The organism is Vibrio genomosp. F6 (assembly GCF_005146325.1).
Lineage (GTDB): Bacteria > Pseudomonadota > Gammaproteobacteria > Enterobacterales > Vibrionaceae > Vibrio > Vibrio cortegadensis.
In genome coordinates, this window is record NZ_SYUT01000042.1 from 1 (window position 1) to 57,671 (window position 57,671).

Sequence of the window (57,671 nt, forward strand, 5' to 3'; positions counted from 1 at the left end):
GAGGGGATCCGTCAGCGCCTTGCTAAGGTGCAACTAACCTCCACGATACCCAATCAAAGCCATCGTAATCACTAAATTCAACCGAACCAAAAATACCAAAGGTTAGCTGTCACTCTTAAGCAATTTGTTAGCTGGTAAGCAACGTATTAAATCGCTCCAAAAGAAACTATACGTTTGTCTACTTGCTTTTCTAGGTTATCAAAGCTCTTTTCAATTGATAACTTCACATGATCGCCACAGTATTTAAACAACATCAAATAGATATTAAATTGATGTTCAGGAAATGAGATCGAATATAATTGCTTAACTTCTATATGTGATTCATGCTCTTTGGTCGCGAAACAAATCTCATCAAGCCCGGAATTATCACTGTGAGCAAAGAATTTATGCCTTAGTTCCATTATATAATCATGGACTTCTAACAAATCCTTTCTATCCTTAAATACTTTTTTCTTATCTAGAGTAATGTGTCCTTTGCCTGACTCTGAGAAACACTTCGTATAGTTAAGCACTGCATTACGAAATAATGCCTGCATCAGGATGTGTTCATTCGATTGATCGTTAGGCTCATACCTCACCGTATTTTCAACCAATATGATTGACTTCATTGCATCATGACAATACATCAGTAACCGTGACAATCGGCTAACATATTGAAAGCGAGCATCATCAAAGCGAAAACCTTGCTCGTTAAGATAATTGAAATATTTTTCTTGTTCTTCTATCAATGTATGTCCGTTCATTTTATCTCCCTACGAGCTAACGCCGCGTTAAGGTGCGACAAACAAGCGTGCCATACTGTGAGCGAAGCGAAACCGGCACGCGTTTGGAGTCACTCTTAAACGCTTTGTTATGTTAATCAGTTAGCCACTGCACTGCCGACTCGTAGCTACCAAATGATTCTATTTCACCTGATATAAACCAGCTGCCTATTTTGGCGGCTAGCTCCTGCCAATTCTTATCACCGTAAATGGCTATTTTCTCGATATTAAAGCCGACCTTTAACCCGAGCTGAAAATCATCCCGCGCAGCCCGAAGCTCCCAACCTGAAAATTCAGTAATATCGACCAACATTTTTATATGCTTTGAGTTGATACCCTTTAAGCTAGAATCCAAGACAGGAACAATTGCTTCATAATCTTTATGAGTGAGTTTACCTGTAGCCTTAAACACTAAAACAGATTCTGAGCCAATGCGCTCAATACCTATTGTAATTCCATGACGTTCTATGCTCATAGCGAGTACCTCAAGTTGGATTGACCTATACAGCTTAGGATAAGCGAACAACAAAAGATGAGAGCTAATTACCAGTTTTATGCGGAATTTCAATGAGTAACATAACGCTATCTAGACTGAACTTTGCAAGCTTAATTCCTGATACCGCGCCGCATTTCACTAATCAGCCTTAGCGACTCAACCTGTAAATGTTCTGATGCATCAATAGCATAACGCGAACACATTAGCTCATTCTCGTAATTATACTGTTAATATCGTCATAGTTTCGAATATTAGAAATTTTCATTAGGCTGATCATAAACACAGGACCATAATATAGCATTTCTGATACAAAATCTTGGTGGCATTTGGGCTTAATGTTCACTAAGAAACTGCCTTACTAGCGCTCTAGTCCATGTTTTACTATTTGGACTCTCTCGCCCAAGTTCATTCAACTTTTCTGCAATTTGTTGATGGTACAAGCCCTTCTCATCCCAACGCTTAATCAGTTCAAACGAACTCATCCTATCAATGGAGCCTGAATTGCTACTCGCTCGTATGCGCACACCTAACCGAGCATCGTTTTCAAGCTGTGCGCACACATCACCATCGATAGTCTCATTAGCTACTTTCTCGCGACATGCTTGTTTTACCCAACTTGAAAAGCTGACACTTTCTGGCTTCACGCCCTCTATCTCATTCACAAGTTCGTGTTCAAACCGGATGTTTTTCTTGATCGACTTTCTATTGGTGTTTGTATTCAAAACAATGATGATTTTTTGCATGGGCGCACACTTAGAATGAATGGCGGGGAAAGTGTGCGCACAAAGCCATGGGTTGTACGCACCGTTTATTGGGGCATTAGTGGATGATGGTTTTAATCGACGTGTCGATACGAGATTCAAGTGCAGCGAGGATCCAGATCGAATCGCGAGCCGACGGATTGTTCAAACATTGATGGAGCACACTAATCACACCATCGGCTACGTGGGAAGCAAACTGGTGTTCTCTCTGCTGCTTAGTAGGCATGAGCTTGGCTCTCTCACATATCAGTGCATAAACATCATCTTTGAACTCGTCAATATCGCGATGAGTTAAAGTTTTAAATGACGAACGCTGCATCACATCAAAACACAAACTGGTGCAGTGAATGGCCAATGGTGAATACTTCATAACTGTCCTCCATTATTCAAAAATGCGGCAAATGCACTTCCATCTTGCCTTGTCAGGTTGGGAACATAACGGGAATACACTCGAAACAACATGGTTGTCGTAGTGTGTCCCATTTGATTAGCAATCCACTCAGGAGACTCTCCAGAGGCAAGCAATAACGTTGCGAAGGTATGCCGAGTCTGATAAGGATTGCGAGCTCTTAGTTTGGCTTTCTTAAGTGTCGGGTACCAAATGGTTCGAGAAACCACTGCATAATTCAAAGGTTTGCGTTTCGCATTGGTAAACACATACTTGTCTTTTAAATAGGCCGTTTGCTTATGCGTTTTTAAAGCATCAACCACGCTATCCGTCAGGCTTATCACTCGGTATGAGCCCTCCGTTTTTAACCCCGACAATTCCCCCCTAACTAAGCTTTGACGAACAGTGATGGTTTTATTGGTCAAATCAACGTCATCCCACATCAACCCATCAATTTCACCTGTACGAAGACCTGTAAAAAATCGGGTAATGTAATAGCTGCGAAAATTATCAGGGACTTCGCTCAAGAAATGATTCACTTCCACAACCGAAAATGGGTCCACTTCCGTTCGCCCTACTTTTAAGGCTTTGATATTCTTCCACGGTGAGGTAAAGTCATACCGATCGGCGGCTTCATTAAGCAATACCCTTAGGGGTGTCATGATGTGATTAATGCGTGATGGGCTAAGAAAGCTACCTTTTCGTCCCGGTACTTTGGCGAGGATGGAACGAAATTGCAGTATCTGCCCCTTATTGATGGCGCTGATCTTCTTATTCCCGAATGTAGGGAGCAAATACTTATTCAGAACACCTTCTACATCTTCATAATGCCCTTTACTCCATTCCACTTTCATTTCAGCTAACCAAGTTTGAGCAAATTCTTCAAACCTTGGAGAATCAGGGGCATCGAAGTAAGCTTTAGCACTACCCTCACGATGCTTTATCTCTTCAAATCGTTTCGCGGCCTTACTTTGTGGGAAGTATTTTTTATAGTCGAACGAATCAAGTACAATTTCTGCCTCAATGCGCTTAAGTAAGTTTTCTAAACGCTTAGTATTTACCGCATTATTAACCAATTGAGTATGTTCACGACAACGCTGACCTTTATATCTGAATTGCAAAACTAATTTCCCATTTCGCACATTGAGTACACCCATAACAAGCTCCTATTGCCCTAAGATCAATGACTGGCTAGAAATGCCAACTAGCATTTCTTCTTCGACTCGTTCCCATATAAAGAGAATTTTTCTTCCTCCAAATGGACGAATGTAATGAATCCCCTCAAATAAAACAGAATCTTTAAGTTGTTCCCTAATAACTCGCGCGTCATATTTTATTCGCACAGAAAGTTCTGCGGTTGTCAGATAGGTATTATCCATCGTACAATCTCCTATAAACATTATTAACTTACCAATGAACTAAATGTTCTCCTGTAGATTACAATGTAGCATAAAAATGACCTTTTACAACCATTTTTTACCTACAGCAGAACATTTTAGGCAGGAGAAGAACATGTTGAAGTGCCACCTTTCTAAAATAATGGGAGAAAAGCGGCTTAAAATTGCGGATGTTGCTAGGGATACTGGTGTGAATAGAGGGACAATTACACGCTTATATAATGAAACTGCAACACGTGTAGAACTTGATGTAATAGATAGTCTTTGTGAGTACTTGAATATAGAAGTTGGAGAGTTACTGGAAAGGCAAAAAATTGAAACAGATTAGTTTTTCTCATATTGGGCTGAGAATTTTGGGTTTTCAGCTCCATTAAGCACAATATTAACCAAAAACAAAAGTAGCCACCGTTTTGGCCACAAGATGGCCACCGATGATTTTTACAAAAGAAAAAATTGGAAAAATAATACGCCAGACACACAAAAACACGCAGCTAAGCGTTTCTTTTGAAAGGTTTTTTGGATTGTAAAACAGAAGGGAGCAATTGGAGCGTGCAGCGGGAATCGAACCCGCATCATCAGCTTGGAAGGCTGAGGTAATAGCCATTATACGATGCACGCACATCGCGTTGGAACGAGATAGATAATGCCACATCTAACTGAAAAGAAAACCTTTTTTTTCATATTTATGTTTAAGTGCGCATTTGTTATTCGTAACGTCGTTTTTTTAGCCAAAATAGTAACTATTTCTTTAATTACGTATTTCTAGAACGTAGCGATTCTTCCCTTCTTGCTTCGCTTGATACATCAACTTATCAGCAGTATCGATATTAATTACCTTCGGCGCACAAGAATAGAAAGCACAACCAACGCTGATACTAATGTTGAGGTTTTCATTCTCAACCTCGATCGGCATATGAAAAACGTTGTGACACAAAGCGTCAGCGACTATTTCAGCGTCACTGCACGCAATCCCCCTCAGGTATAAGGCAAACTCCTCTCCTCCGATTCTCGCAAATAACGTACCTTCAGGTAATCCGCTACCGCTCCGTCTTGCAACTTCTTTTATCACCTCATCACCGCACATATGGCCATAAGAATCATTAATCACTTTAAAGTTATCAATATCGAAAACCATCACCACAGCACTTTGACCCGTATTTTCGATTTGCTCTAACTGTTGCATAAAATATCTGCGGTTACTGATTCCTGTTAGTGAATCTGTATATGTCATCCTTAACAAGTTCTCATTCGCGGATTCCAATTCGGCTGTCCTAGCCCTAACTGTTTTTCGAAGTTGAACAATATAAACACTCGACATCACGATGATAAACACCGCAATACCTGGAAAAAGATAAGGAGGATAAACGGTTTCTATATGCATCCAATGATTTAATATTTGCTCTTTTGTTTCAATGCCTAATAAGCCATATGAGTTGTTTATCGATTCGAGTAATTCAAGATTCCCTTCGGCAACCGCAGGACGAAGTTGAACTGAGTGTATGTGCATCACGGGTGCATATTTTGAAGGCATGCTGGCGGTATGTGTGTAGAAACTTGCCACCTGAAGATCAGTGATAAATGCATCGACCTCTTCGTCAAAAGCTGCGTACATCAAATCTCTGTTTGTATCAAATTCGACTAATTTAAGTTGTGGAAATTGTTGGGATACGTAATAGCCATAAAAGCCATCCCGTACAACGCCGACACCTCTACCGCCTCCGTTTTCAAGAAAAGCATCAACGCCTTGCTTCAATAAGCTTTGCTTAAGAAAGATTTGACTGTTAACCGTTAAAAACTCATCGCCATAATCAAGGAATTTGTCCCTTGGTTCAGACCAAGCAAGGCCGCCATGAATATCCACCTCTCCATTTTTGACCAGCTCGATAGATCGACTCCAATCAGTCAAAACGAACTCTACTCGACGTCCTGTTTTATTTGAATAGGCTTTCCAAAAATCAATAAGAATACCTTTTGGTTCTCCGTTAGAGTCTAAATATGAAAATGGTTTCCAAGCTTTAGAGTTACTGACAGTAAGAGGAGGTAAATCCGATTGTGAAGGCACATGCGCATAGATTGCGGATGAAAACGAAAAGAATATGCCTGAAATAGCCCAAAAGATGAATCGGCATGTCGTGTTATTCATAATATTATTGATGCCTTGTCATTTAACAGTACGGATTATTGTTTATTGTTTTTGCACATCAGATGGTTATTTTCCATAACATCACTGAAAATATCCAAGTCGCCATTTATTTATCCGGCTAAATATACTCTCATTAGACAAATTCTGATATTGAAAGTCAAAAATTAGACATGGGCATCATTCTGCTCCTCGTTTTAACGCTTTAGCTCTGTTACATTTGCGCCATTGTTATCCAGCTCATAAATGACCATGCCCTCCCAATATCGAATCAATAAAATCGTGGAGATTGGCGACACACTTCACCGCAGTGGTTGTGCCTCTTATAAGGTAGAAAAATACACTCAGCATTATGCGAAAAAACATGGTGTTGATGTAATGATACAAGCGACACCTACAACGATTAATTACCAGTTTCCAGATGACAATAATGCCGTGGTTCTCAAACGACTAAAGCCTGCATCTATCAATTTGAGTTTGTTAGCAAATACGATCATTCGGATCAATACACCAAGTAACGAGCCGCTTCCTGAACCCACAGGCTATCCTAAATGGATTATTGCACTTGCTAACATGGGGATCCCCCCTGCTTATTTACTTCTAATAGGTAGCACGATGGAAGCCGTAGCTTTTTCTATCGTACTGGGCTTCTTAGTATGGCTTTGCCAGCAAATATGCCACTCCAGAAGAGCTATTGCAGCTGAGTTTATTGCCGCGCTAGTGACGGGGATTTTTGTCGCCTTTTTGGCAAGTACAGGCTTACCCATTCCCATTTGGGCTTTATGTATTGCGTCTGTTGTATTGTTTGTTCCCGGTCTTTCAATCGCCAATGCTTTAGAGTGTTTAGCTTTTAATGATTTAGTATCTGGCACCAGCTTGCTCGGACAGTGCGCGCTTTCCTTGATTAAATTGTTTGTTGGTATCGTCATGGGGCTAAACATTGGCGAAGCAATATGGGGACAAGCCGTATCAATCTCTTATACCAATGCGGTTCCAACTTGGTTGCACGTCTTAGGATTGCCGATTATTTCGATATGTATTGGCATTATTTTTAATGCGAGAACCAAAGATATTGTTCTTGGACTCCCAGTGGCCGTGCTAGGAATGTGGGGGCCATTCTATTTAGGGTTTGATAGCGGTTGGATTGTCGGAACTTGGGTTACAACAGTATTGATCACCCTATATGGCACTTGGATTGCTAAAAAAATGGACCTCACAGGTTCTATTTATATCGTTCAAGGCATTATTATACTTGTCCCTGGTAGCCGAGTTTTGGTGAGCGCAAGTCAATCTGTATTTGAGCAGTCTATCCTGCCAATTCCAAGTATCGGACTCTCTGCACTGTTTATGTTCTCTGCCATTGTTGCCGGACAAATCACAGCTTACTCTATATATTCACCAAAAATAGAACGGTAGCCGAAGCCAAAAACACCTTTTTATTTTATAGGCACGATCAAATAAGTAATTACAGTCGATCAACTTCAATAAAAAAGCCCTATTCGAAAATAACATTACGCTACTTTTGAATAGGGCTCTTTGCCACTATGTTTAGCCTTCCTGACAAAACTGCCTTTCCCTTTTTTGGCTTTCACAACTCTTACAGTAAACAATTTACTCGTTACGATTGCTTTTAATGCATTGTCTTTCACAACACCTCGCTGATGTTCAACCTCAAGATTTGAAGGGTCTATCACCGCTTGCTGCCTGTTATATAATTCCGCTCTTTTTTTCTTTTTCAAAATGAACCTCCATCGGTCATATTTCGGTTCGAATTTTGCTTAAAAAAGACGCAAGTGTCAAACTCAAAATTTCAACTCGATATAATAAAAACTTAGGCTTGTCACAAAACAGTCATTCCATTGCAACATTGAGATAAGTAGATGAATCTAAACGAGACAAAGAGCAAGTAACGATAAAAAACTCGACTCAAAACCAGACTATTTCGTTGACTTAGAGGTAAATTGATTTAGACTTTGACTCGGCTAGAAAGAAAGTTTTTTGTTTATATACATTTCGTTGGATTACTTGTAACTCAACCTCCGTGTTATACGCAATAGCAGCTACTTTTCCACGCTATCGGCGCCATAATCGGCCAAACACATAAATATATTTAGGATTTAACTATGTCTAACACAGTTACTGGTACAGTAAAATGGTTCAACGAAACTAAAGGCTTCGGCTTCATTCAACAAGAAAACGGCCCAGACGTTTTCGCTCACTTCTCTGCAATCACTGGCGACGGTTTCAAAACGCTAATCGAAGGTCAGAAAGTTGAGTTCACTGTATCTCAAGGTCAAAAAGGCCCTCAAGCTGACAGCATTAAAGTACTTTAATTCGTACTCTAATTATTCTAAATAGCTGGCTATATGCTGGCTATTTTTTTGCCCGCTGAACACTGATTTCATGTACTATCCCCTTCTATTCTCTCATTAAGACAAACACATGGCGCTAAAACCGACGATTTACAAATTCCGCGTATCACTCACCGATATGAACCGTGACTATTACGACTCGCTCAACATGACCATAGCTCAGCATCCATCTGAAAATGATGAGCGAATGATGGCACGAGTTCTTGCGTTTTGCCTCAATGCATCTCCTGATCTACAGTTTACTAAAGGATTATCAAGCGTTGAGGAGCCTGATTTATGGGAGAAAACACTCGACGGCCAAACCGCCGTATGGATTGACGTAGGCGAACCCGATCCTGAACGCATCAAGAAATCAACTCGTCAAGCCAAAGCAGTAAAAATATATAGCTTTAATACAAAATCTAATGTTTGGTGGGAACAGAACAAAGGCAAGATTGCACAATATGATGCTAATGTTACTCGTTTTGACAATGCTGGTATCGTTGATATGGCAAAAATGATTGAACGCACATTAGACATTTCCGTCATGCTTTCTGGAAATTCAGCATTTATTAACAGTGATAAAGGCGCGGCCGAAGTAACATGGGAAGATCTTCAAGATAATGAGTAGCCTACTCTCTGAACTGGATAATGCTGGTGCACTAAACGTCAGCAATATATCTGCACAAAAAAAAGAGTTGCAGCTACTTTGTGAAGCCAATGAGTCTCTTTTTACAAAAGTTTGTGAGAGGAAACCTGAAACTTCACCCCTTCAGCATGCCCTTGGTGTCTTAACGAAAGCTCAAATTGAAGCGACTTCACGCCTTCAAACTCAATCTTCTGCCAGTTCTGCAATGCTTGAAGCAATTAGCAGTACTGTGGGCTCTGAGCATCTTCAAAAGTTTTCGTCAAAAGAAGGGCAAGAATTATTGCTCATCACTCACCTTTGGATCTATCTACTCGGAAGGCTAAATATGGATTTTAGCTATGCGAATGATCATGCATTGCAAACTTCAAATCTTCTTAGCCCACTCGTATATAAACCAATTGAAGGGCTAAGGTGCCAGTTTATGGAGACGTTCTATCAAGGTTTACAGCAACATAAGCATTACAACCCAAGTAGGAGCGTTTTTCATTCAATTAAGTCCTTCGTCAGTCGTATATATAATGGCAACAGAAGTGATTAAATATGCATTATAATATTATTTGCATATATAACGAACGGTATAAAAATCAGCTCACATTCTTTTTTAATTAAAGCGCAAGTTCGACGATCTCCTTACTTATATCAGTAAGTGTTAATATTAAAAATAGAATTACATTGGTGTATCTTATTTAATTGGGCTGCAAGATTACTGTTAGCCTAATTTCATTCCAACATAGTCCGCCTCAGTGCGAACTCTGTGTATCATTTACTGATACAAACAGGTTTACAGGCTCAAACACCAGCCAAAAGCCATATAACAGTTAAAAACCCCAACAATCTACATTAAACCAGCTTAAAACTTCAAAGCGGACGAGAAACTGCCGCAGAAGTCAAACTATTGCACTATTTAATGGTTTCACTATATAAGCTCGATGATGCAGTCTGGTGATACTTTATAAATATGGTTTTGTTGCATGAATAAGCTCGACTATTATTCACAGTCATTAATAAAAGCAACAATAAATCAACTTCGCAACGCATGAAGCGTAAGCGAGTAGGAAGATCTACACAGGGAACGGGCAATCATGAGATTCAATATACTCTGTTGCGTTATTGCATCTGCTTTAACCTCAGCAGTCCTTCATGCCGAAGAATCACAAATACCAGAGCAGACAAAAGAACAAGAACAAACTTGGGAGCTGTCTGTGGGTCTTGATTACAGCAAGAATGGTTACAAAGATAGCCACCACCTTGCTGATCGTAACCTATCTGCAAATGCGTCCATCATCTATAACTATAATCCAGATATTTCTTTTACAGCTAATTTCTCTGGATACCACAGTTATGATGGTGCGCGCGGTGATTATTGGGATGATATTTGGTTAACTGTAAATAAGAATAACTTATGGAACCCAACCGATTATTTAGCAATGTCTGTTGGTTCTCGTATTCTTATTCCAGTTTCTGACTTATCAAAAAACACCGATCTACAAACAGCAATCCGGGGCAATATTAAATTTACATTTGCCTTAGATAATATTTTAGATGGACTTCAAATAAGCGATGCCGTTCGTTTACGAAAGAACTTTCATAAATATACAACTGTAGGAAGTTTACCACTAGAGGAATATCGATTGAGCAATGCTTTATCAATTGATTACTCGGTAAATGATTGGTTCTTCAATGTCAATTTTGTTAGCTCAACTTCTTGGAGTTACCGAGGCACATCCTATTCGCCAAAGTTAACTCATGCAGAAGAGATCGGCTATCAATTCACGGATAACTTTAGTTCCGCTCTTGGTATGACTAATAGCGCAACTTATTACGATCCGGATAGAGGACCAAGCCCACTCAACACGTTGTTTGATCTAAAAAACCCAACCTATTACGTCACATTAAATTATAACTATTAACCATATACAGGGAATTAATATGTTTAAGAAACTGGCCATCGCATCTATGGTGAGCATCGCTCTCTATGGTTGTGGCGCAGAAGAGCGTAGCTATGAAGCAGTGCCTCGCGCTCAAGAGCAAATCACAACACAATCACTCGATACTGAAGCCCTTTGGCTCTACATGCCTTCTACTGGCGCGACTCCGCGTTATGCGACCAGCCAAAGAGGATTTTTCCAAGGTACTCCTAAGCTTGTTAAACTTCGTTTTGACAAAACCAACGGTATCATTGCCGAAGAGGTTGATCGCGATACCATTCGCGAAGGTGTGGACTCTCGCTACACGAACGTTATCAACCAAGCACCTGTACTAAAAATTCCAGGTACATTTGAACAATATCGTTGTGCTGAAAATAATTTCGATGAGTGTACTAACAAAGAAGAGCTGAACGAAGATGCCGACACTGATTGGAAAAAGGCGTCTCACTTCACACCTGATTACGCCAATATCAAATCTCTCGCGGTAGACGTTGTGGATGCGGCGTACACCTCAACAGATGTCGAAGAGACTGCCGATCCACAGCTTACTCATTGGGAGTATGATCCTGAAACGGGCGTAATCAATGTTGAAGTTGAACGGACTTTCACTGCAAGTGCTGATGACATCTACGAATTTGGTAACCAGCTAGAAAACCTTTCATTCAAAACTCGCTTTTTCTATTCCCTTGTGAAGCTAGATACTCTTTCAAGTAAAGACTACAAAACCGTTCAATACCCTGGACGTGATTCACTACGCTATGGCTTTTTTAATGACGAAAAAGTTGAACGTTCAGCAACAGGTGAAAACAATTTACAAGGTCAAAAATTCCGCCTGTTAAACCGTTTTAACCCAAATAAGGAGATTGAGTACTATCTAAGTGATAGCTACTTTGAAAACGGCAGCGAAATGTTCCGTCAAACGACCATTGAAACGATCCATGAAATCAATACAGTACTTAAAGACACCGGCGTTCCAACAATTAAAATCGTGAACGAAAACGAACCCGCGGGTATCCATACAGGTGATCTTCGTTACAATGTTTTCAACCTGATTACAGACCCTGTTGATAGCGGCTTATTAGGTTATGGACCTTCTGCGACTAACCCATTAACCGGTGAAATTGTCCATGCTCATGTCAATCAGTATGCAGGCGTGATCCGTGCATCTTCTCGTAGAATGTGGAATCAGTTAACCATGCACTACAACCGTGGTGAAATTGACCGACCTGATGCTTTCATTCCAGTTCCACCTGCAACTGATGCTCCTGTCGACGCAAGTTCAACCATCAGCACTGGCTTTGCTGGTATTGAAGATAGCTTAGTCGCAAAACAAACGACGGCCCTAACGACTGCACTTCCTATTGCAGTAGAGAGCGAACCGAAATTTTCCAATGGCCGCACACAATGGCTAACACCCAACCAGCAGCCAGCGGCGAGTTTTAGCAAAAACATTGCAAAACATCAGTTTAATTTAGAAAAAATGGCTGAACAAAACATGTACTCAGAAGAGTTCATGTGGGTTAGTACTAAGTCTAAAGGCTTAATTAAAGGCATCGACTACCTTGAAGGCGGCTATTTCGATAACTCAGATTTAGAGCCTAGTGATGCTGATTATGCCAATAAAGTTAATACTAAACTGAAGAAGTGGAGCCAACTCTCTTCTGATCAACAAGAAATTGTGACAAATCAAATTTCAAAACACATGTACAAATCAACCCTTGTACATGAACTTGGTCATAACTTAGGTCTACGCCACAACTTCATGGGTTCAGTGGATAAAGAGAACTTCTATCAAGAGGATGAAGTGGCGGCCTTTGGTTATGACAAAGTTCCAGCACACAGCTCAGTGATGGATTATGGTGCATCCATTTTTGATGAACTCCCAACCTACGGAAAATACGATATTGCCGCTCTTAGGTTCGGCTATGGGCGTGAGCTCGCTTATTCAACCAAAGAGCAAGTCACCGATCCGGATACTGGTGCGGTCTCTGAGGTAAGAGTGACTAAATATGGCAGCCTAGATGCCATTGATACCGAGTTAGAAAAAGATGAGCATGCCTATCTGCTTGGTTCTGTTCACCAGTTTAAAGAGAACTTAACCACGGCAGACGCCAATGCCGTAATGAAAACATTTGATTTCTGTACTGATGAAAACGTGAGAAGCACAACCACTTGTAACCGCTTCGATGAAGGTTCAAACATTCTTGAGCAAACAGAATTCCGCATTCAGAAATACTGGGACAGCTATGATCTCGTCAACAAACGTGATGGTCGAGAGCAGTTTTATGAATACGAAATCCAACGCTACGCTTATTCTCGATGGTATGAGTTCAACCAAATCCGTTCTGTTGTAGATGAATTAGGTGATATCGATTACCAACTGTCAAAATTAAGTGGTTCAGAAGACAGCTATGGTAAGAGCGTTGCAAACTACTATACAGACAACTGTACTCGCAGCTACATTCGCCGAAACCTTCCAGAAGGTGCGAAAATGGTTTGTGACACGTTTGATGCGTCACTACTCGCAGCAGACTTCTTAGTTAAAGTGATGAGCACGCCTGATAAAGTCTGTGAAATCAATGTATCAACGAACTCAGGTGTTATTAGCCGCTTCGTACCACTATCCGATTTATGGAGCTCTTATGGCCCAAGTATTCCGGATAAAACGACGTTACCTGAATCATGCTTCGATGAAGATCTCGTCAATATCATGAAATCTAGCCGCGATAATATAGATGTCTTATCTGAGACTCGAGATGGTCGCCCATACGCGAACATGCGAGCAAATAACCCATACAACAACTCTTCAACTGCTGTTGATCAGTTCGGTATTTGGGCAGACAAACTCGTCGCAGCACAGATGCTTGTTAAACGTAGTGATTATAGTCGTGCTCGTGATAAGTCGAATATCGCTCTACTCGATGTTTCAAGCATCCAAAGTGGCACTCAAGGCACACCACAAAAAATCAAAACATACTTAGGTTACTTAGGCTACGGTATGGATTCTTTCCCAGATCCAATCTTCGTGAACAAAGATGGAGAAAGAGCAACAACGGTAACGCCTTACCGACCTGACATTAAACGAGCTGTCGATGTAGCTCCGTATTTATACAATTTGAAATCGTTCTTCCAGCTTTCAGATAATACGGTTACTCCTCTATTCTCGGCACTCTTAAACAACTTCGTCGCATTTGGAGATGCAGAAGAGTACGGTCTAGCGGATAGTTCACAAGATCTTCTTGATGATATTTCCCTAACGGATCCAGGCTCTTCTGTTGATAGCGTCGGCAGTGTTGAGTTCAGCCTAAAAACTCGAAACTATGTCGTGACACGTCGTAACGGTTTAGCTAAGAACATGGCTGAAAAGGCCCTTCTAATTAATGGCAAACAGGATGATTTAATTAAACTTGATGACACTAATTACTCAACGAAAAGGAACCTTAAAGCCAATGGTGTGAGAACGCTTAACGATTTCACACTCGTTATGCTAAGAGATCCAGCGGCAGTGCAACTATTGAAAGATGCCTCTTACTTTGAATCTTTATTCAGAGCGTCAGGGTTCCCTGTTCGAGTTCCGGCGAAGTTCACGGAAGATAAAGATAATAAGTGTTTTACCGTGACAGAGACACCAACACGCTGTAACAGTAAAGACAACCTTCATGCCGCATGGAAATCTCTCCAAGCTAATGAAGATGATGACGCGTATTTACCAGCGCTGCTCGACTGGGCAACCCAATACACGACCATTGTTGAAAATGAAATACAGAGAGCACCAGAAACCTCAGAACTTTACGATATTGACCCTGAGACAATCTGGTTATGGCAATCAAGAGATTACATTCAGTACCGTTACGCACTAGAACAACTGCCTGTTCTATAAGTAGTTAACCAACTGTAATGTGACAAAGACTGGTTCGATTTGAGCCAGTCTTCTCTTCGTTCCGTACGATAAGAATTCAATAAAGGAGTTTGAATTGTTAGCCTATTTTAGCCGGCGATTGCTTTTAATTATTCCGACCTTCATCGGGGTTACCTTGCTCGTTTTTGCACTCACGCGATTTGTTCCCGGTGGGCCTGTAGAGCGTATGATTTCCCAAATGCAGAGCCAATCGATTGATGGAGGCAGCTCTGGACAGCAAGGCTCGCAATCCTTATCAGAAGAACAAATAGCCGAACTGAATGCATTCTATGGTTTAGACAAACCCATTTTAGAAGCGTATCACGAGTGGTTACTCAAGCTCGTTCAATTTGATCTCGGAGAATCGACACGCTATTACGAGCCTGTATGGGATATGATTAAAGAGCGACTTCCTGTCTCCATGTTTTATGGATTCTGGACATTTGTGATCAGCTATCTTGTCTCTATTCCCCTTGGAATTCTTAAAGCCATCAAACATGGTTCTAAATTCGACAATGTCAGTTCTGTCATGGTGTTTCTTGGTTACGCGCTGCCTAATTATGTCGTTGGCGTTTTCTTAATATCCTTCTTCGCTTTCCATTTAGGTTGGTTCCCGATGGGAGGATTTGTCAGTGATGAATTTGATGAACTAGAATCGATGCAACAAATCGCTGATGTTTTCTCACACGCTTTCCTCCCTCTGATCTGCTATATCATCGGTGACTTCGCAATTTTAACCATGACAATGAAGAACAACTTACTCGAAAATTTAGCCGCTGATTACGTAAAAACAGCGATCGCAAAAGGCTTACCTTTTAGCAAAGCAGTAAGAAGACATGCACTTCGCAACAGCTTGATCCCTATAGCGAGCCATCTTGGTAACGTTGTTTCTGTATTTGTCGCAGGCTCATTTCTCATTGAGGTTGTTTTCAACATTGATGGTATCGGCTTACTTGGGTACGAATCGATCGTTGAACGAGACTACCCTGTTGTAATGGGCATTCTTACCATTTCATCTCTACTGCTTATGTTTGGCAATATTCTTTCAGACTTATGTGTGGCGGCAGTAGACCCAAGAGTGAAATTTGGACGTTAATGTATGCAAATTGATCCGCTAACAAAGAAAAAAATAAAACGATTTCGTTCAATAAAACGCAGTTATTACTCATTTATCATTTTAACTGCCTTGGTACTTTTATCTTCGATTGCAGAGGTTTTTGTCAATAATAAAGCCTTAATGGTCTCTTATGATGGCGAGTGGTATTTCCCAACCTACAGCCGAGTCGTAAGCGGTAGAACCTTAGGTCAAGATTATGATTACGAAGCTAATTACCGAGAACTGCAGTCTATTTTTGAAACAGAAGACGAAGGCAATTGGGTGCTTTTACCCATTATCCCTTGGGATCCTTATGAGCAGGATTTTGATGGCGTCAACTACCCACCGACAGCACCATCATTAGCAGACAAGCACTATTTCGGCACCGATCAATCTGGCCGAGATGTATTAGCTCGCCTTATCTATGGTTTTAGAATCGCCATTTGGTTCGCAATGCTCACACTTACCATCTCTTACACAATAGGTGTCCTTGTCGGTTCTTTGATGGGGTATATGGGAGGGCGATTTGACTTGATCATGCAGCGCATTATCGAAGTCTGGTCTATGGTTCCATTCTTGTATGTCATCATGATTATGGTTTCAATCATTAAACCGAGCTTTTTCCTGTTTGTTCTCATCAACGTTCTTTTCGGTTGGATAAGTATCACTTGGTATATGAGAACGATGACTTATAAAGAAAAGGCGCGAGAGTACGTCACCGCTGCAAGAGCTCAGGGAGCGGGAATGCTACGGGTGATCGTTAAACACATTTTGCCAAACACAATGGTGATGATCGTAACGCTGGCCCCTTTTGGCATCGTCGCCAATATCACAACATTGACAGCATTAGATTACTTAGGCTTAGGGCTCATGCCACCGACACCAAGTTGGGGCGATCTCCTTCAGCAAGGAAAATCAAACCTTGATGCGTACTGGATCATCAGTTCCGTGGTGTTTGCCATTGTTTCGGTTTTAACTATGGTGACATTTATCGGTGAAGGTGTTCGCGAGGCATTCGATCCAAAGAAATACACTCGGTACATTTAATCATGCTATGAGCGCAAGGCTGCGCTCTTATTCAAATAGCTTTGGAGCTAAAATGAACAAAATATCAATGACACTATTGCTGATTTTCAGCTTTTTATATCAAAGTTTTGCCATCGCCCAAGATCTGCCGACGGACCTCAACTGGATCACAAATAACGATCAACCTCTCTTTGCTGATGACAATGCGAAGCAAGGTGGAACTTATCGCCTTCATCTATCGAGTTTTCCACTCACTATGCGCACCGTTGGGCCAGACTCTAATGGTAGCTTCCGTGCTTTCATTATGGATGGAAACCCATCACTCCTTCAAAAGCACCCCAACACACGTCAGTACATTCCAGCACTCGCGAAACAATGGGCATTTGGTCAAGATCAAAAAACCATCTACTTCAAACTCGATGAGTCCGCTCGGTGGACAGATGGAAAGCCAGTAACCAGCGAAGACTTCCGCTTCGTTTTCGATTATATGAAAAGTGATAACACAAGAGCGCCTTGGTACAAGGACTATTACACGAACAAAATCGCCAGTATTACCATTTTTGATAAGACCACATTCGCACTTCATTCTGCCGATGCTTTAGCCAATGATGAACTGCTGATGCGCTTAAATATTTTGCCTAAACCTGCTCATTTTTATCCAAAAGGGATCACTAAAGATTTTGTTAAGCGTTACAACTGGAAAGCAGAACCCGTTACAGGCCCGTACAAAGTATCCAAAATCAAAAAAGGGAAATTTGTTAAGTTGTCAAAAGTTGATAACTGGTGGGGATACGGCAACAAATATTATCAACACCGTTACAACGTCGACAATATTCTCCTAAAAGTGATTCGCGACTCAGATATTTCAATCAAATATTTTGAGAAAGGAGAACTTGATGCGTATTACATGGTTTTCCCATCAATTTGGCATGACAAAGCAAAAGGTGAACTCTACGAACGCGGCTTTATTGAAAAAGAGTGGTTCTTCAACGAATCACCACAAGGTGCAGCAGGCGTTTGGCTTAACCTTGCGGCTGATAAAATGAACAACAAAAACCTTCGTCGCGGTATTGCTCACTCACTCAACGTTCCTAAAATGATTGAGATCGCGCTACGTGGGGATTATAGCCACCAGCAAGGGTTCGGCTCTGGTTTCGGTGAGTACGATAACAAACAAATTAAAGCAAAACCTTTCGACGTAGAACTTGCAGATAAGTACTTCGATATGGCGGGCTACTCATCTCTAGACAAAGATGGAATCCGTATGAATGACAAAGGTGAACGCCTCAGTATTACTCTGACATACTTGTCAAAAATGCACTCCCCTCGCGTTATTGTCCTTAAGGAAGAAGCTCGAAAAGCCGGTTTAGAAATTGAACTCAAATTAGTGGACGGTGCGACAGGGTTTAAGTCTCTGTTAGAAAAGAAACATCAAGCAGCATTCTTAGGAATGGGGGCCCCCTCAACTCCTGTTTATTGGCAATACTTCCATTCAAGTAATGCAAAACCACAAACCAACAACTTCACCAATTATTCAAACACTGAGATGGATAAATTAATTGAAGCATATGATTCTGAGTTCGATGTAAAAGAAAAAGCCGCTCTTTCGCGTCTTATCCAGCAGAAAATAGCGGATTGTGATTGTGTCATACCAACCTACTCTGTCCCGTTTTCAAGAGCAGCACATTGGCGTTACGTCAAACTTCCAAAATCAATTGGTACGGCTCTATCTCGCGATATTCTTGATGCTAAAAGTATGGAATATGGACTTTTCTGGATTGATTTAGAAGAGAAAAAAGCAACGAAAAAAGCGCTTAAATCGGGACAGTCGTTCCCACCAGTGACTCGTATCGAAAATCGTTTCGCCAACCAATAACGGACTGTATTAGCAATATGAATAACGATTGTATTTTATCGGTAAGAGATCTGGAAACGACGTTCACAACCGATGACGGAGAAGTAAAAGTACTCGATGGTATTTCCTTTGATATCACAAGAGGAAAAACCATTGGTATTGTCGGCGAATCGGGTTGCGGAAAGAGCGTGACGGCGGCATCGATCATGGGACTTTTGCCTCACCCTTACGGAAAAGTCACATCTGGTCAAATTGAGTACAAAGGTACTGACTTAGTCAAAATGTTACCAGAAGCTCTGTATAAAACCCGTGGCAATGAGATCTCAATGATCTTTCAAGACCCAATGACCGCATTAAATCCAGTACATACGATTGGCAAGCAACTGTGCGAAGCCTATGAACTTCACCGCCCTGACCTTTCAGCCTCTGCGCAAAAATCTGCCGCGATTGATATGCTGAAACGAGTTGGTATCCCTGCGGCTGAAGAGCGCATTAATGTTTATCCGCATGAACTATCTGGTGGGATGCGTCAACGAGTCATGATAGCTATGGCCCTTGCCTGCGAGCCTGAAATACTGATTGCCGATGAACCGACAACCGCTCTCGATGTCACAGTCCAAGCTCAAATTCTTGACCTTATGGCAAAAATGCAAGAGCAGAGCAACATGGCGATCATCCTTATTACCCACGATATGGGCGTCGTAGCCGAAAGCTGTGATGAAGTTGTCGTCATGTATGCTGGGCATGTGGTGGAGAAGGCTGACGTATTCACTCTATTTGAATCACCGAAGCACCCCTATACACAAGGTCTCTTACAGTCCATCCCAAGAATAGACGGTACCCCAAAATCCATTTTAGGCACTATTCCAGGTTCAGTTCCGAGTTTAAATGATATGCCTTCTGGCTGTCGATTTAGAAACCGCTGCCAATACCAAACATCACGTTGTGCTGAATCAGTGCCAACTCTCACACCAGTCAGTGACGAGCATGCTGTCAGCTGTTTTCTCATTTCGGAGGATAAATAGTGGCTAAAACTATTTTGGAAGTCTTGAATTTAAAGCAGCATTACGCGCTTCGAGGCGGGTTATTCACAAAAACTCAGTACGTATATGCGGTTGATGGTGTTTCTTTTGCTGTTAAAGCAGGAGAAACCCTTGGATTAGTTGGTGAATCTGGTTGTGGGAAAAGCTCTCTCGGCCGATCTTTACTTAAACTACACGAACCAACTTCTGGTCAAATAATCTATCGCGGTCAGGATATAACACACTTCACTCAGAAACAGATGGTGTCACTTCGTAAAGAAATGCAGATCATTTTCCAGGACCCAATGGAAAGCTTAAATAGCCGTCATACTGTAGGGAGTATTTTAGAGGAACCGTTTGAAATACATAACATTGGTACCAAACAAGAACGGAAACAAAAAGTACGAGACCTATTGGTTAAAGTCGGGTTACCTGAATCCGCAGAGAGTCGCTACCCTCATGAGTTTTCAGGTGGTCAAAGGCAAAGGATCGGTATTGCAAGAGCCATCGCTCTCAATCCAAAATTGATTATTTGCGATGAAGCCGTATCTGCACTTGATGTTTCTGTTCAATCTCAAATTATTAACTTGTTATTAGAATTACAAAAAACCATGAATCTAGCGTTGGTATTCATCGCACATGATCTTTCTGTTGTTCGTCATATTTCAGATAATATTGCTGTGATGTACTTAGGGAAGGTGGTTGAAATGAGCGATACGCAATCACTCTTTGCTAACCCACAACACCCTTATACACGCGCTTTGATTTCAGCGATTCCACTTCCAGACCCGAAATTAAGGGGAAAGAGAGAGCTTTTAAAAGGCGATGTCCCCTCTCCGATCTCACCACCAGAAGGTTGCCACTTTGCGTCAAGATGCCGATTTTCAACACCTGAATGTCTGGAGCACTACCCTGATCTCAAAGTGAGATCTTCTAATCATAGTGTTGCTTGTCATTTGGAAGTCGAAAGAATAGCGATATAACAGAAGAACAACACGTATACAGGGGAAGCCGCATGTTTGTTTTCTCTGTGTACGATGCGCGAACTCTAAAAAACGCAGTTAACCTTCTAATTTAGCTATCTCATCTTTGATCTGTTTTAGAAATGTATTTGGTAGTGGCTGAATGCCTTCTGAAAAGTTCAATGTTTCATGAGGGGCGACACACAACAATACATTGCGCATTTCACCATCTTGCTCTTCCTTCATATTCTCAGAATGATACTTTAGCACTTCTTGAGTAAGAAGCTTGTTCAACGCTTCAATCTGAGGCTCTTTCAAATTCATCCGAGAAAAACCAACACGAACACAGTTAGGGCTTTCCAACGCCTGAGATTTTAGAATGGTTTTATACTTCGCACTCAATTTTGAGTCGTTAGAAAAGCGATAGTAAAATGGGCCATTTAATTGAATCTTATTTTCATCGGTTAGCTTCACCAAACCCAGCATTTCAAGTGCACGAGAGTAAGCATAGGTTGAAGCGACATCTAACCCATGTTTCTCTTTCATATAATCATGGCTATCGCGATGCCTTATGTGTCTCAACTCTCGATAAAAGTCATATAAGTGTGGGAATTTATAGAAAATTTCATCTTGCGTATGATTAAAAAAACTTTCGTTATCATGCTGCAATTTAACGGCAATTTTCTGCAATTCATCAAGTGTCGTGTCCGTTTCACGACAGTAATCCAACAAGCGATCCAGAGTGATGTTTGGGCTGTATAAGTGACGTTTAAATGTTGAAAGTGGTACCCCAACACGATCGGCAAGATCACGGTAAGTTCGCCCTTTCGCTTTAATCACACTTCTTAACGCCGCTAATAAATACTCTGAATTTGCCGTCCGCATCCTGCTGAACTCCTACGTCATTGTTCGATGAATCATAGTATTTGTATATAAGTTATAACTTTTAGCAACCTATTTCTTATAAAATGCTGCCACACGGTTATTAATCGCTCGTATTAAGAAGGAGGGAGATGGTCAAGATAGTTTACTAATCAATAATTTATTATCGGTTAATACTACAGAGTGTATGCTGTAACTCTTCAATCGCCCCAAAGGTTTTAGTGTGGGCCAGTCACATCCATTCACTTGCGGTATCTACATCTGGATGCAAAGTAGAAATAAAGAGTCGCCAATTAAAGTGAGTCACACGGCTTAACTTTTCATGTGACTCAATTTATTCATTACTGGTTTATCAATAAGGCGTTAGACTCAACCCATATTTACAAGTTTGCATGAGGCCCAAACACTTCATAATGTACTCGCTCACGTGGCACATTTAATTCATCAAGCTGCTTAACAACAAAATCCATAAATGGTACAGGGCCGCAGACATAGAAATCACCATTATCCAACGGCAATTCACTCGTAATCGAGTCAAGATTCATCTCACCAAAATGTTGGTGACTCGCGGCTATTTTCTCATGACTACAGCGGTACCATGTCTTTTGATTCCAACCATTGATTGAAATCAGATCATTCACTTCTTCGATAAAGGAATGCTGTTCTTGAGTCTCACAAGCATGTAAATATGTCACTTGTTTATCTTCAATGCCAGATAAGCTCTGCAGCATGGCTTGCATTGGCGTCACACCTACACCGGCAGAAATCAAAACTACCGGCTTCTCACGTTCCACATAGTAAAAATCACCAGCAGGTGCATAAAGCTTTACACTATCTCCGACTTCAACGTGATCGTGTAAATGATTAGACACCAATCCAACATTGTCAGTGTTAACACCTTCACGCTTAACTGAAATACGGTAGGTCTTTCCGTTCGGTTTTTGTGATAGTGAATATTGGCGTATTTCCTTGTAATCACCGTTTTCAGGTTTCACTTCAATACCAATATATTGACCAGGGTGAAAATCCAACACTGTGTTGTTATCTTTGGGCTCAAATACAAAACTGGTCACGAGCTGTGATTCCATCGTTTTATCTTTCACAATAAACTCACGGGCAGCAGACCAACCGCCAATCGCTTGTTTGCGCTGAAGGTATAGCTCCCCTTCTCTATCAATAAAGATTTGTGCCAAAAATAAGTATGCAGCGGTCCATGCCTCTTCGACTTCTTGCGTGAATGCCTCTGTCGCTAGCTCTCGCAATGTTTCAATTAAGTGATGGCCTACTATTTGATAGTGCTCAGGCTGAATATTGAAACTCGTGTGCTTTTGCGCAATTCTTTCTACCGCAGATGTTAAAGCCGCTAGGTTATCGATATTTTTTGCGTATGCCGCAATCGCTTCAAACAGAGCAACACCTTGACGGCCTGTTTTTTGGTGAGTCATATTAAAAATATCTTTCAACTCAGGGTTGTGAGAAAACATGCGCTGATAGAAATGTTGCGTTAATGCAGGTCCTGCGTTTTCAAGCAGTGGAATGGTACTCTTAATAATATTGATATGTTGTTCATTAAGCATGAAATGCTCCATCTTTGGGGTATATGGCTTCGCCACACCGAACTTCACCTGTTGAGCAAGTGAAAGTTAGAATTAAAACAAGCCCAAAACGGTTACATTGTTCAATGTGAACTCGATTTGAGGCGGACTTTAGATTTAGTGTTAGTGAACACTTAACGGTGAATTTTCTTCACTCTGTTATTAACGAAGAATCATTATCACTTCGTTATCCCCTCATTGCATTTTCAGTGCCAATAGCAAAAAACCTTTATCTACTTGTGTTTAGCCGCCAAATTAAAGAAAAACAAGTCAAGATGACCGCTTTCATTTGAGTCGAAATGACACTACTATAGCAAAATGTCTTTTTGAGAATGATTAACATGCAAGATATTACAGCATCCACGCTGATGGAAATGACCATAGGTTTAGCAAGCGGCTTAAATGATCAAGATAGGTTTAACAAGCTTATCGATGCTATACGCAAAACAATTCATTGTGACTGTGTTGCTCTCCTTTCATTGCAAGGTGATTACCTCGTCCCATTGGCCATGCAGGGCCTCAGCAGAGACACATTGGGTCGCCACTTTGCCATCAGTGAACACCCTCGCTTTAATGAAATATGCGAATCAAAAACACCGATCATTTTTGATTCAGACAGCCCACTTCCCGATCCATTTGATGGCCTTCTTATTGATCATGACGGGGATCTTCCCATGCATGCGTGTATGGGACTGCCGCTTATCTTCAGTGATAAACTGCTTGGCGTTTTGACTCTCGATAGCCTCACCCCTGATGTTTTCAATGCTATCCCTGCGCGCAGTCTAGAAGTCCTTTCTGCCATTGCCGCTTCAACCGTAAAAATGGCCTTCACTTTCTCCCAGCTTGAAACACAAGCAAAGCAATCTCGCCAACTTCTAGAAGAGCTTAACGAAGAAGCGTGGGAAAGAGATGGCGGTGAAATGATTGGCCACAGTTCAAGTATGGTGGCGTTGAAAAATGATATCGAAGTCGTCGCGCCTTCCCATTTCAATATCTTGATCCATGGTGAAACGGGAGTCGGAAAAGAGCTTGTTGCAAGAACCCTTCATCACCAGTCACAAAGAAAACGCAAACCTCTGGTTTATGTAAACTGCGCAGCTTTGCCAGAAAATTTAGTAGAAAGTGAATTGTTCGGCCATGTCCGTGGCGCATTTACTGGGGCTGACAAAAATCGCCAAGGAAAGTTTGCATTAGCTGATGGCGGGACTCTTTTCCTCGATGAAATAGGTGAACTGCCTCTTGCTGCACAGAGCAAACTTCTGCGAGCATTGCAAAATAACGAAATCCAACCAGTTGGCCAAGATAACATCCAAACGATTGATGTCCGTGTGCTTGCCGCCACCAATCGAGATCTCAAGAAAGAGGTCGAACAAGGCCGATTTAGAGCGGACTTATACCACCGCTTAAGTGTCTACCCTATTGCCATTCCTCCCCTTCGTGAGCGCGATGGTGACATTACCCTTTTAGCCGGTTTCTTCTTAGAGCAAGCGAGACGAAAACTTGGAATTGCGCAGATCAAATTTGGCCCCGCAGTACTGCCTCATCTTATGAGTTATTCATGGCCCGGAAACGTGCGTGAACTTGAACACGTCATAAACCGAGCGGCTTTAAAAGCTAAAGCGAGGCACTATAACAAGAAAGTAACGGTCATTAATGCCGATGATTGCGGTCACTTTGATGAAGTCATGACCAAACCGACGCATGTTGATAGCTCACCCACTCAGCCGGAAGTAGACTTATCACAAGGATTGAGAGAGGTGACAGATGAGTTTCAGCGTCACATTATCATCGCTGCTTTAGAGCAAGCCAATTACAACTGGGCACAGGCAGCAAGACAATTACAAACCGATCGAGCCAACCTCACCCGACTCGCAAAACGTTTGGGGCTTAACCTATCTAAAACGCACAAGATAGAACGTTTATAGATCATGATGCTGAAACATATATAAATAGTTTTGTTGATAAAGTAAGACTGGTACAATGTTGCCAAATTGTATGCAATATGTATTTAAACTAGGTAAAGGTAATTATGAAGTTTATCCGTTGGTTTCTAGGCAGAATTATTCTGGTACTCAATTTCGTTTTCACACCAAAAGGAATGAAGCGAGATCCAGAAGCTCAAAAACAACTTGATGCCAAAGCTCAAGGGTTATCACTGTACCAATTTGAAGCTTGCCCTTTTTGTGTAAAAGTTCGTCGTGCAATGAAACGTCAATCTATCAATATTGACCTTCGTGATGCAAAGAATGATGATGCGCATAAGCAAGCGTTGTTAGAGGGTGGTGGCCGCGTGAAAGTGCCTTGTCTTCGTATTGAAAGTAATGGTGAAACTCAATGGATGTATGAATCTTCAGACATCATTGCTTACCTTGAGAAAGAGTTTGCTTAAGTCGTAGAGTTCGTGCATCGGCAGACAGTAAAGCATTCAATCGAAACACTCATTAACCACTCAGTAAAAAGCCCCTAGACTGACGTTTAGGGGCTTTTTGAATTCTTTGGCTTTTTTGGATATTTTTTAGGAAGGAATAGTGGATCAGCATTGCTAATTCGCAACGATCAGCATTAATTCAACTCTTCGATTACACGCTTTGCCCACTTTAGATTGGTTTGAGCACGCGGGGACATATTCACCATAGCCACGAGTGTAAATTGAATTCATGGCGACTTTTTGCTTCATCAAAGACAACTTCACCTGTTTCGCTCGCGATTCTGAAAGCCCATCATTTAATCTATTGCTCCCAGTATTATCAGCATGCCCATCAATAACAATATCAATTCCAGGTTGACGCGCTAAATAGCTTCCCAACTCATTTAGCCACTGCTCCGAGTAACTTGAAACCGTAGAAGAACCCGATTCAAACTGAATACGGTTTTTTAGTCGAACCATCACGTAGTTACCAGGAAGGACTTCGTAATCAATACCACGAGTCGCTAAGAAGCTCTCTAATGAACTGTAGGCAGATGGACGCTGTTGACCTTGTGGGCCACCTACTGTGTGTTTCTTTTTCGTAGGCGAAACCACTCCCCGATCAGGGTATAGCAACTCTCCATCGTGTTGAGGCGCAGCATCCAGTAATCCGCCATACATGGTTGGCATGCTACTGCATCCTGATAAGAGAATACCTAAAAAGACAGCTATGTATTTCATAATGCACCACATTCCAATTCAGCTCTATGAATGACTTACCTATATATCGACCACAACGGTAAAACTTTAAGCATTTTTTTGCTACTTAGTTCGTTTTTATCACGTTTCTAAACCGATCGAATAAAACGTTCTTAGATGACAAAATAGGCCATCATTTGCAACAAGTTACAAAAAAACCAGTATCGATCTAATGACTTAGTAGGTAAAATCCAAGCATCATATTTTTTAAAAAGAATCCTATGTTTAAATTAATCTCAAGATTGTCAGCACTTGTTCTTGCTAGCTTCTTATTACTTGGCTGCTCAGAAAACAGTGTTCCTCAAGAAGGTTCTCAATTTCAAAGACTTCCAAATGATGTTAGCAACTATGATGTCGCCCCTTTAACTGAAGTCTTCTCACTTTCTTGCGGCCACTGCCGTAAAATGGAAAACTTTATACCTCAGATAGAATCTTTAACCTCTCAAAAAGTTGATAAGCTACATGTTACTTTCAATGAGACTGCTCAAATTGCGGCAATGATCTACTACACCGCCGTTATGCAGTTAGACACCACACCTGATCACGCATTTATGGATGAACTCTTTGCAGCCGTACAAATGGGTGAAGGTTCGACAAATACAGAGCGTCAAGCCGCTATTGAGAAAGCATTTCAAACTCGTGATCTTGTGAGCCCTTATCAACTGAATAAAGAGCAACAGGCCACACTATTTACTTACTTAGAAAAAGCTCAACACGTATCGGTTGCTGGCGAAATCAATTCTGTACCAACCTTTATTGTTAAAGGAAAGTACCAAGTATTGACCGCTGGACACGAAAACATTGAAGCTATCGCCCACACTATCTCTTACCTTCTGACTCAACCATAATAGTTAAGGACATCACTATGACTAAGTTTGTATTCCCAATTATCATTTTCCTACTTGCTGGATTCTTTATTTATCGCACATGGAATAATCACAAAGCTGCTGATATCAACTTTCAAATTGGCCAAGATTTCTTGGTAGAAAATGGGAAAAAAGAAGGGGTAATCACAACGGAAAGTGGCCTGCAATACCAAATCTTGAAGGAAGGCACTGGAACTGAGCACCCAACAGCTAAAAGCCGCGTGAAAGTGCATTATCACGGCACTTTAATTGATGGCACTGTCTTTGATAGCTCTGTAGAACGAAATGAGCCAATCGCATTTGGTCTTAATCAAGTCATTAAAGGCTGGACTGAGGGTGTGCAGTATATGGTTGAAGGTGAAAAGATTCGCCTGTTTGTACCAAGCACTTTAGGCTACGGAAAGAGTGGTTCTGGCCCAATTCCACCAGCAACGGTGCTTATCTTCGATATTGAACTGCTTGAGATTCAATAACCAGCACGAGCTTAGTTCAATAGTAAAATACAAATGGCCTTAGCTCAGGGCCATTTGTATATTTAATCAGCTCTATTGTGCCTGACGTTGATCGAATCAAAACCCCCAATCTGATGACGAAATATCACCAGATGCCAAATCGATAATTAATTCACGTAGCCATTTGTGGCTAGGATCATTATCAAAATGTCGATGCCATAACAGCGAATAACCGCCCGGTTCTAATTTAATCGGTAGAGGTTTTGCCACCAGATTATTATTTTTAACGAGCATCTTCACAGCAGACGCCGGATAGCACATCAAAAGATCACTCTGTTCACACAAAGCGATGGCGCTTTGAAGATCAGACACATTCACCGCACTATCTAGCTTCTTGCGTTCAAGATCGAGCACCTCTTTAAGCAGCCATCCACTGACACCACCGATAGTCACTTCTAAATGCCTATATTTCAAAAACGTTTCTATATTCCACTCTTCATTTAGTGCAGGATGCCCCTTTCGCATCAAACAAACAGAATAGTCACGAGCAAGTTCCACATAGCGAAGTTCATCTGGAATCGTCATGTAGTGAGATTTTGCGCGCTCATCCCACTCGTAAATTCCAATGGCAAAATCAATTTCGCACCTCAATAAGCGATGTAAACTCTCGTCACTCCAAGTTCGGCTATTAATGCTGATCCCTGGGGCTTGCTTAAGAAGACTCGGCATAAAACGGGAATAGGTTGCGGCATAAGCACTTTCAACTAAATCAAAATTGAAAGTTCGCTGGCTTTTTTCAGGTTCAAACTCCGTTGGAATAGCAAGCTGATCAATACGACGTAAAATTTCATGAATACTGGGTTGCAGTGCTAATGCTTTCGGTGTGGGATGCAAACCTTTAGCAACGCGCTCAAACAGGGGATCATTAAAGGTTTCTCTTAGCTTTCCTAACTGCTTACTAACCGCAGACTGACTAAGGTACAGTCGTGCAGCGGCAGCGGTTACACTTCGCTCTTCTAGTAGTACCGCTAATACTCGTAATAAATTCACATCAAAGTTCTTCACTAGAAAGCACATCCTATTCGTAATTTCATTGTTGATTGTATAAAGAAATTTCTATTTTTCAATCTCTTATATCCATATAGAACAATGTTACATTCAACACTCGAACAAATTATTGAGCGTAATGGTCGAACTCGTTAACCATTCCATTTCACCGCATGCTTTTTTTGAGCGGCCTATGCTTCTTCATGCTAGAATGCCGCCAATTTCGGCGATAACTGTAGACAAGCAGTGCTTATTGTTAAACGATAATTTAACAATAAGCACTCACCGCAGTTAAACGTCTATTTATTGAATCACCATTTATTGAGACTCACAATGCCATTCTCCAAACTTGGATTAAGCGATCCGATTTTAAAAGCAGTAGCTGAACTAGGCTATGAAACCCCAACGCCAATTCAAGAAAAAGCGATACCAACGGTACTAACAGGAAAAAACCTGATTGCAGCAGCCCAAACGGGTACGGGTAAGACGGCGAGCTTTGTATTGCCATTACTTGAAATGCTAAGTAACCGTGGACCTGTAAGAGCAAAACGCATTCGAGCGCTTATTCTTACCCCAACTCGCGAATTAGCGATTCAGATTAGCAAAAATATCGAAGAGTACGGTAAATACTTAGATATTAAATCGATGGCGATGTATGGCGGAGTGGACTACGCACCTCAGAAACAGTGTCTTATCGAAGGTGTCGATATTCTGGTTTCAACACCAGGCCGTTTGATCGACCTTTATGGTCAGCGCGCGGTTCATTTTGATGAAGTGGAAACTCTGGTTCTTGATGAAGCAGATCGCATGTTGGATATGGGTTTTATTGAAGATATCAATAAAATCATCGCTCGTTTACCACAAGATATCCAAAATTTACTGTTCTCAGCTACCTTATCGAATCCTGTAAGAGATCTTGCTAAATCGGCTATTAATGATGCTGAAGAGATTTCTATTGCTAAGCATAGCGCTTCAAAATCCAACATCAGTCAATGGCTAGTCGCGGTAGACAAAGATAAGAAATCAGCACTTCTCAGCCATTTAATTACCGATGGTGAATGGGACCAAGCTCTTATCTTTATCGAGACTAAGCATGGAGCAGCCAAACTTGTCAGCCAACTTGAAAAGCGTGGGATTAAAGCAGAAGCGATTCATAGTGGCCGAAGCCAACAAGTGCGAGCGCAAGTTTTAGAGCAATTCAAAGCGGGCAAAGTGAAGTTCCTTGTTGCGACCGGCGTGGCTGCTCGTGGTATCGACATTGATAACCTCAGCCGAGTGGTAAACTATGATCTTCCTTATCCGGCTGATGACTACATCCACCGTATTGGCCGAACGGGTCGTGCAAGTGCTGTAGGTGAAGCGATCTCTTTAGTTTCCAGAGATAACTTCAAGAATCTTTGTATGATTGAAAGTCGTTTAGGGCATTTAATCACTCGTAAAGAAATTGAAGGGTTTGTCCCAAGCAAAGAGCTACCAATTTCAATATTAAATTTTGTTCCCAAGCATAAGCGTAATACAGAGAATAATGATTCGGCACCTAGACCAAATAAGCGTCGACGTTAAACCTAGTTGGGCAGATAATACGTCTGCCCTTCTCTTTTTTGAAGCACATGAATTACCATCAATATCCTCCTAAAACTTCTAGCAACACGCCTCTCATTCTTAATAATGCCTAGTTTTTTATAAATTACTTATTCCTTATAAAACAGCAACTTACGTTTAAGTTAAATAAACTAACATAATAAAAAATATAACTAAAAGTATAACGGATTGTTTTATCTACTTAATTTATTAAACACCTAAATACACCTTCATTTTATTTCCAACTACTAATTTGACGAAACGACTTCGCAGTTCTAAATTTAGTAAATTACCAACCAAGGAGTAGAGTAAAATGAAAAGGATGAATCCATCTTATCGATTACAAATCATCAAAGAGGTTGCACTCAGAAACCAAGCAGCTTGTCCAAACGATCCGATGGCGAAACACATTTCACACATTCTCGAGTCTCGGCCCAATTCAAACCATATGGTTGAACATCGGCAAGAGTTTAGCGGCAATCACTATGACGAACATGTTGGCGGCTGGGTAAGTAATGTATGGGGGCAAAAATAATAGTAGGGACATGACCATAGTGTAGCAACGCGCTATTAGTCACGATGTTGATGCAAACTTTTACTCACCGTACCGGAATCAAACCAATTGAACATTGGCTTAAAGCAATAAAAGAGTGCATCAACTAATCTGTCTATCACATCAATGTTTTAGGTATTTGCTACTGATCATTGTGTCAGTGATTTTATCAATACCGACGTATCCATCCGACCAAGTCCCATCTTCTGCAACGCTTCATATTGAGCATCTACCGTTTTTGTCAGTGGTAAATCTAGCTCGTGACGCTTCGCCTCATCTAAGCAAATAGAAAGATCTTTTCTCATCCAGTCTATCGCAAAACCAAAGTCAAAGCTGTCTTGCGCCATTGTCACAGCACGATTTTCCATCTGCCAAGATCCAGCTGCACCATGTTTTAATACATCTGTAACTTGTTCAATATCTAAGTTAGCTTCCTTTGCTAACAGGATCGCTTCACTTAACCCTTGCAGCACACCAGCGATACAGATTTGGTTTACCATTTTACAACGCTGCCCTTGGCCGTTTTCGCCAAGTAATACTGACTGTTTTGCGTAAGCATCCATTACTGGTGAAACAGACTCATAGATAGTTGGCTCACCACCACACATAATTGTAAGTGCGCCATTTTCTGCACCCGCCTGTCCACCAGAGACCGGAGCGTCAACAAAACGAAGCCCTTGTTCTGCACATGCTTTTGCTAGCTCAATAGCAAGATCAGCCGAAGTAGTCGTGTGGTCTACGATAACTGCACCAGGTTTCAAACCTGCAATCACGCCATGCTCACCATACATAACGCTTCTTACATCATCATCGTTGCCGACACAAACAAACGCAATATCGCAACCTTCCGCTGCCAATTTCGGTGAACTCTGATAATCACCAGAATATTGCTCCACCCATGATTGTGCTTTTTCTGTTGAACGATTAAAGACGGTAACGTCATGCCCTGCGAGTTTCAAATGCCCCGCCATTGGATAGCACATAACCCCTAAGCCAATAAAAGCGACCTTTTTGGTTCCCATGCACTTTCTCCTATCATTTTATTATTCTTACATAAGGTCTATCAGGTTAATGGCTTTGGCTGAACATATCAACGGGCTCTAAGACAAACATTACTTACATCTCTACTATGTTTAATTTATTAATTAAATTTACTAATTATATTTATCACACATAAATGAAATAACACTGGTGCTCTAAAAAAAGAAATAACATCCAAGATATTGTAAGAAACCCTGCATAAATGAATAATTTAGACCCCAAGGAGTACAAACCGAACATCAGAACTTAAATACACAATATTTAATTTTGCAATTAGTTTAATAAAATTAATTAATAAGGCGTGATATGTAATAATCATTGTTGCAATCTATATTGGTCAGCTGGCACTGCATTTAATTCAATAAAACATAGAGTATAGATTATGCAAAAGCCTAATAGTGTTAAGCCACTACCAACAAAAATAGAAAACAAATTAGACCGTTATTTGTCTGACAATATTAAACCACGGGTCAATGGAAAACATCTCGTTCTGGGTAATATACCTGATATCGACTCCATTTTTCTTCAAAGTAATGACTACTTATCTTTATCTGGTAATCAAAAGCTCAAAGATAAGCACATTACTGCAATACAAGAGCATAACGAAAGTGTTGTTATGTCTGGTGTATTCCTTCAAAATGAAAGTGATATTCCTTCATTCCAATCTAACCTTGCAAAATATGTTGGGTTCGCAGATTGTAATATCTGCCAGTCTGGCTGGGATGCCAATATCGGCCTGCTGCAAACCATCTGTGAACAGGATACAAAGGTTTATATCGACTTTTTTGCTCATATGTCACTCTGGGAAGGGGCAAGAATTGCTGGCGCTGATATCTATCCATTTATTCATAACAGTGTCCGCCACTTAAAGAAGTTGGTGAAACGCCACGGCCCAGGGATCATCCTCGTAGATTCAATTTACAGCATTCGTGGAAGCGTAACGCCACTGCAAGAAATAGTAGAGATAGCGGAAGAGTTTGAGTGCGCGATTGTGGTCGATGAATCTCATTCACTTGGTGTTATCGGCCAAAGCGGTAGAGGTTTAGTCCATTCGCTTAACCTAAGCCATAAAGTTGATTTTATCACTGTCAGTTTAGCGAAAACTTTCGCTTATCGTGCTGGTGCGGTTCTATCTCACGGCAAACTGGCACAATGTCTGCCTTTTATTTCTAACCCTGCAATTTTCAGCTCTGCGCTTTTACCTCATGAACTTGATAGGTTAGACGCTACATTGGACATCATTATCGAAAGTGATGTTCAAAGAGCTAACTTGTTTTCAATGTCGGAGAAATTAAGAAACGCTCTCAGATCATTAGGATTTAATATTGGTAGTGAAACACAAATTATTAGCTTAGAAACAGGAGATGAAGTGAATACAGAAAAAGTTCGTGATTTTTTCTATAACAATGGTGTCATAGGGTCCGTATTTTGCTCACCTGCCACATTAAAAAGTAAAAATAACTTCCGTTTTTCTTTACATTCAAAGCTTAATGAACACGATATAAATAAAATCATACACGTCTGTGATATGGCTATAAATAATGATGAGCTGTATTTCTTAGATTAAGCCACACCAATTAAATAGGTCTTAAATTTGAATTTAAGACCTATATTTAAATCCAATCAATGAGTTTATTAATCAATATATCTTTTTTTACTGGCTTGCTCACATAGTCATTCATACCTGCATCGAGCATATTTCCAATCATTGTTGTACTCGCATCTGCACTGAAACCAATAATTGGTAAATCAGTATGGCCTAACAACCGCACTCTTTCTGTCGCTTCTATGCCATCCATCACAGGCATTTCCGCATCCATTAAGATTAATTGTATCTGGTTTTTACTCAATAGATCTAACGCTTGTTTTCCATTCTCAGCCTGAATTACACTAAAACCTTGTTGCTCAAGTATTAAGGTGGTGAGTGAACGCACAGAAGCGTTATCATCAACTAACATGATTTGAGCATCAATTTTCCTTTTCTCTTTAGCAACATCTGGTTGCCCTATCATTTTCTGTTCAAATAACAATTCAGACAAAACTTTTGTAGGATACTTTTGAAATTCAATCTGATTAACACATTCAATCCACAAGTTTTTATCACATTGCAGCCGCTTTGATACTCCAGGTGAAGCAAACATGGCCAGTTTAGCTTCTGTAAAGTGTAAGCGCGATTCAAGCGTAGACCAAGCGACAGATGAGTGCTCCACCATTCGCCCATCGATTAAGATCAAGTCGTACTCAAACTGATACTCCTCTTTAACCAAAGCCTGTTCTGCATTCAACATTTCTAAACTGAAACCATAATATAATGAACAATCATTAAGAACACTCATGACTTCACGTGACGGATGGAGTTCAACTCCCGTGATAAATAGAATTTTCTTCGTTGCCAGAACTTGGTTCCTAAAGCTAATACTTTGGCTAGACGAATAAGACGGAATCGTTAATCTAAATTCAGTCCAATGGCCAAGCTTTGATTTGCATTTGATGCTGCCAGAGAAGGCTTTCAGTACTTTTTTACAAAATGGCAAACCCAGCCCGTAATTGCCTTTCTTACCCGAGGTGTAAAAGTCATCAAAAATGAGCTTTAACTGCTCATCAGAAATCCCAATACCATTATCTCGAACTTTAATGATTGTCGTGTTATTTGACTGTATGATCTTAATTACAATGGCTGCATCCGTTTGGCGACGATGTGAAAAAGCATTTTTTAGCAGATTGTAAATGACATACTTAAACAGCACATCACTACCAAAGAAATCACAGTGTTTATCCCCTTCAATCTGTACAGATTCTCTATCCGGCTTCGCTTTATAGCTAAACTGACTAACCGCTTCTTCAGCAACGTCATACACATTGTATTTCTGGAAGGTATTAGTAGAGATTTGATTCTCATCAATTGAAGTCAGGAGCAAATCGATTGTTTCATTCCCCGCGACGACGATCTGCTGGGCATCATCTAGCATTTCATTCAGATGGCGTAACTGCTGAGGAGATATAGTGCGATCATCTTTTAAGCCTAAAGGTGATGCTGGCAAATGCCCACGAATTAACTCTATAGATGAAAGCATCGCACTGATTGGGTTGCGCATTTCATGTGCAATACCAGCGCCAAACGATTTTGCGAGCGACACTTTGCTTTCATGTTCATTCTGGTTTCGGAAGTAACACAAATTACCAAATACATAGGTAAACAATATGATAGGGGTATATGCCCAGTTCACCCATACTTCTAATGTGTATCCACTATTGAACCACGCTAGCGCATAGGCGAAGGCAACACTAAGAATCGATTGTCCGATGATGACTTTAGTATCAAACACAAGAAGAATGTGTAAGAAACTCGCCGCCATGAAAGACATCGCCCAGATCGTTGACCAGCCATTCATTAATAGCATATAGAAAAAGAAAAATGGTAAACCAAACCCCACGGAGAATAAGAAAAAGTAGGGTAATAAATGGCGAAACCTTTGCGGAAATGCGTGGCGAACTAATAGAATAGAATAAAAAACACTACACATAAGCCGCATAGGCAAATTTTCATAATCTTGAGGGAAAAGGAATTTCCATACGAAATAGTATGCTGGATATCCAATTGCGCCCATCCAACCAACGATCATCAAATTTGGTTCTGCGTACTGATATATTTTTTCTGCTCGATCCCTAAAGTTTTGCTTCACATGACGTCCGTTATCAACAAAATACCATTCAAAGGTTACGCAATAAAATATCATATTTATTATAGTTAATAATATCTCTGCTGTATCAGATTGTGAAACTTATGTGATATGAATTTTAGTTTAACCATTATCCTTATGGAAATAGAGGAAATAGATTATAAGGCTCAATATTTCCATATGGATCGCATAGATTCGAATTATTGATAATATTAAAAATACAAGCCTAGGAAAGCATTAAACTTAGCAGTCCGCCTTAAGCGAATAACACGTATTAATCACATGTTCTTAAATGTATTAAGCAAAAACGAACGTATAACGAATGAATGTTGTTAGTGCATTTACTCATCAAGCACATTTAGGTATAAAAAAGCCGCTCAATTTAAGCGGCTTTCATCGTTTTCTTTATTACAGTGACCGTTCTGATTATCAACAGATCAAACTAGAAGAAGTAGTTTGCATCCACTAGTGGGCCTGCAACCGCTTCTTTCACTTCTTCACGGGCTTCTAGCCATGCGATAACTTGCGCTTGCTCTTCTTCAGTTACCGATTTGTAACGCTCAGTTGAGCATAGGAAGCCTTCGAACAACTCCAAACCGCCGCCACCAAAGCAAAGGTTGATGCCATCAATGTAATCAATGAACTCATCTACAAATTTGTCATAGCTATCAAAATCAGTAATTGATGTCTTACAGCTGACGTCAAAACCAAGAATAGCAAATTCACCTAGGTAAAGTTTCTTTCTAATACGTCTGTTTTTGTTATCCAGCTTATCTAATTTCATCATTTCATCTTCACTATTAGTTGTTGTCTTTTCCCTTTATACACGGTTATGAAATCCATGAAAAGTAGAAGCTGAATGCATGCCCTTTTACGGTTAATTTAACGGCAGTTTCTCTATATTAGTCGTTATATGTCGCAAGGAACATTAGCAGCATAATCAATACATCAATGACCTAAGTTTTATCTCTCATTCTTATACCTCTTTCACTTCAAAACGCATAAATATCCGCCCTACTCTTCATTAAATCCACATCGTTAACCACATACAACATTCAACCGTTAGAGCCCAACAATCATGAAACGCTATGGATTAATTTTTCTAATCCGAAGCATAGAATTATATAGTGCGCCATGTCACATTTTTTGATTGCCTATATCTCTAACTAGCCTTAATATCTCGCGCCTTCGCAGAGCAACCAATTCATGAAGTGTTAGATTATTTAAGTCAAACTCATTCATTTGCTCTACTTTCTTTTCATTATTTTGTTGGAGATTAACTTATGTCTGCGTCTTTCCCTTTAGTGCGACTTACATTTCTTATCGCGATTCTTACAGCAGTAGGACAAATGACGCAAACCATGTATGTACCGTCGATTGGTCACATGGCAAAAGATTTCTTAGTTACTCCGGCATCATTGCAAGCGGTAATGGCTTGCTACCTGATCCCTTATGGATTATCGCAGTTCATTTACGGCCCTCTTTCTGATCGTCTAGGGCGTAAACCGATTATCGTTTCAGGTTTAGCGATCTACATTATTGGCACGCTTATTACATTGTTTGCTCAAGACTACTCGCTATTTTTATTTGGTAGCTTTGTTCAAGGGGCAGGCATTGGCAGTGGCGGCGCAATGTCTCGCGTACTGACTCGTGATTGCTTTGAAGGTAAAGAACTACATAAAGCTAACAGCCTGATCAGCATGTGTGTGATGTTTTCTCCTCTGATGGCACCATTGCTTGGAGGCTTCTTAACTGAAATGTTTGGATGGAGAACGAGCTACTTATTCTTGGCTTTATTTGGCTTCGCAGTAGTGATCACCATGATGACGAGTATGAAAGAGACACTGCCAAAAACAAAACGCCACGCTGAGCCAGTAACAGAAAGCTATAAATTTGTGTTATCAGATCGTCGATTCCAAGGCTTTTTACTATGCCTAGTGGCTACATTTGCAGGTGTCGCTGTATTTGAAGCGGCAGCAGGTGTGTTATTAGCAGGTACTTTGGGCTTACCAGCAACGATTGTGAGTTTATTGTTCATCATGCCAATTCCGGGTTACCTTGCGGGTGCTGGTTTATCGAGCATGCTAACAATGAAGTGGTCGGAAAAAACATCGTTAGTTGTCGGACTGTATGCCATTGTTATTGGCGCATTGATTGTTCTTATTCCTGGCCTATTTGGGTATACCAATGCGGTATCTCTTGTGGGTGGCGCGACGGTTTACTTTCTTGGTGCTGGCATTCTATTTCCAGCTGCGACGACAGGGGCGGTTTCTCCTTTCCCTCGTCACGCAGGCACAGCAGGTGCAACATTAGGTGGAATGCAGAATCTAGGCGCAGGTCTTGCAACAATGGTGGCTTCTATGTTGCCAACCACAGATCAACTTCCAGTAGGCGGAATAATGTTAGCGATGTCGCTGCTTGTTGTTGTTGGACTTAAACGTGTTTACCGCAACTCGCCACCAGCAGACAACCTTCCAATGGCGGTATAGTTTTAAACAGCCTTTGTCATTGAACAAAGGCTATTAGTGAATAGTTAGCAGTAAAAAGCCTTCTTAAGCTCTTTCTTGTAAGCACGACTTAAGAGTGGGAAGGCTTTTTATATCCTCTATCAATATGTTAGTTCAGCTTGCAATAAGTTAGTTCAGCTTGAATTTCGCCATCTCACTATTCAGTTCGATCACTCTCTCCTTCACCCTCTCACTTGTCTCATTTGAATCCAAGCTGATTTGTGAAACACCATCTACCGATTCTGTTACCCCTTGCACTAAATTAGTGATCGCTTGGGTAACGCTAGACTGCTGTTCGGCTGCGGCCGCAAGATCCATCATCTGAGCATTTAAATCTTCAATCTGATTCGTGGTGCTTTCTAAGCGTGAAACCGCATCCGATGTATGCTCTGCCCCTTCTCTTGCCAACCCTTGACTCTGTTCAATTTCTCGAACAACTGAGGTAGTCGACGATTGAATTGCATGCACTATGCTATTAATTTCTGTTGTCGACTCTGTGGTGCGAGTTGCAAGTAAACGAACTTCATCGGCCACCACCGCGAAACCTCGGCCTTGCTCTCCCGCTCGCGCCGCCTCTATCGCTGCATTTAGCGCCAATAAATTGGTCTGTTCCGCAAGCCCTTCAATCACTTCGGTCACTCGACCAATAGCTTCACTCTCTTTACTTAGTTCATGCACCAAGCCACTCGCGTTATCTATAGTATGATGCAACTGATTCATAGTATTTCTGTTCTGCTCAAGAGCGGAAGCGCCTTGTGACAACTCTTGTTTAGATGCGGTTAAAGAACTCACTGACTGCTGGGCAAGATGTGCGGTATTGTTTGCTGAAACAGACACTTCTTGAATTTCATGCCCCATCTGATCGATATTGGCTTTCTGCTGAGCCACTTGATGTAATGTCTTCTCATTGCAGTCAGAAAGATCAGCCATACTGCCTTCTACTTGCTCAGCTTTTTCCGTGACACCTTGGACGATATCCCTCAATGAATCATTCATTTGGTTTATGGCGACCGTTAAACTTGCCAACTCATCCTGTCCTGAAACCACCAGTGCAGGTTGCGAAACGTCACCTTCTGCAATTAATTGAGCTCGATGCGACACTTCTGCCACACGTAATCCAATGCTTTTCCCTAAATAACGGGCAATGACGACAGCAACAATACAAACAAAGATCGCAGCAGCAATCAGTAATGTAATCACCTGCTGAACATTATTTTGAATGCCCCGACCGCTATGATCAGCTTGTTGCTGTTGAGCTCGAACCACTTGCTCTAGACTTTGATTCAGCTGGGATGCGTAAGGAATAACTTTATTCGCCATTAACGCATTGGCTTTATTCCAATCAGAGCCTTTACGCAGCGTAATAACTTGATCCGCCAGTGGGAAATACAACTGCTGCATTTCATTAAACAACGACCACAAGCTCTGATCACTATCGGATAATAAGAACGCTTTGGATTCAATTTCGGCAACGGATTTGTTATGCGCTTTAATGAAATCGAAGTACTTGTCTAAATAGTCTTGATGGCCGTACAAAAGAAAATCTCTCATCGACGCCAAAGCATTCGCCAGCGATGTATAACTATCAGCATACAGTTTGAATAATCGCTTACGGTCGCCACCCTCTTTATTCGACGATTCGTCATTAATTAAACCTTGCAGTTGATCAAGCGCCACTTCCGCTATCGGTGCCGCTTCATAGATAAACAGGCTGTGGGCAGGGAGGTTCTCTTCACTATGACTGAGTTCGGTGATGTCGGTCATCGCCAGTTTTAGATCTTGCCACTGTTGTAAAATCTTTGAGTATTGATCGGAAGCGAGGAGTAGCTCTAGCGTAGGAAGCGCTTCGTCCGTTTGAAGTATGATGTTATCAAGCTGATTTAATTGATCTAATCCCGTCGCTTCATCGCTGCCTAATAGCATGTAAGCACGTACCGTTGATAAAGAGGCTTGTATCGATTGACCAATGGCGCGGCTGGTATCGACTGTCGGCAAATCAGATAGTAACAACGACTGTGTATTCTTTTCGACTACAGATACACTTCGATATGTAAAACTAGCGGATGCGATAAAAAGTACGACAAGTAGCAAAAAACTGAGTTGCAACTTACTGGATATCGAAAGCTTCATCCTTGAGCTCCTATTTTCAAATTTGAGACAATATAACATTAAACAACAAAACTTTAACTATCGATTGACAACTTTAATTATCTTGCTACTGATTTCTTCAAGACTGTTAGGTTAGCTCACACATTTTTTGTTTTAATGCGCCCTTTTCACCGCAAACTTAAATCTAACGTGGAAAAACACGTCATAAAGCATAAAATACCCGCCCTCCTTTATTTAAATTTGAGATAAAAATGGTCCGAGATTACGCGCTTCAATGTTTAATGACGATGCCACGCCACGAATTAGAAGAATTTGGCGTGCGTATGATTAGTCGAATGGTTCCAGAAGACGTCATGACAGAGTTGTTCACGTTTGAGCAAGAAGAAGTGAGCAGTGAAGAGCGAATGATGTCTGCTCAACTTGATGCAAGGCTAAGAATGACGGCAATTGCACTCAGTGAAATCCAACAGGCATTCGATGATTCGGACAATGCGAAGCAAAATAGCCAACGTATGACTCGCTTAGTGCTGTGGCATTTTTATGCCATCTCTTTTCACTTGGAAGAAGCGATATCGCTTGAGACACACTGTTCTAAAGTCGAAAGTATTCTAAAAACAGCACCAAGTGATGCTTTGGGCTGGGTTAAAGAGTTAACTGAACTGTTGCATTACTACGCAGAGCTTAATGAACCCCGTCCTTGCGATGACACCGATATTTAAGGTAAAGACCATATGTCAGATTACAAATTAGAAATTTATCGTAAACCGTTAGAAGCAATTGTTGCGGGAAGCAAAAAAGTCGAAATTCGTACGAATAACAGCTATGAATCGATTCAATACGATAAGTTAAAGGCGGGCGACCGTATTCAATTTCAAATTATTTCTGGCCCTCCATTTATAGGACTAGACGTTATTGAGCCGGATGCTCTTTCTGTCACAGTGAAAGCCGTTCGCTGTTACCCTGATGCAGGCGCATTGTTAGATGGTGAAGGCATGGAAGTGCTATCCACTCTATGTGATACCAAGGAAGAAGGTATCGTATTACTGAATAGTTTCCATGAATACAAAGAGATGATCCCTATCCACGGTATTTTTGCTATTGAGATTGAGCCAAGCTGCTAAATCGCTAAACTGCTAAACTGCTAAACCAGTTCGAGTGAGTTCAGATAGCCTTACCAACGATGCCAATGTTAATTCCTCTCAAATTGACATTGGCGATCAATCAAGTCCAGCCAACCCACCAAGCCTTTAGTTTAAAAACAACGGCTTAATGCGCCTACTCAACTAAGTGGCTATATTCCACGATCACCTGATTGCCTTCAACATAAACATTTTGAATAGTGCCATCTACCGATATCGTATTACGCAAGTAAACAATTTGTTTTTCACCTAACCCACCTTTTATCAAGCTAGGTAAAATCTGTGTTGGCTCCACCCGCATTAAACGGCAAAATTGAGTCACGAAACCCATAGTTAACTGAGATCCACCACGAATTAACTGTGAAAACTCAATTTGAGAGAGTCCTAATTTTTTTGCCATCGCCATCTGCGTGATATGCATTTTAGCTTTTTGAGACATCCAAGTGTCATACAGTGCGACTCGATCTTCTTCTATGAATTCCATAATGATTTCCTACATGCGAGATGCAGAAATTCTCCCCAAGTGAGAAGTGTTTTATGTCAGGTATAGGTGATTTTAATGTCGGTGTCTGTTAAATGATAAACGGGATCAATGGATCCCGTTTATTTAATCGCTTTATTTTTTCATCATCTTTGCTAAGTCAGCAAATGGATTGTGCGTTGCATTCTGATGATCATCCAATTTCGCCGTTGCTTCCGCTCCATAACGATCATGGTCGGTATACTTACTGTGCTCATGATCATGACAATACAGACACAAGAGCTCCCAGTTGCTGCCATCTTCTGGATTGTTAGTATGATCGTGATCTTTATGATGCACCGTCAACTCTCGAAGATTTGAATAAACAAATTCACGCGCGCAATTACCACAAACCCAAGGGTACAATTTTAGTGCTTTATCTCGATATGCACTCTCTTTACGTGCATAGGCCGCACTTGAGCCATTATGATCTGACGACATCTGATACCTTAATAATTAAGTTTTTAAGCTCACATCCATAATATTACCATAAGCTTAATCCGCGTTCAGAGCCTCTCAGATCACAAAAGGGCATCATCTCGACATTTATTCTATATTTCATCTTTCTAGCTGGGTAAAACGACAACACCAAGAGGCTCTAGCAACTGTTCTTGTTGCCAGTCGCAGATTTTAACACCACTTAAATCGACCCTTCTTATGTTCAACCCGTACAGCTCTGTGTGGGTCAAATCGCAATTCTGCATTGAAAATTGCCCCCAGCACTCTTCGGAAAACTCACTTCGGCTTAAATCTGATCCTTTAAAAGAGGCCCCTTGTAGATTTGCCCCTGTCCAACGATTCTCAAATAGATCACATTTTTCAAGACACTGCTGTTCAAAATTAACATACGATAAATTACAGCCCGTAATATAAGCCGAACAAAAATAGACTTGATGGCTTACGCGATTCACAAAGCTAGCTTTCAAGAAGTTTGCCCCTTTCAGATCGCACCCTCTTAGTTCAATTCCGAAGCAGTTTGCCCCAACAAAATAGCCCATCGCTAACTGACACTGTTTAAAACTGGCATCACGCAGATCGGCATAATCAAAACGACAACCATCCACGGCACCTTGCTCGATAAACCTGCAATCAATAAATTGTGCGTCTCTTAAATCTGAACGGGAAAAATTACAGTCATAAAAATTACACCCTTCAAATTGAGCATCTCGTAAATCCTGATGTGAAAAGTCGTGTTTAACAAATGTTTTATTGGTTTCTAGCATTTCAGGTTCCCTTTAACGAATGCACAAAGACTACCATCCGGAAGCAGCAAAAAACCACCAATTAAATCACTGTAAAAACAGCAAGTTAAAAAGCTCTAAATCTGGATTTTAAGGGGCCAAAACAGCGTTTTAAACCATGTATTTACAAGTAAGCGCACCCTCAACTCCAAAATTATTTTTTGTTTAGCTTTAAAAGCTTAATTTTTAGCGACATTTGAGTTCTATTTACGCTCAACCTTTCTCATAACAGGCTAAAATTTAACCGCAGATATAAAAAGAGCACTTCTCACCAAAGGGTAAGAAATGCTCTCAATTTATTATTTTAGATGAATGTTATGAGTACTTAATCTCAATTTCATCGGCTTTATTATAGGCAGGATGACTGGCAAGAAGATCTGCATACTTAGCAATGTTTGGATAAAGACCTAATGCATTGCGCCCTTGAAGCGCTTCCACAATAAATGACATCATCATATCCGCGCCTGTCAGTGAATCACCGACTAAGTATGTTTTACCCTCAAGACGTTGCTCGAAATAACCGATCACTTTCGCAATCTCTACATCAGCGTAACCAGAAAGGAAGTTTGTTTCACAACCATCTTTCTCTACAAACAACTTAAGTAGCAGAGGAAGGATCGCTGAACTTTCTGCAAAATGGAGCCACTGTGAGTAATCGATATACGCTTGAGTACCACGTTGTGGAGCAAATTTACCTTCGCCATAAGTCTCGATGAGATATTCAGTGATTGCACCTGACTCAGTGATCACCATACCGTTATCTTCAATGACAGGTGATTTTCCTAGTGGATGAACAACCTTCAACTCAGGTGGCGCAAGAAAAGTGACCGCATCTCGTTGATAAGGTACAACTTGGTAGTCAACACCTAGCTCTTCTAATAACCAAAGGATGCGTTTTGAGCGTGACTTGTTCAGGTGGTGTAATTTAATCATCTATCAATCCTTTTTATTAAAATGCTTCGTTTGTTTTTACAACAAGTTTGCCAAAGTTCTTACCTTCAAGTAGGCCCATAAAAGCTTCTGGCGCGTTTTCTAAACCTTCAACTAAATGTTCACGGTACTGGATTTTTCCATCCATCAACCATTTCATCATATCCTGTGCGAATTCATCATAGCGATGTGCGTAATCATCAAAAATAATGAAACCTTGCATTCTGATACGCTTAACCAACAATGTTCCCATAAGCATAGACATACGATCTGGGCCCTCTGGCAATGAGGTTGCGTTGTATTGTGAAATCAGGCCACAAACCGGAACTCGCGCGCCAGTGTTAAGCAGTGGAAGAACCGCATCGAAAACTTTACCACCCACATTTTCAAAGTAGACATCAATGCCTTTATCACAAGCGGCAGCCAGTTGCTCCGCAAAGTCGTCCGCTTTATGGTCGATACATTCATCAAAACCTAGCACTTCTTTTGCGTAGCTGCATTTCTCTTCACCACCTGCAACACCAACAACTTTACACCCTTTTAGCTTACCAATTTGACCAACCGTTGCTCCCACCGCACCAGTCGCAGCGGCAACCACAAGAGTGTCACCCTGTTTTGGTTGACCAATATCCAACAGCCCCATGTAAGCTGTGAATCCCGGCATCCCCATAATACCCAATGCATAAGACGGATTGGTCGGATTCAGACCTAACTTAATCAGACCTTCACCATTTGATACGCCATAATCTTGCCAGCCAGTGTATGCCAAAACCCACTCACCCACTTGAAAATTAGCGTTGTTTGACTCTTCTACCTGACAAACCGTCGCGCCAACCATGACGTCATCCAATTCAACAGGATCAGCATAAGATTTTGCTGCACTCATTCTTCCACGCATGTATGGGTCGAGTGACAAGTAAACACTTCGCAGCAGCATTTCACCCTCTTGTGGGATTGGTTTAACCACAGTTTCAAGGCGGAAATCGTTTTGTGTTGGAGCGCCTACAGGTCGAGAAGCTAAAACAATACGTGTGTTGTCTTTATTTGGCGTAGTCATAAGGGTAACGTCCTATTTTTATTTTTTGTTAGGTTCTTTGCCAAATTTGGCTTCCTGAACCTAAGTCCACTTAGAATTGATATCGACCGCTCAATTAGACCAGTCGTCTAGTTGTTATTCAAAAAAATCCCCGTCATCAAATCGACGGGGGTTCTATCATGTTACGCAGTTTGTATGTCTATTTCGGTTCAAACTATATCTACAGCTTTATTTTTCCAGTGAGCACATTTTGCGTCATCGTCATCACTTGCTCAAATCCTGTCAGGGAATGAGAGAGTTTGCTCATCAGGCTAGTTCCGATCCACAAATTATACAGTAACTCTGCACTCTTCTGGCTATCCTCAACGTTCATTGAGCCATCGGCATTACCTTGTTCAATGCAGTCTGCGATACGCTGAATGATACGATTAGCACCCGTCAACAATGCTACACGCATGGAATCAGAAAGATCGGAGACTTCTGCACTTAGCTTAACAACTAAGCATTTCTGAGCACCACACTTCCCTTCACTGATATCAATCCAGCGTTGCCAGTAACTGATCAACCGATCATACGCTTGCCCTTCATTGCTTTCAAAAAGCTCATCAAGTCGTGCTGCATAGAGTGAAAAATAGTCGGCGATCAACGCTTCACCAAATTGTTCTTTTGATTTGAAATAATGGTAAAACGAACCTTTTGGTACCTCAGCATGTTTCAAAAGCTGAGACAGCCCCACATTTGAAAAACCTTTCGCTACGATTAACTCGTAACCGGTATCAATAATGTGCTGACGTGTATCTTTAGTTTGTATGTTCATGGGATTATCTTATTTCAAAATAGACCAGTCGTCTAGTGGTTTGTTTTAATACGTTCAAACGCATGATTTACTTTGGCCAACAAAAAAGCCGCCCCATCAATTTATCAATAAATAGAACGACTTAATTTTATTCACTAACAAAAAAACTTCTTAATCCAGTATTGAACGTTTAGGCTTCTATTTGTGCTTCGGTTTTTTGTTTCACTTGAAGATGATTACGGTTATCACGACTTTTACGGATTAACTCATCCCCTTTCTCTATGTTGACCGACTTTGCTAGGCGATCATAAAGAAGAACATTGACGGTTGCCGCGAGGTTCATGCAACCGACCGTTGGGACATAAACAACGTGATCTGCGCGATCCGCTACATCTTGCGTGATTGAACCATCTTCTGGGCCAAATATGTAGATCGCTTTCTCTGGATGCTGGAACTCAGGCAGAGAAACCGCACCTTCTGCCAGCTCTACGCACACCACTTTGACATCTTCAGCAAGATCATCAAGCAACGATTCCACACCGGTGAGTGGTATTTTACGCGCGACACTTTTGGTATCCGTTTGGAATTTTGCCGCTTTGGCATAGCGTTGGCCTGTATACAGCACATTATCAACTTGATAGCACCCAGCGGCACGCATTACTGCCCCAACATTGGATGGGCTTTTAGGGTTGCTCAACCCAATTGTAACTTGAGTCTCTTTCATTGAAGTTCTCATTCAGAATAATACGTTCGTCTTGGGCATTAACACGCCATGACAGTATGAAGCGCGGCATTTTACCAAAGCAAAGATAGGAGAGAAAGGAAAACAAATGGCCTAACCACCAACAAAAATGGTAATAATATTTTTGTAAATAGAAATTAATCGTTTGCGTAATCGCTAACTATCTCCTAACCCAAAATTGGGGCTTTCATCACACATTTACCCTTGTTATAGTTCGCCATAGTTAAATATAACCAGTCCAATCGAGGCACGGAGCTTCCTCACTTATCTCAAGAAGAGAAGAATTGGTACCGACACAACATCGGCAAACATTAAGAGAGAAAAACAATGGAATTTAATATGGTTGAAATCCTAGGTTACGCAGCATCGATCATGGTTGCTATTTCACTAACAATGAAAGACATCGTTCGTCTACGCGTACTTAACTTCGTTGGTTGTGGTCTATTCACAGCATACGGCCTAATGATTGACTCATTCCCTGTTGTACTAACAAATGGCTTCATCGCTTGCGTTAACGTATATTTCTTAATGAAAATGCAGCAAGAAAAAAAAACACTAGCAACTGATAACGCTTAAGCTTTTAAAGACCTAGTTTTTAAAGACCTAGTTTTTAAAGATCAAGCTTTTAAAGACCTAGTTTTTTAGACCCGAATTTTTAAAAAGCCCAAACAATCATGTTGTTAGGGCTTTTTTGTATTAAAAAAACGCGACATTAATTCAAAGTGGCTATCTATGATTTTTCATTTCAAACTGCTTTAGTTATCAAAGACTTTTAATAACTAAATTGCTAATGTGACTTTTTTCCTCAAGATCGACGTGTATGAAACTTTCTCAACTCAACGCTTTTCAAGCCATTGTCGAATGCAAAACGATCACAGCGGCAGCTGAACGCCTCAACTTAAGTCAACCTGCGGTAAGTCGCCTACTCTCTTCTCTTGAATCTCGTCTTGGGTTTGTCCTATTTAGTCGGAAACGTAACAGCCTTACGCTCAGCGATGAAGGCGCCGCTTTCTACTTAGAAGTATCCAAAGTATTTGAAGCCATGAATGGTTTAGATAATGCAGCACAATCCATCCGCAATCGACATTTTGGTTCGTTACACATCGCAGCGATGCCTTTGCTTTCCAATGCTTTTCTTCCTCGGATTTTAGCCACATTTCTAAAGCAGAACCAACAGGTTAAAGTCGGATTCAAAACTTATCGTTCTGAAGATGTTCTGCGCCATGTTCAGAGCCAAACCACAGATATTGGTTTCGCTTTCATTGATAAACCATTAGCTGGTATCACTGCGCAGCGTGTCTCTTGTGAATGTGTCTGCTTGCTTCCTGCAGAGTCACCACTGGCAGAGAAGAGCTATATCGAAATTCGAGACATTGCTGATCAAGTGCTCATCCGTTACGAAAAAGATCACATTCAAAGACAAATAGACACGCTATTACGCCGCAATGACCTCACGATTATTGAACAAGTCGAAGTCTCTTTAGCTTCTACCGCGGCAGCTTTAGTTCGAGAAGGTGTTGGCATAACCATCACCGATCCGCTCACCGCTCATATGGCAAGCGAGCATCCCGATGTCGTCATGCGCCCTCTCACATTTAGCCTACCCTTCGAATTCGACATCCTTTATCCCGCTTTAAAGCCGATTCATCGCCATGCGGAACGCTTCATCGAAGAATTCTTACTGCTTGCGGACTCAATGAATATCTACCTAAAAATAGGTCCCACCCGTGACTTAATGGATGGCTAACTGGATAAGTCACATAATGGCACTCAAAGAATAATGTCTATACTTCTATTATTTTAAATATAAATCAACAACTTAAATTTAACCCTTCGGTCAGTATACTTTTTTTGCATACTGACCTCAGCCTTCGGCAATGTTCATTCCAGTCGTTCCTTTTTATGGTGTTTATCAACTTAATCACATAAAGGAATGAACATGACTTCTCATGTATCCATCATCGGTTCCGGTAACGCTGGCCTCACTGCTGCTTATCATTTTTCTCTTAATGGCGCCAAAGTGTGTCTATATGGCGCTCAAGGTTTTGATCAACCTTTAACCGATATTGAGCAGCGTGGCGGCATCGAAGCCCTCGCCGAATTTAATGCTGTACCTCTCGATTTTTCAGGTTTCCAAGCGATCGATCAGATCACAAGAGAGCTGAAGGATGCCATCGACTATTCTGATTTGTTGATTCTACCGGTTCCATCGTTTGCTCAAGAGCCGCTGTTCATCGCTATGCTGCCTCATCTACGTGACGGACAAACCATCATGCTGATGCCTGGTAACTATGGCTCACTGGTGCTTAATCAAATTAAAGAATCTCATGGTTATAAAGACCTCGATATTACCTTTGTCGATGCCATCTCTATACCTTGGGCAACCCGTATTGTAGGCCCGGCTCAATTGGCTATTTTAGGCATGAAAGAGTTTCTTCCGGTGGCGGCATTTCCGGCAAATAAAACCGAGGCTGCCATTGAGCGAATGCAGAAAGTGATGCCGCTTCCTCTGACTCCGCTTCCGAATGTGATTAGCGCAGGATTAGAAAACATCAACTTCGGCGGGCATCCACTGCTTACCACCCTCAATATGGGTCTGCTCGAAAACTTTGATGGCCAATTTAATTATTACAAAGATTGTTGCTCTGTCTCTACGGCAAAAGCGGCAGCAGTAATGGAAAAAGAGCGCCAAGCGGTAGGTAAAGCACTGAATCTCAATCTTAAACCTGAGCTTGATGCAATGAACGAATTGTATGCGATGCAATGTGAAACGGTTTACGAAATTAATCGCACTTCCGAAACCCACGGCAAACTTAACAGTGCGCCAAATTCTGCGAGTAATCGCTACATCACCGAAGATGCCGCTTACTTACTCGTCCCCTGTTTCGAATTAGGAAAGTTAACGGGCATCCCAACCCCACTGGTGAATGCTTGCCTACACATCGATAACGCGTATAACGACACCAACTATTTTCAGGATGGACGAACTCTGGAAAAGATGGGGCTTGCTGGCATGTCTGTCACCGAGATCATGAACTTTGTCGCGTAATAATAAAAATACGAAGAGGATTTTCAAATGAAGACAATGAAGTTTCCATCGGCCTATACCATCTTGATGCTACTCACCGTCGTCATGGCCGCCCTTACTTGGTTGATCCCTGCGGGTCAATACCAAATGGAGACCAATGAAGCGCTAGGTAGAATGGTGCCCCTTGTGGGCTCCTACCATACTGTAGAAGCGAACCCACAAGGGATCGTCGACATACTCATGGCGCCCATTCAAGGGTTCTACGATCCGAATGATTACGTCGCTCGCGCTGTAGATGTGGCTCTATTTGTTCTGGTGATTGGCGGGTACTTAGCGGTTGTGACCAATACGGGGGCCATTGATGCTGGTATAGCAGGAACAATGAGCAAATTAGGTGGCAAAGAGAAGTGGATGATCCCAATTTTAATGGGTCTATTCGCTCTTGGTGGCACCGTTTATGGTATGGCAGAAGAGACAATTCCGTTCTACGCCCTGCTTATCCCCGTTATGATCGCCGCGGGTTATGACAGTATTGTTGGTGTCGCCATTATCATGGTCGGTGCAGGCATAGGTTGTTTAGGCTCAACCATCAACCCTTTCGCAACAGTGATCGCGTCTAACGCTGCTGAAGTCAACTTTATGGATGGTATTGGGCTAAGACTAGCGATTCTAGTGTTAGGCTGGCTTGTTTGCGTCATTTACGTGATGCGTTATGCCGAGAAAGTCAAACGCGACCCTTCACTCTCTATTGTAGCAAGCCAAAAAGAAGCGAATGAAAAGCACTTCTTGCACGGTAAAACTCAAGCTGTGCCTGAGCTGAACGCCACTAGAAAGATTGTTTTAGCCATTTTTGCATTAACCTTCGCCGTAATGATGTGGGGCGTATCTATTGCAGGTTGGTGGATGGCAGAATTATCCGCTCTATTCATTGGTTCTAGTATTGTTGTCGGTTTAATTGCTCGAATGCCAGAAGCCGATATCACCAATAGCTTTGTGGATGGTGCCCGTGATTTGCTCGGTGTCGCATTAATTATCGCTATCGCTCGCGGGTTAGTGGTCGTCATGGATAACGGTAATATCACTCACACCATTCTTAATTATGCAGAAGGATTATTGGCTGGCCTACCGCAGATCACTTTCATCAATGCCATCTACTGGGTTGAAGCGGTGTTATGTTTAGTCGTACCTTCTTCATCAGGCTTAGCCGTACTCTCTATGCCTGTACTGGCACCATTAGCCGATTTTGCTGGCGTTGGTCGTGAGCTTGTTGTTACGGCATTCCAATCAGCTTCAGGTTTACCAAATCTTGTTACGCCAACATCAGGTGTGGTAATGGGTGGTTTAGCCATTGGTCGAATTGGCTACTCTTCATGGCTTAAGTTCATCGGCCCACTGATTGGCGTGCTAACTATCATGATCATGGCCCTACTTAGCTTGGGTGTCGTGATAGGGGCATAATCGGATTATTGTCCAAACAGCCCAAATATTAGTAACGTCAAGATCACAAGGCTAGACATGCACCGTCATTTCTAGCCTTTTCTCTTTAGAACGAATATTAAGGCATTCTTTACTTTCGGGTTTCAGCGTTCAAATTCTCAAACAAAAAAACCGCATCATCTATCGGATCATAGACAATACGGTTTTAGCTTAGAGTGAGTTACTTTGCACTTAAATTAGCGCATCAACTTTTAATCTTCGTCGTGCATTTCAGCCCATGTTTGAGCACAACGCACCGCTCGTTTCCAACCTTTATAACGACGAGCACGCTTCTCTTCGTCTTCATGAGGCGTAAAGCTGCGATCAAGAACGGCCTTATCACTCAGTTCATCCACACTATCCCAGAAACCTACCGCTAAGCCAGCAAGGTAAGCCGCACCAAGCGCTGTCACTTCGGTGACTTCAGGGCGATGAACTTCAGTATCCAGCACATCAGATTGGAACTGCATTAAGAAGTTATTTGCCACGGCACCGCCATCAACGCGAAGCGCTGAAAGTTTAATGCCGGAATCAGCTTGCATTGCATCCAAAACATCGCGAGTTTGGTAAGCAATCCCTTCCAATGTTGCACGAATAATATGGTTAGAGTTCGCACCACGAGTTAAACCAACGATAGTGCCACGTGCATAAGCATCCCAATACGGTGCGCCTAGACCAGTAAATGCAGGCACCACATAAACACCATTTGATGAGTCTACTTTTGTTGCAAAATATTCAGAATCTTTTGCGTCCGCTAGTAACTTCATTTCATCTCGTAGCCACTGAATTGAAGCGCCACCCATGAACACGGCACCTTCAAGTGCGTATGCAGGCTCACCTTTAGGGCCACAAGCTAAAGTGGTAAGCAGACCATTTTTAGACGTTACTTTTTCTTGCCCGGTATTCATCAACAAGAAACAGCCTGTGCCATAAGTGTTTTTCGCTTGTCCTGCTTCAACACACATTTGACCGTACAATGCCGCTTGTTGGTCACCCGCGATACCCGCAATTGGGATACGAGTCCCGCCTTTACCACCAATGTTCGTTTTGCCATACACTTCAGAAGAACGCTTCACTTCAGGCATCATAGAAAGAGGGATATTCATCTCTTTCAGAAGTTTTTCATCCCAGCAAAGGTCATTGATGTTGAACAGCATAGTACGAGAAGCATTGGTGTAATCAGTTACATGCACGCGTCCTTGTGTCATTTTCCAAACTAACCAAGTATCGACCGTACCAAATAACAACTTGCCCGCTTCTGCATCTTCACGCGCACCTTCAACATTATCTAGAATCCATTTTACTTTTGTACCAGAGAAGTACGGGTCTAAAACTAACCCCGTGTTTTCGCGGACATACTCTTCTAACCCGCGAGATTTCAACTCTTCACAAATGGACGCGGTACGACGACATTGCCAAACAATCGCGTTATAAACTGGCTTGCCTGTTTCTTTGTTCCAAACAATGGTGGTTTCACGTTGGTTCGTAATACCAATCGCGGCCACTTCATCACTGCGAATACCGGACTTGCCTAACACTTCAACTAGGGTCGAACTTTGCGTAGCATAGATTTCTAGAGGATCATGTTCTACCCAACCCGCTTGAGGATAAATTTGGGTGAATTCACGCTGAGAGACACTCACAATATTGGCATCGTGATCCAGAATAACAGCGCGAGAGCTAGTAGTGCCTTGGTCTAGGGCTACAATATACTTTTGCTCAGTCATGGTAATTTCCTTTTTGTTTCTTCTATTCATTATTATATGTAGGGAGACGATTTGTTTCACGAAAGACAAGTTTATGGACACTCACTTTACGTAAATCACAAAACAATCTTAAATTAAACTCGTGCTTCTTCTGCTTGTTCTTCCGTATCGCACTGATTTGGAATGGTACAACCTTGGCCAGTTACTGGTAGATACGCGCCAATCGCTTTTGGATATAGCCAACCACCAAAACATGCACCCGCAATCGGAGCAAGAATTGGAACAATAAAGTAAGGAATATCTTTCGCACCCGTTAGCGCATGATCCCATCCAGCAAAGAAAGCGAATAGTTTTGGACCAAAGTCACGAGCAGGGTTCATTGCAAAACCTGTCAGTGGACCTAAAGAGCCACCAATCACAGCAATCAACACACCAATTAATAGAGGATTCATTGCACCACGCGATGCGCCATTATTTTCGTCACCTAGAGCCAAAATTGCGAACATTAATACGGCGGTAATTACGAATTCAACTGCAAAAGCGCCAAAGAAAGAGAGGGAGGCATTTGGATAAGTAGAGAATATTCCGGCTGTTGCTAACGCTTCTTCGCTACTACGAGCAAAGTTGTGCGCAATTTCGTAATCAACAAATAAGTTGCTGTATAAGCTATAGACCAACGCAGCAGAACAAAATGCGCCTGCCATTTGTGCCATGATATATGGAACCACTTTAGATTTGTCGAAACCATGGAAGGCCGCCAGTGCAATGGTCACTGCCGGATTGATATGTGCACCTGATACACCTGCGGTACAGTAGATAGCAATTGCAACACCAAAACCCCAAACGATGCTGACTTCCCATTGACCGAATTCAGCCCCTGTCAGTACTAGCGCTGCCACGCAACCCACACCAAAAAAGATTAACAATCCGGTGCCGATAAACTCGGCTATGCACTCTCCTAAGAGAGTGTGTTGTTTGTTTTGTGTCATGATAAATGTCCTTGTCCGTTTTATAGTAAATGTGCGCCCAGTGCACGGAGAACATTGTGCACATAAAAACGAACACGAACATAAGCAACCAACAAAAATGAGCATTCGAGCACAAAATTTTAACAAATATGACTTATTTTTGTTAAATGACGCATTCTTTATATTAGAGTTTTAACTCCATAAAGAGCATTTTTCAAATTATAATTTATGCACTCAGTTTTCCATATTGAAATTTATAGAAACCAACAAAGCTAATGTTTGCATAGCCTACAGCCCTATTTGCAATTGTGTAAATAAAATAAACCAACAAGTAACCACATACAAAACAAGTGTTTATAGATCGCATTAAAACGCATCAGATCAAATTCACGATCAAAATTACCAGATTCATTCAATTATTTTACATTTACGCCACGTTCAATCACCCCACAAAATGCTCAAACGAACATTTGTGAGCCAACTCTCGAACATTAACTTCCAAAAATGACACACTATTCGTAAGTTAATTATTTGATGCAGGGCTTTATATGACCACTACGACACGCTTTGAAACTGATGTCGTCATTATTGGCGGGGGTGCAACAGGAACCGGCATAATGCGAGATTGTGCTTTACGCGGTATTCCATGCATCCTTTTGGAAAAAGATGACATCGCCTCAGGAACCACAGGTCGAAATCACGGCCTGCTTCATTCAGGTGCGCGTTATACGGTTACTGATCCTGAATCTGCTAGAGAGTGTATCCAAGAAAATCAGAACCTTAAGCGAATTGCGAAACATTGCGTCGAAGACACAAGTGGTCTTTTTATTACACTCCCAGAAGATGAATTATCCTTTCAATCACAGTTCATCTCTTCTTGTAACCATGCAGGGATTGAGACCGAACAACTGACACGCAAACAGGCTCTCGCGCTTGAACCTAACGTTAACCCTGATCTAATTGGCGCAGTCAAAGTACCTGATGGAACGCTCGATCCTTTTCGTTTATGTGCGTCTAATGTTCTAGATGCCAAAGAACATGGTGCTCGATTGTTCACTCATACAACGGTTACTTCGCTGATTCGTGAGGGCGATACGGTACTAGGAGTGCGCTGCCTCAACCTGCGCAATAATCATCAATTTGAGATCATCGCACGTGAGGTGATCAATGCTGCTGGGATCTGGGGACAAAATATCTGCGAGTATGCGGAACTCAATATCAAAATGTTCCCTGCAAAAGGGTCACTCTTGATCTTGGATTACCGAATCAACAATCTTGTCATCAACCGCTGCCGTAAACCTTCTGATGCCGACATTTTAGTGCCTGGCGATACCATCTCACTTATCGGCACCACATCTGAACATATCGACTATGACCAAATCGACGATCTCCATGTCACCAATAAAGAGGTCGATATTCTATTAGAAGAAGGCGCAAAACTGGCTCCAATCATGGCAAACACTCGCGTGCTAAGAGCCTATGCTGGTGTTCGTCCACTTGTGGCCGTTGATGATGATGGAAGTGGTCGCAATATTAGTCGAGGTATCGTTCTCCTAGACCATGCCGAGCGCGATGGGTTGAATGGCCTAACAACAATCACCGGCGGTAAGTTGATGACTTATCGACTCATGGCAGAACACGCTACTGATCTGATTGCTCATAAACTGGATAACTCTGCGCCTTGTACTACTCACCTGCGCCCTCTTCCAGGCTCAAATGAAACGCCAAAACAGAAGAAACACACGGCAAGTCTGGCTAAACCTGTATATGAATCGGCAATTTATCGTCACGGAGAGCGCGCAGAAGCTTTCTTATCGGATGATAAAAAAAGCCAAGCCGTCATTTGTGAATGCGAAATGGTCACCGCTGGCGAAATTGAATACGCGATTAAAAACCTTGATGTTCACAATCTTGTAGATCTAAGGCGCAGAACCCGTCTAGGGATGGGCCCATGCCAAGGTGAACTATGTACCTATCGTGCCGCAAGCCTATTTGAAGAATACGGCAATGCATCGGGTACTGAATCTAGCCAACTGCTGAAACACTTTTTAGAAGAGAGATGGAAAGGGATCAAACCGATTTTTTGGGGCGATGCCCTTAGAGAAGCGGAATTCAGCTACTGGATTTATGAAGGCTTGTTTGGCACTGGCGATATTCCACCAGCGGTTCAACCACAAACAGAAGAAAATAAGAACACCGAGGTTAATCAAGACGAGATCAGCCTAAATAAATTAGGAGAAATGTATGATTCAATTTGATGTGGCGATTATTGGCGGTGGCGTTGCAGGCTATACGGCTGGATTACGTTGTTTAGAAGCTGGCCTGAAAACAGTACTGGTTAGCCAAGGTCAAAGTGCCATGCATTTTTCATCAGGCTCCATTGATCTGCTTGGTCAAACCCCCGATCACCAAGCCGTTCAATTCCCATTAAATGCAATTAGGCAATTTCCACAGAACTTTCCGCTTCATCCTTACGCGAAGTTAGGTGCAGCGAAGGTTGAGAATGCACTCAATTGGTACCAACACAAGTTAACGCAACTTGGTTTACCTTTGCATCAACAAGCCAATGGTGAAAATCATTTTCGCATTACCCCTATGGGAACATTGAAAGCAACGTGGATGTCGCAACCTTTTGTACACCAAGTGACGACACAAGCGTCGAGCCTTGCATTCAAAAAGATAATGATGGTCTCCATTGAAGGCTTCCGCGATTTTCAACCACAGATTGCCGTCGACAATTTAGCAAAAGATCCGATGTTCAAAGGGATCGAAGTCTCTAGCTTGAATGTCTCTATCAACGCATTCAAAACCATGGAGCGTAACCCGCATGAACTTCGCTCTATCGACCTGTCTAGAGTGTTGAAAGATGAAAGTGAATTCAATGCGTTTGCCGATCAACTGATGACTCACGCAAGTCAAGATGACTTAGTTGTATTACCTGCCATTTTGGGTAACGGTGACGGTTTGGCCTTGATGACGAAACTCAAAGCCAGAACAGGACTCAATTTCCATGAAGTTCCCACCATGCCGCCATCACTACTAGGGATTCGCGTCGAAGAAACAATGAGCCAAGCTTTCATCCGTTTAGGCGGCACTCTTTTAAAAGGTGATTATGCGATTGGCGGAGAAATAAATGAGACAGAGAATGGTACTGAGTTGTCCATTTTAAACACTAAAAACCTGTCTGATTTACCTCTTAAAGCGGAACACTACATTCTTGCTTCTGGCAGTTTCTTCAGCAAAGGTTTAATCGCTGGCCATCAAGAGATAAGCGAGCCCGTATTTAACCTAGATGTTTGCCACGCAGGGCTTCGTGAAACTTGGCGTGAAAACGATTTCTTCACCGATAAACGCCACTTATTCATGAGCTTTGGTGTTGAAACCGATCAACATTTCCGCCCTTCTATTGCAGGCAAAACGCTGAATAACGTTTACTGCGCAGGAGCCATTTTGGCTCACTACAATCCTGTCGTAGAAGGAAGTGGCAGTGGCGTTGCGATCAGTACCGCCCACTCCATCAGTGAAGCGATCATTCAGTCATACGACCATAGTTCTATAACAGATAACAGCTCTGTAACAGATAATAGATCTAAAACAGATAACAGCTTTAAAACTGATGAACCTGCACAGCACAAATCAGAACAGCCATCACCACAAAACGAACAAACAACAGATGAGGTGTGTTTATGAGCCAAGCCTTCATAGAAAACGCGTCTAAAGACACCAGCTTCGATCAATGCATTAAATGTACAGTATGTACGGTTTACTGCCCTGTTGCGAAAGCAAACCCTGATTTCCCAGGCCCAAAACAGTGCGGTCCAGATGGCGAACGCCTACGAATTAAAAGTGCAGATTATTACGACGATGTACTCAAGTATTG

At 41.6% G+C, this 57,671-nt stretch carries 54 protein-coding genes and 1 tRNA gene (1 of these 55 running past the window's edge); 29 read left to right on the forward strand and 26 right to left on the reverse strand.

From position 1 onward, the window contains the following. Positions 1-146: 146 nt before the first annotated feature. The 6 genes from FCV43_RS15480 to FCV43_RS15505 form a co-directional block, all read right to left on the reverse strand. Complete coding sequence (locus FCV43_RS15480; RefSeq protein WP_136995694.1) at positions 147-743, reverse strand: hypothetical protein; 597 nt, start codon at positions 741-743, stop codon at positions 147-149. A gap of 112 nt (positions 744-855) precedes the next feature. Beyond that, positions 856-1,236 carry an STAS/SEC14 domain-containing protein gene (locus FCV43_RS15485; RefSeq protein ID WP_136995695.1) on the reverse strand — a complete coding sequence of 127 codons (381 nt, stop codon included), beginning with the start codon at positions 1,234-1,236 and terminating at the stop codon, positions 856-858. Between the two features lie 353 nt (positions 1,237-1,589). Beyond that, entirely contained in the window at positions 1,590-2,000 is a 411-nt protein-coding gene (locus tag FCV43_RS20505; RefSeq protein WP_206380337.1) for a YlcI/YnfO family protein, read from the reverse strand. A 76-nt stretch (positions 2,001-2,076) separates the two neighbouring features. Then, the gene (locus FCV43_RS15495) at positions 2,077-2,388 is read right to left on the reverse strand and encodes a hypothetical protein (protein WP_017051840.1); all 312 of its coding nucleotides are present in this window, start codon (positions 2,386-2,388) and stop codon (positions 2,077-2,079) included. Further along, positions 2,385-3,563: an Arm DNA-binding domain-containing protein gene (locus FCV43_RS15500; RefSeq protein WP_136995696.1), complete on the reverse strand. Its 1,179-nt coding sequence runs from the start codon at positions 3,561-3,563 to the stop codon at positions 2,385-2,387. Before FCV43_RS15500 ends, FCV43_RS15495 begins: the two co-directional genes overlap by 4 nt. A gap of 9 nt (positions 3,564-3,572) precedes the next feature. Next, positions 3,573-3,785 (reverse strand): hypothetical protein, encoded by a 213-nt coding sequence (locus tag FCV43_RS15505; protein WP_017051841.1) that lies wholly within the window; start codon positions 3,783-3,785, stop codon positions 3,573-3,575. Between the two features lie 133 nt (positions 3,786-3,918). On the opposite strand from FCV43_RS15505, the gene FCV43_RS15510 reads away from it, so the two are divergent. Beyond that, a complete protein-coding gene (locus tag FCV43_RS15510) occupies positions 3,919-4,131 on the forward strand; it encodes a helix-turn-helix domain-containing protein (RefSeq protein ID WP_029203279.1) in 213 nt (70 codons plus the stop codon). Between the two features lie 215 nt (positions 4,132-4,346). Here FCV43_RS15510 and FCV43_RS15515 read toward each other — a convergent pair. Then, positions 4,347-4,421 (reverse strand) — tRNA-Gly (locus FCV43_RS15515). Positions 4,422-4,551: 130 nt separating this feature from the next. Further along, positions 4,552-5,946, reverse strand: a complete 1,395-nt coding sequence (locus FCV43_RS15520; protein ID WP_136995697.1) for a transporter substrate-binding domain-containing diguanylate cyclase — start codon at positions 5,944-5,946, stop codon at positions 4,552-4,554. 249 nt (positions 5,947-6,195) lie between these two features. Between FCV43_RS15520 and FCV43_RS15525 the strand changes: the two genes are divergently transcribed. Next, positions 6,196-7,359, forward strand: coding sequence for a threonine/serine ThrE exporter family protein (locus FCV43_RS15525; protein WP_029203281.1), 1,164 nt, complete (start codon positions 6,196-6,198; stop codon positions 7,357-7,359). 95 nt (positions 7,360-7,454) lie between these two features. Here the strand turns inward: FCV43_RS15525 and FCV43_RS15530 are convergent, their stop codons facing one another. Continuing rightward, positions 7,455-7,682 carry an alternative ribosome-rescue factor A gene (locus FCV43_RS15530; protein WP_017051845.1) on the reverse strand — a complete coding sequence of 76 codons (228 nt, stop codon included), beginning with the start codon at positions 7,680-7,682 and terminating at the stop codon, positions 7,455-7,457. 384 nt (positions 7,683-8,066) lie between these two features. Here FCV43_RS15530 and FCV43_RS15535 point away from each other — a divergent pair, with 384 nt between their 5' ends. The 10 genes from FCV43_RS15535 to FCV43_RS15580 all read left to right on the forward strand — a co-directional run bounded on the left by FCV43_RS15535 (position 8,067) and on the right by FCV43_RS15580 (position 20,751). Then, on the forward strand, positions 8,067-8,276 hold the full coding sequence (locus tag FCV43_RS15535; RefSeq protein WP_017051846.1) for a cold-shock protein: 210 nt from the start codon (positions 8,067-8,069) through the stop codon (positions 8,274-8,276). A gap of 109 nt (positions 8,277-8,385) precedes the next feature. Next, positions 8,386-8,925 carry a YaeQ family protein gene (locus FCV43_RS15540; RefSeq protein ID WP_113799666.1) on the forward strand — a complete coding sequence of 180 codons (540 nt, stop codon included), beginning with the start codon at positions 8,386-8,388 and terminating at the stop codon, positions 8,923-8,925. After that, on the forward strand, positions 8,918-9,481 hold the full coding sequence (locus tag FCV43_RS15545) for a hypothetical protein (protein ID WP_136995698.1): 564 nt from the start codon (positions 8,918-8,920) through the stop codon (positions 9,479-9,481). The genes FCV43_RS15540 and FCV43_RS15545 overlap by 8 nt, the downstream gene beginning before the upstream one ends. A 544-nt stretch (positions 9,482-10,025) precedes the next feature. Continuing rightward, a complete protein-coding gene (locus FCV43_RS15550) occupies positions 10,026-10,853 on the forward strand; it encodes a hypothetical protein (RefSeq protein ID WP_017051849.1) in 828 nt (275 codons plus the stop codon). A gap of 19 nt (positions 10,854-10,872) precedes the next feature. Further along, positions 10,873-14,751 (forward strand): zinc-dependent metalloprotease, encoded by a 3,879-nt coding sequence (locus FCV43_RS15555; RefSeq protein WP_136995699.1) that lies wholly within the window; start codon positions 10,873-10,875, stop codon positions 14,749-14,751. A gap of 94 nt (positions 14,752-14,845) precedes the next feature. Then, positions 14,846-15,865, forward strand: coding sequence for an ABC transporter permease subunit (locus FCV43_RS15560; protein ID WP_029203283.1), 1,020 nt, complete (start codon positions 14,846-14,848; stop codon positions 15,863-15,865). Positions 15,866-15,868: 3 nt separating this feature from the next. Next, the gene (locus FCV43_RS15565) at positions 15,869-16,912 is read left to right on the forward strand and encodes an ABC transporter permease (protein WP_017051852.1); all 1,044 of its coding nucleotides are present in this window, start codon (positions 15,869-15,871) and stop codon (positions 16,910-16,912) included. Positions 16,913-16,964: 52 nt separating this feature from the next. Next, on the forward strand, positions 16,965-18,767 hold the full coding sequence (locus FCV43_RS15570; protein WP_136995700.1) for an extracellular solute-binding protein: 1,803 nt from the start codon (positions 16,965-16,967) through the stop codon (positions 18,765-18,767). Between the two features lie 17 nt (positions 18,768-18,784). Continuing rightward, entirely contained in the window at positions 18,785-19,771 is a 987-nt protein-coding gene (locus FCV43_RS15575; RefSeq protein ID WP_136995701.1) for an ABC transporter ATP-binding protein, read from the forward strand. Continuing rightward, positions 19,771-20,751, forward strand: a complete 981-nt coding sequence (locus FCV43_RS15580) for an ABC transporter ATP-binding protein (protein ID WP_113799679.1) — start codon at positions 19,771-19,773, stop codon at positions 20,749-20,751. The genes FCV43_RS15575 and FCV43_RS15580 overlap by 1 nt, the downstream gene beginning before the upstream one ends. Before the next feature lie 78 nt (positions 20,752-20,829). Here the strand turns inward: FCV43_RS15580 and FCV43_RS15585 are convergent, their stop codons facing one another. After that, positions 20,830-21,615 (reverse strand): helix-turn-helix domain-containing protein, encoded by a 786-nt coding sequence (locus FCV43_RS15585; RefSeq protein ID WP_136995702.1) that lies wholly within the window; start codon positions 21,613-21,615, stop codon positions 20,830-20,832. A 377-nt stretch (positions 21,616-21,992) separates the two neighbouring features. Next, on the reverse strand, positions 21,993-23,189 hold the full coding sequence (gene hmpA / locus FCV43_RS15590) for an NO-inducible flavohemoprotein (RefSeq protein ID WP_136995703.1): 1,197 nt from the start codon (positions 23,187-23,189) through the stop codon (positions 21,993-21,995). Positions 23,190-23,548: 359 nt separating this feature from the next. Between hmpA and norR the strand changes: the two genes are divergently transcribed. Together norR and FCV43_RS15600 are read left to right on the forward strand one after the other, a co-directional pair. After that, entirely contained in the window at positions 23,549-25,132 is a 1,584-nt protein-coding gene (norR, locus tag FCV43_RS15595; RefSeq protein ID WP_017051858.1) for a nitric oxide reductase transcriptional regulator NorR, read from the forward strand. 104 nt (positions 25,133-25,236) lie between these two features. Continuing rightward, positions 25,237-25,596 (forward strand): glutaredoxin family protein, encoded by a 360-nt coding sequence (locus FCV43_RS15600; RefSeq protein WP_136995704.1) that lies wholly within the window; start codon positions 25,237-25,239, stop codon positions 25,594-25,596. Positions 25,597-25,749: 153 nt separating this feature from the next. On the opposite strand, the gene FCV43_RS15605 is transcribed toward FCV43_RS15600, so the two are convergent. Then, positions 25,750-26,355 (reverse strand): OmpA family protein, encoded by a 606-nt coding sequence (locus tag FCV43_RS15605; RefSeq protein ID WP_136995705.1) that lies wholly within the window; start codon positions 26,353-26,355, stop codon positions 25,750-25,752. Positions 26,356-26,594: 239 nt separating this feature from the next. On the opposite strand from FCV43_RS15605, the gene FCV43_RS15610 reads away from it, so the two are divergent. Together FCV43_RS15610 and FCV43_RS15615 are read left to right on the forward strand one after the other, a co-directional pair. Continuing rightward, positions 26,595-27,221, forward strand: a complete 627-nt coding sequence (locus tag FCV43_RS15610; protein ID WP_136995706.1) for a thioredoxin domain-containing protein — start codon at positions 26,595-26,597, stop codon at positions 27,219-27,221. A gap of 17 nt (positions 27,222-27,238) precedes the next feature. Next, the gene (locus tag FCV43_RS15615; RefSeq protein WP_017051862.1) at positions 27,239-27,712 is read left to right on the forward strand and encodes an FKBP-type peptidyl-prolyl cis-trans isomerase; all 474 of its coding nucleotides are present in this window, start codon (positions 27,239-27,241) and stop codon (positions 27,710-27,712) included. A 96-nt stretch (positions 27,713-27,808) separates the two neighbouring features. Here the strand turns inward: FCV43_RS15615 and FCV43_RS15620 are convergent, their stop codons facing one another. Continuing rightward, positions 27,809-28,756, reverse strand: a complete 948-nt coding sequence (locus tag FCV43_RS15620) for a LysR family transcriptional regulator (RefSeq protein WP_136995707.1) — start codon at positions 28,754-28,756, stop codon at positions 27,809-27,811. A 315-nt stretch (positions 28,757-29,071) separates the two neighbouring features. Here FCV43_RS15620 and FCV43_RS15625 point away from each other — a divergent pair, with 315 nt between their 5' ends. Together FCV43_RS15625 and FCV43_RS15630 are read left to right on the forward strand one after the other, a co-directional pair. After that, entirely contained in the window at positions 29,072-30,301 is a 1,230-nt protein-coding gene (locus tag FCV43_RS15625; RefSeq protein WP_136995708.1) for a DEAD/DEAH box helicase, read from the forward strand. Between the two features lie 331 nt (positions 30,302-30,632). Next, positions 30,633-30,854, forward strand: coding sequence for a hypothetical protein (locus FCV43_RS15630; RefSeq protein ID WP_017051865.1), 222 nt, complete (start codon positions 30,633-30,635; stop codon positions 30,852-30,854). A gap of 167 nt (positions 30,855-31,021) precedes the next feature. Here the strand turns inward: FCV43_RS15630 and FCV43_RS15635 are convergent, their stop codons facing one another. Next, entirely contained in the window at positions 31,022-31,894 is an 873-nt protein-coding gene (locus FCV43_RS15635; protein ID WP_136995709.1) for an NAD(P)-dependent oxidoreductase, read from the reverse strand. A 401-nt stretch (positions 31,895-32,295) separates the two neighbouring features. Between FCV43_RS15635 and cqsA the strand changes: the two genes are divergently transcribed. Continuing rightward, a complete protein-coding gene (cqsA, locus tag FCV43_RS15640) occupies positions 32,296-33,480 on the forward strand; it encodes an alpha-hydroxyketone-type quorum-sensing autoinducer synthase (protein ID WP_113797920.1) in 1,185 nt (394 codons plus the stop codon). 46 nt (positions 33,481-33,526) lie between these two features. Here cqsA and FCV43_RS15645 read toward each other — a convergent pair whose 3' ends face one another. Continuing rightward, the gene (locus tag FCV43_RS15645) at positions 33,527-35,596 is read right to left on the reverse strand and encodes an ATP-binding response regulator (RefSeq protein WP_170961674.1); all 2,070 of its coding nucleotides are present in this window, start codon (positions 35,594-35,596) and stop codon (positions 33,527-33,529) included. A 439-nt stretch (positions 35,597-36,035) separates the two neighbouring features. Beyond that, positions 36,036-36,377, reverse strand: a complete 342-nt coding sequence (locus FCV43_RS15650; protein WP_029203286.1) for a YggL family protein — start codon at positions 36,375-36,377, stop codon at positions 36,036-36,038. A gap of 499 nt (positions 36,378-36,876) precedes the next feature. Between FCV43_RS15650 and emrD the strand changes: the two genes are divergently transcribed. Further along, the gene (gene emrD / locus FCV43_RS15655; protein ID WP_017051870.1) at positions 36,877-38,082 is read left to right on the forward strand and encodes a multidrug efflux MFS transporter EmrD; all 1,206 of its coding nucleotides are present in this window, start codon (positions 36,877-36,879) and stop codon (positions 38,080-38,082) included. A 147-nt stretch (positions 38,083-38,229) separates the two neighbouring features. Here emrD and FCV43_RS15660 read toward each other — a convergent pair whose 3' ends face one another. Then, positions 38,230-40,230: a methyl-accepting chemotaxis protein gene (locus tag FCV43_RS15660; protein ID WP_136995711.1), complete on the reverse strand. Its 2,001-nt coding sequence runs from the start codon at positions 40,228-40,230 to the stop codon at positions 38,230-38,232. A 230-nt stretch (positions 40,231-40,460) separates the two neighbouring features. Here FCV43_RS15660 and FCV43_RS15665 point away from each other — a divergent pair, with 230 nt between their 5' ends. Further along, positions 40,461-40,928, forward strand: a complete 468-nt coding sequence (locus FCV43_RS15665) for a hypothetical protein (protein ID WP_017051872.1) — start codon at positions 40,461-40,463, stop codon at positions 40,926-40,928. Positions 40,929-40,940: 12 nt separating this feature from the next. Next, on the forward strand, positions 40,941-41,330 hold the full coding sequence (locus FCV43_RS15670) for a hypothetical protein (protein ID WP_017051873.1): 390 nt from the start codon (positions 40,941-40,943) through the stop codon (positions 41,328-41,330). A gap of 154 nt (positions 41,331-41,484) precedes the next feature. On the opposite strand, the gene FCV43_RS15675 is transcribed toward FCV43_RS15670, so the two are convergent. The 7 genes from FCV43_RS15675 to FCV43_RS15705 all read right to left on the reverse strand — a co-directional run bounded on the left by FCV43_RS15675 (position 41,485) and on the right by FCV43_RS15705 (position 46,595). Further along, positions 41,485-41,832 (reverse strand): helix-turn-helix domain-containing protein, encoded by a 348-nt coding sequence (locus FCV43_RS15675; RefSeq protein WP_017051874.1) that lies wholly within the window; start codon positions 41,830-41,832, stop codon positions 41,485-41,487. A 132-nt stretch (positions 41,833-41,964) separates the two neighbouring features. Then, entirely contained in the window at positions 41,965-42,309 is a 345-nt protein-coding gene (locus tag FCV43_RS15680) for a YajD family HNH nuclease (RefSeq protein WP_017051875.1), read from the reverse strand. A gap of 125 nt (positions 42,310-42,434) precedes the next feature. Continuing rightward, the gene (locus tag FCV43_RS15685) at positions 42,435-43,091 is read right to left on the reverse strand and encodes a Qnr family pentapeptide repeat protein (protein WP_136995712.1); all 657 of its coding nucleotides are present in this window, start codon (positions 43,089-43,091) and stop codon (positions 42,435-42,437) included. Positions 43,092-43,424: 333 nt separating this feature from the next. Then, complete coding sequence (locus FCV43_RS15690; RefSeq protein WP_136995713.1) at positions 43,425-44,042, reverse strand: glutathione S-transferase family protein; 618 nt, start codon at positions 44,040-44,042, stop codon at positions 43,425-43,427. Between the two features lie 16 nt (positions 44,043-44,058). Continuing rightward, positions 44,059-45,096, reverse strand: coding sequence for an NADP-dependent oxidoreductase (locus FCV43_RS15695; RefSeq protein WP_136995714.1), 1,038 nt, complete (start codon positions 45,094-45,096; stop codon positions 44,059-44,061). A gap of 199 nt (positions 45,097-45,295) precedes the next feature. After that, the gene (locus tag FCV43_RS15700) at positions 45,296-45,892 is read right to left on the reverse strand and encodes a TetR/AcrR family transcriptional regulator (RefSeq protein ID WP_017051879.1); all 597 of its coding nucleotides are present in this window, start codon (positions 45,890-45,892) and stop codon (positions 45,296-45,298) included. Between the two features lie 169 nt (positions 45,893-46,061). Next, a complete protein-coding gene (locus FCV43_RS15705) occupies positions 46,062-46,595 on the reverse strand; it encodes an RNA methyltransferase (protein ID WP_017051880.1) in 534 nt (177 codons plus the stop codon). A gap of 345 nt (positions 46,596-46,940) precedes the next feature. On the opposite strand from FCV43_RS15705, the gene FCV43_RS15710 reads away from it, so the two are divergent. The 4 genes from FCV43_RS15710 (at position 46,941) to FCV43_RS15725 (ending at position 51,099) form a co-directional block, all read left to right on the forward strand. Continuing rightward, on the forward strand, positions 46,941-47,189 hold the full coding sequence (locus FCV43_RS15710) for a YgjV family protein (protein WP_029203287.1): 249 nt from the start codon (positions 46,941-46,943) through the stop codon (positions 47,187-47,189). Positions 47,190-47,433: 244 nt separating this feature from the next. Continuing rightward, the gene (locus FCV43_RS15715) at positions 47,434-48,360 is read left to right on the forward strand and encodes a LysR family transcriptional regulator (protein ID WP_136995715.1); all 927 of its coding nucleotides are present in this window, start codon (positions 47,434-47,436) and stop codon (positions 48,358-48,360) included. 192 nt (positions 48,361-48,552) lie between these two features. After that, positions 48,553-49,662, forward strand: a complete 1,110-nt coding sequence (locus FCV43_RS15720; RefSeq protein ID WP_136995716.1) for an NAD/NADP-dependent octopine/nopaline dehydrogenase family protein — start codon at positions 48,553-48,555, stop codon at positions 49,660-49,662. Between the two features lie 27 nt (positions 49,663-49,689). Further along, positions 49,690-51,099: a YfcC family protein gene (locus FCV43_RS15725; protein ID WP_017051884.1), complete on the forward strand. Its 1,410-nt coding sequence runs from the start codon at positions 49,690-49,692 to the stop codon at positions 51,097-51,099. A 230-nt stretch (positions 51,100-51,329) separates the two neighbouring features. Here FCV43_RS15725 and glpK read toward each other — a convergent pair whose 3' ends face one another. Together glpK and FCV43_RS15735 are read right to left on the reverse strand one after the other, a co-directional pair. Next, the gene (gene glpK / locus FCV43_RS15730) at positions 51,330-52,844 is read right to left on the reverse strand and encodes a glycerol kinase GlpK (protein ID WP_113797900.1); all 1,515 of its coding nucleotides are present in this window, start codon (positions 52,842-52,844) and stop codon (positions 51,330-51,332) included. Positions 52,845-52,957: 113 nt separating this feature from the next. Next, entirely contained in the window at positions 52,958-53,812 is an 855-nt protein-coding gene (locus tag FCV43_RS15735; protein ID WP_136995717.1) for an MIP/aquaporin family protein, read from the reverse strand. Between the two features lie 527 nt (positions 53,813-54,339). On the opposite strand from FCV43_RS15735, the gene glpA reads away from it, so the two are divergent. The 3 genes in view from glpA to glpC are tightly spaced (each overlapping or abutting the next) and all read left to right on the forward strand, a layout consistent with a single transcriptional unit that may run on beyond the window. After that, positions 54,340-56,049: an anaerobic glycerol-3-phosphate dehydrogenase subunit A gene (gene glpA / locus FCV43_RS15740; protein WP_136995718.1), complete on the forward strand. Its 1,710-nt coding sequence runs from the start codon at positions 54,340-54,342 to the stop codon at positions 56,047-56,049. Continuing rightward, the gene (gene glpB / locus FCV43_RS15745; RefSeq protein ID WP_136995719.1) at positions 56,036-57,481 is read left to right on the forward strand and encodes a glycerol-3-phosphate dehydrogenase subunit GlpB; all 1,446 of its coding nucleotides are present in this window, start codon (positions 56,036-56,038) and stop codon (positions 57,479-57,481) included. Before glpA ends, glpB begins: the two co-directional genes overlap by 14 nt. Next, positions 57,478-57,671, forward strand: partial view of an anaerobic glycerol-3-phosphate dehydrogenase subunit GlpC gene (glpC, locus tag FCV43_RS15750; protein WP_136995720.1) — the start only. Its footprint extends 1,036 nt past the window's final position; the window shows 194 of its 1,230 coding nt (coding positions 1-194); it begins with the start codon at positions 57,478-57,480; its stop codon lies beyond the right edge, outside the window. The genes glpB and glpC overlap by 4 nt, the downstream gene beginning before the upstream one ends.

Bases quoted from the DNA above. Each gene is read 5' to 3' on its own strand.
- FCV43_RS15610 (WP_136995706.1), top strand. From the start codon at position 26,595: ATGTTTAAATTAATCTCAAGATTGTCAGCACTTGTTCTTGCTAGCTTC.
- FCV43_RS15725 (WP_017051884.1), top strand. From the start codon at position 49,690: ATGAAGACAATGAAGTTTCCATCGGCCTATACCATCTTGATGCTACTC.
- FCV43_RS15565 (WP_017051852.1), top strand. From the start codon at position 15,869: ATGCAAATTGATCCGCTAACAAAGAAAAAAATAAAACGATTTCGTTCA.
- FCV43_RS15635 (WP_136995709.1), bottom strand. From the start codon at position 31,894: ATGGGAACCAAAAAGGTCGCTTTTATTGGCTTAGGGGTTATGTGCTAT.
- FCV43_RS15715 (WP_136995715.1), top strand. From the start codon at position 47,434: ATGAAACTTTCTCAACTCAACGCTTTTCAAGCCATTGTCGAATGCAAA.
- FCV43_RS15625 (WP_136995708.1), top strand. From the start codon at position 29,072: ATGCCATTCTCCAAACTTGGATTAAGCGATCCGATTTTAAAAGCAGTA.
- FCV43_RS15630 (WP_017051865.1), top strand. From the start codon at position 30,633: ATGAAAAGGATGAATCCATCTTATCGATTACAAATCATCAAAGAGGTT.
- FCV43_RS15500 (WP_136995696.1), bottom strand. From the start codon at position 3,563: ATGGGTGTACTCAATGTGCGAAATGGGAAATTAGTTTTGCAATTCAGA.
- FCV43_RS15710 (WP_029203287.1), top strand. From the start codon at position 46,941: ATGGAATTTAATATGGTTGAAATCCTAGGTTACGCAGCATCGATCATG.
- FCV43_RS15520 (WP_136995697.1), bottom strand. From the start codon at position 5,946: ATGAATAACACGACATGCCGATTCATCTTTTGGGCTATTTCAGGCATA.
- hmpA (WP_136995703.1), bottom strand. From the start codon at position 23,189: ATGCTTAATGAACAACATATCAATATTATTAAGAGTACCATTCCACTG.
- FCV43_RS15665 (WP_017051872.1), top strand. From the start codon at position 40,461: ATGGTCCGAGATTACGCGCTTCAATGTTTAATGACGATGCCACGCCAC.
- cqsA (WP_113797920.1), top strand. From the start codon at position 32,296: ATGCAAAAGCCTAATAGTGTTAAGCCACTACCAACAAAAATAGAAAAC.
- glpA (WP_136995718.1), top strand. From the start codon at position 54,340: ATGACCACTACGACACGCTTTGAAACTGATGTCGTCATTATTGGCGGG.
- FCV43_RS15575 (WP_136995701.1), top strand. From the start codon at position 18,785: ATGAATAACGATTGTATTTTATCGGTAAGAGATCTGGAAACGACGTTC.
- glpK (WP_113797900.1), bottom strand. From the start codon at position 52,844: ATGACTGAGCAAAAGTATATTGTAGCCCTAGACCAAGGCACTACTAGC.
- FCV43_RS15700 (WP_017051879.1), bottom strand. From the start codon at position 45,892: ATGAACATACAAACTAAAGATACACGTCAGCACATTATTGATACCGGT.
- FCV43_RS15690 (WP_136995713.1), bottom strand. From the start codon at position 44,042: ATGATTAAATTACACCACCTGAACAAGTCACGCTCAAAACGCATCCTT.
- FCV43_RS15660 (WP_136995711.1), bottom strand. From the start codon at position 40,230: ATGAAGCTTTCGATATCCAGTAAGTTGCAACTCAGTTTTTTGCTACTT.
- FCV43_RS15695 (WP_136995714.1), bottom strand. From the start codon at position 45,096: ATGACTACGCCAAATAAAGACAACACACGTATTGTTTTAGCTTCTCGA.
- FCV43_RS15555 (WP_136995699.1), top strand. From the start codon at position 10,873: ATGTTTAAGAAACTGGCCATCGCATCTATGGTGAGCATCGCTCTCTAT.
- FCV43_RS15680 (WP_017051875.1), bottom strand. From the start codon at position 42,309: ATGTCGTCAGATCATAATGGCTCAAGTGCGGCCTATGCACGTAAAGAG.
- FCV43_RS15505 (WP_017051841.1), bottom strand. From the start codon at position 3,785: ATGGATAATACCTATCTGACAACCGCAGAACTTTCTGTGCGAATAAAA.
- FCV43_RS15570 (WP_136995700.1), top strand. From the start codon at position 16,965: ATGAACAAAATATCAATGACACTATTGCTGATTTTCAGCTTTTTATAT.
- FCV43_RS15510 (WP_029203279.1), top strand. From the start codon at position 3,919: ATGTTGAAGTGCCACCTTTCTAAAATAATGGGAGAAAAGCGGCTTAAA.
- FCV43_RS15600 (WP_136995704.1), top strand. From the start codon at position 25,237: ATGAAGTTTATCCGTTGGTTTCTAGGCAGAATTATTCTGGTACTCAAT.
- FCV43_RS15540 (WP_113799666.1), top strand. From the start codon at position 8,386: ATGGCGCTAAAACCGACGATTTACAAATTCCGCGTATCACTCACCGAT.
- FCV43_RS15545 (WP_136995698.1), top strand. From the start codon at position 8,918: ATGAGTAGCCTACTCTCTGAACTGGATAATGCTGGTGCACTAAACGTC.
- FCV43_RS15670 (WP_017051873.1), top strand. From the start codon at position 40,941: ATGTCAGATTACAAATTAGAAATTTATCGTAAACCGTTAGAAGCAATT.
- emrD (WP_017051870.1), top strand. From the start codon at position 36,877: ATGTCTGCGTCTTTCCCTTTAGTGCGACTTACATTTCTTATCGCGATT.
- glpB (WP_136995719.1), top strand. From the start codon at position 56,036: ATGATTCAATTTGATGTGGCGATTATTGGCGGTGGCGTTGCAGGCTAT.
- FCV43_RS20505 (WP_206380337.1), bottom strand. From the start codon at position 2,000: ATGCAAAAAATCATCATTGTTTTGAATACAAACACCAATAGAAAGTCG.
- FCV43_RS15585 (WP_136995702.1), bottom strand. From the start codon at position 21,615: ATGCGGACGGCAAATTCAGAGTATTTATTAGCGGCGTTAAGAAGTGTG.
- FCV43_RS15705 (WP_017051880.1), bottom strand. From the start codon at position 46,595: ATGAAAGAGACTCAAGTTACAATTGGGTTGAGCAACCCTAAAAGCCCA.
- FCV43_RS15685 (WP_136995712.1), bottom strand. From the start codon at position 43,091: ATGCTAGAAACCAATAAAACATTTGTTAAACACGACTTTTCACATCAG.
- FCV43_RS15615 (WP_017051862.1), top strand. From the start codon at position 27,239: ATGACTAAGTTTGTATTCCCAATTATCATTTTCCTACTTGCTGGATTC.
- FCV43_RS15535 (WP_017051846.1), top strand. From the start codon at position 8,067: ATGTCTAACACAGTTACTGGTACAGTAAAATGGTTCAACGAAACTAAA.
- FCV43_RS15720 (WP_136995716.1), top strand. From the start codon at position 48,553: ATGACTTCTCATGTATCCATCATCGGTTCCGGTAACGCTGGCCTCACT.
- FCV43_RS15495 (WP_017051840.1), bottom strand. From the start codon at position 2,388: ATGAAGTATTCACCATTGGCCATTCACTGCACCAGTTTGTGTTTTGAT.
- FCV43_RS15525 (WP_029203281.1), top strand. From the start codon at position 6,196: ATGCCCTCCCAATATCGAATCAATAAAATCGTGGAGATTGGCGACACA.
- FCV43_RS15650 (WP_029203286.1), bottom strand. From the start codon at position 36,377: ATGAAATTAGATAAGCTGGATAACAAAAACAGACGTATTAGAAAGAAA.
- FCV43_RS15485 (WP_136995695.1), bottom strand. From the start codon at position 1,236: ATGAGCATAGAACGTCATGGAATTACAATAGGTATTGAGCGCATTGGC.
- norR (WP_017051858.1), top strand. From the start codon at position 23,549: ATGCAAGATATTACAGCATCCACGCTGATGGAAATGACCATAGGTTTA.
- FCV43_RS15605 (WP_136995705.1), bottom strand. From the start codon at position 26,355: ATGAAATACATAGCTGTCTTTTTAGGTATTCTCTTATCAGGATGCAGT.
- FCV43_RS15550 (WP_017051849.1), top strand. From the start codon at position 10,026: ATGAGATTCAATATACTCTGTTGCGTTATTGCATCTGCTTTAACCTCA.
- FCV43_RS15480 (WP_136995694.1), bottom strand. From the start codon at position 743: ATGAACGGACATACATTGATAGAAGAACAAGAAAAATATTTCAATTAT.
- FCV43_RS15675 (WP_017051874.1), bottom strand. From the start codon at position 41,832: ATGGAATTCATAGAAGAAGATCGAGTCGCACTGTATGACACTTGGATG.
- FCV43_RS15735 (WP_136995717.1), bottom strand. From the start codon at position 53,812: ATGACACAAAACAAACAACACACTCTCTTAGGAGAGTGCATAGCCGAG.